Here is a 57,671-nt window from a genome sequence, read left to right on the forward strand (position 1 = left end):
TAAACGCCACTAAACCATAATAATACGTTTTTCTCAGTGATTATATCTTCATAACCAAACTAAATATCGCAGTCTGAATTTAGACTCGCTAAAATAGACGAGTTTACTTTTAACACGATTAATTCATCACACAGTAAAAGGTTTATATGGAAAAATTGTTTGAAAAGACGCTGTATGCATCACGTTGGTTACTTGCCCCTATCTACTTTGGCCTATCACTGACTCTATTTGCATTAACGATTAAGTTCTTTCAAGAACTATGGCATGTGATCCCCAATATTTTCTCAATCCCTGAGGCAGATTTAATTCTGATACTATTATCATTAATTGATATGGCGTTAGTCGGTGGTTTACTCGTAATGGTGATGTTTTCAGGCTATGAGAACTTTGTTTCCCAGCTCAATATCCCTGAGAATAGCGAAAAATTGGGTTGGTTAGGTAAGATGGATGCAACCTCATTAAAAAATAAAGTAGCTGCTTCTATCGTAGCCATTTCATCAATCCATTTGTTAAAAGTTTTTATGAACTCACAGAATATCCCTGATAACAAATTAATGTGGTATGTCATTATCCATTTAACATTTGTTTTATCCGCATTTGTGATGGGTTACCTTGATCAATCTATTATGAAAAAAAGCAAATAGCACATCTAAATCGGAGGGAAAGACTATTTTTCCCTCTTTTTATAAGTTGTACTCTTTCGCATTTAAATACCTGCATTGTTCCACAGCTTAGAAGAAAATACCTTGCCCCATAAATAAAACTAGGAATTACCATGAGTGAACATTTTGTTGGTCAATATGAAGCCGAAATTAAATTTAGATTGCCTGACCCAAACCGTTTTTTACAACGGATCATGGCTGATGGCGCTGAAGTCTTTACGGAAAATAATACGGAAAAAGATGACTTTTTTGATATGCCTGATGGTCAGCTTGCGCAGCAAGGAATAAGTCTGTCAGTCCGTGAAATGTTCCCTTCAGGCATTAAATTATGGATAGTCAAAGGCCCTGGCAGTTCAGAATGTAAAGCGATTAATATTGAAGATTGTGCTCACGTCAAAAATATGCTGACAACACTTGGTTATCAATGCTATTTCGCCACCAGCAAACAACGTAGCATCTATTTTCTTGGCGATGTACATATCACTATTGATTATTTAGAGGATATTGGCTGGTTTGCTGAATTTGCCATAATGACAGACACGCTTTCACTGCTCCCTCAACTCACACAACAGTTGATGTCTCTCGCTCAGCAATATGATTTCAATGACACATTGATAGAAACGCGCAGTTATAAGCAGATACAACTTGCGCGTCGCAATGGGGAGCAATAAAACAAGCTGGGTAACGATAGGCTACCCAGTTAGTTATCATTGACCACTCAGGATACGAGCTGGGTCAAGTTTACTTGCTCGGCGTGCAGGATACCAACTTGCCAACAAACTTAATACTACCGTTGTCAGCAACACATACACCACATCTAATAGGTGCAATTGAGAAGGAAGGAAGTCGATAAAATAGACATCGCCAGACAAGATAGGATGCCCGATAACATACTCAAGTCCTTTGATTATGGTGGTTAAATTTAATGAAACAACCACGCCAAGTATTGCCCCTATTAAGGAGCCAACGAGTCCACTTAGCAAACCATACCACAAAAAAATCGCCCGAATTTGCCTGTCTTTAGCACCAAGTGTCCGCAATACAGCAATATCACTACTCTTATCTTTGACCGCCATGACCAACGTAGACACGATATTAAAACAAGCAACCCCTATCACGAGGATCATAGCCAAGTACATGATACTACGTACCATCTGAATATCGTTATACATATAGCCGTAGTCGCCAATCCAACTTTTCACAACCACATGATGCATGGTTTTCAGGCCCGCGTCATAAACAACTTTATCCGCATTAAATGGATTATCGGCTTTTATTTCAAACCCTGTAATGCCATCACCATAGCCTAAATACGCTTGCGCATCGGCAATAGGGATCAGCGCTAATTGGTGATCTAATAGCCCACTTAAACGAAAAACACCTGAAACTTGAACACGGATCCGTTTAGGTTGTTGGATTTTTAAACTCGCATCTGTATTGGGGATCATGATGGTTACCCAATCCCCAACTTTAACATTCAGTGAGTCAGCAACACCTTGCCCTAAAATAATCGATTGTTTCCCTGCTTTAAAATCTTTCCACGCATCATCGAGTACAAATTTAGGCAATGCACTGACTTCTGACTCGGTTTTCGGCGAAACCCCCATAACCTGTATTGCTTTGAGATTAGCTCCGCGCTCCAGCAAGCCAGTAAACCCAACATACGGGCTCACTGCTTTGACCCCGGGAGTATTGCGGATCACATTCTCAGCATATTGCCAATCTTGATATGGGGCTTTCACCGCATAGATTTGCCCATGTGGCACCACCGATAAAACGCGATTTTCAAGTTCGCGCTCAAACCCATTCATGGCGCTCAAACCTATAATCAAGACGGCCACACCTAAAACAATACCAAGTGTTGAAACGATAGAAACCAGTGATACCATCCCTGTACGGCGGCGACCACGGCTAAACCGTAACGCTGTAAGTAAAGTCAGCGGTAATCCAGACATTACACTGCCCCCAGTGTGATATCTTGTTGAAGGTGCCCGTCACGCATCTCAAGTTGGCGCGATAAACGATGCGCTAGCTTCATATCATGAGTCACCACCAAGAATGCTGTGCCTTGGGTTTTATTTAACTCACCGAGTAACTCAAAAATCGCATCTGCATTACGTAAATCAAGGTTCCCTGTTGGCTCATCCGCAAGTACCAATGCAGGCTGATTAACTAATGCTCGAGCAATCGCCACACGCTGCCGCTCACCACCAGAAAGCTCGGATGGCCTATGCCCTGAACGGTGGGCTAAACCAACCGCATCCAGCATTTTAGTCGCTCTATCAAAGGCTTCTGATTTATTCATACCACCAATCAGTAATGGCATAGCCACATTTTCTAATGCCGTGAAATCGGGTAATAAGTGGTGAAACTGATAAATAAACCCCAAATCTTTGTTACGGATGGTGGCACGCTGATCCGATGAGAGGCGGTTAATATGTTGCCCCCGAAAAATCACCTCGCCTTCAGACGGGGTGTCAAGGCCACCTAATAGGTGCAGTAAGGTACTTTTCCCGGAGCCTGAACTACCAACAATTGCCATCATTTCGCTTTCATTAATCGAAAAACAGACATCTTTTAATACTTGCGTCGACAATGCGCCTTCCTGATAGACCTTGCTTAAATGTTCACAGATAAGAAGTGGTTGTTTATTCATAACGTAACGCCTCAGCAGGTTGCACAGCCGCCGCACGCCAAGAAGGATAAAGCGTCGCAAGCAGCGAAATGAGCATTGCGGATACCGCAATAATTAAAATACCATAAAAATCAAGTACAATGGGTAAGTGGACCCCTTTTGGCAACATGCCAAATAGCGGCATCAAGAAATTCAATTGGCTGGAAATTAACATACCAAGCAGTGAGCCTATTAATGCGCCAATAATCCCCGCACCTGCCCCTTGGATCATAAAAATCGCCAAAATGCGCCCACGCTTTAAACCTAACGTTTTTAAAATGGCCACCTCAGCTTGCTTTTCCATAACTAATAAAGAGAGTGAAGTAATAATATTGAAAGCCGCGACAGCAATGATGAGGCTGAGCAACAGACCCATCATATTTTTTTCCATTTTGACCGCTTGAAAAAACTCACCTTTGCGTTCACGCCAATCGGTCCAAATCAGTCCGTCAGGTAAATTTTGTTGGCTCAACGTATCGACCTTTAACGGTTCATTCAGAAATAACCGCCAGCCTGTAATATGCCCTGCGGGATAGCGCATCATCCTAGCAGCATCATTTTGCGCAACAATCAGTTCGCTGGCATCGGCCTCACCATTGGTTTGGAACACCCCCGCCACCGTGAATAAACGTTGGCTAGGAATACGCCCCATTGGCGTAAGCTGACTGACTCCAGGGATAATCAAACGAACTTCATCGCCACGCTTTAAACCTAAATTTTCCGCCAGCTTATTCCCCAAGAAGACACGATATTGCCCCTCGACTAATTCTGAGCGCTGCCCGTCAATCAAGTTATCTAATAGTGGTGATCGTTCGTCAGAAGTGATGCCAAGCATCATGCCTACCCCGACATTCGAGCGGCTTTGCAAAACAACATCCGACTGCACAAGCGGTGCAATATGAGAAACACCTTGCAGGCCCTGTAGATCTGCAATGGGGTATTTTTGTGGGTCAATATGCCCCGTTGCCGACGTTAAAACGGCCTGCGGCATATAAGAGAGTATGCTATCTTGTAACGATCGTTCGAATCCATTCATGACGGAGGTCACGGTGATCAATGCCGCAACCCCTAGCGTGATACCAATGGCTGATAAACTGGATACAAAACGGCCGAATTTGTCGACAGCTCGTCCGCGCATGTAACGCAGACCTATAAATATTGAGACAGATTGAGACATGAAATCTGTAACGCCCCTGTTGCCAAAGCGAAGTGTTCAGCGATAATAAAGGGTACGAATGATGAATGGAACCACCCGGCCCCGGTTTTGTGGATTTTTTTCTTATTGGCACGGCCTGTTTGTCTTACTTTCAGACAATTGTACGGGGTAAAACAGGTCGTTTAGCCATTATGCTTTGAGAAACCGAATATTTTTATGTCTTCAAAATTTCGTTATGAACTTCCTACACGCGGTGGTGATGTCCGTCATCTTGGATGCTTGATTGGGGCCGCGGGTGCACTTGAATGTGCAGAGATGATAGAGCGTCATCAAGGGCCTGTGGTCATTATCACAAGAGACATGCAAAACACCTTACGTCTCCGCGATGAAATTCAACAGTTTACGCAACTGCCAATTGAAACATTGTCCGACTGGGAAACCTTGCCTTACGATAACTTTTCACCACATCAAGAAATTATTTCACACCGTTTATCAACACTGTATCGCTTACCTACTATGCAAAAAGGGGTTTTGATCCTTCCGGTCAACACCTTAATGCAGAAGGTTTGCCCATCTGAATTTCTGGCTAGCCATGCACTTGTGATGGCTAAAGGTGACAAACTTTCGCGCGATAACTTGCGCGACGAGCTAGATAAGGCAGGCTATCGCCATGTTGAACAAGTTTTGGAACACGGGGAATACGCTACACGTGGCGCATTATTAGACCTGTACCCAATGGGGAGCGCACTCCCTTACCGAATTGATTTCTTTGATGACGAAATTGATAGTCTGCGTACCTTTGATGTCGATAGCCAAAGAACGCTTGAAGAAGTTGAGAGCATCAACCTGTTGCCTGCACACGAGTTTCCAACAGACAAAGATGCCATCGAACGCTTCCGTAGCCAGTGGCGTGAACGATTCGAAGTCAGGCGCGACCCTGAACATATCTATCAACAAGTCAGCAAAAAAACACTTCCCACAGGGATTGAATACTGGCAACCGCTCTTTTTTAGTCAACCTTTGCCATCGCTATTTGACTATCTACCAACAAATACGCTGTTTATCTCACAGCATTATCAAGAAGCTGCCGAACGTTTCCAAAGTGATACCCAACAACGTTTCGAAAGCCGCGGTGTTGACCCGATGCGCCCCTTGTTGCCACCGACAGATTTATGGCTGACCGTCGAGCAACTCAATCAGGCATTAAAAAAATGGCCGCGAGTACAGCTGTCTGTTGAAAAATTAGCCGATAAGGCAGCTAACACTAATTTAGATTACCTACCGTTGCCAGATATCGGTACACAAGGGCAAAGTAAACAGCCGCTTGAAAAATTGCGTCAATTTGTTGAACATTTTGATGGCACCGTCATTTTCTCTGTTGAAAGTGAAGGCCGGCGCGAGACAGTCACTGAGTTACTGGGAAGGATCAAAATTCGCCCTGAGACTATTAGTCACTACTCCAGCCCAGTAAGCAACCGTTTTGCCATCATGATCGGGGCTGCTGAACACGGTTTTATTCAATCAGTACAACACCGTGCGTTGATATGTGAAAGTGATTTATTAGGGGAACGTGTTGTTCGTCGCCGCACAGATAACCGCCGAACTATCAATACTGATACGCTGATCCGTAACTTAGCCGAACTACGTCCTGGGCAGCCAGTTGTTCATATTGAGCACGGAGTGGGTCGTTACCAAGGATTAACAACACTTGAAGCAGGTGGAATTAAAGCGGAATATTTGATTTTGACCTATGCGGGTAACGACAAGCTATATGTTCCTGTCTCATCCTTGCATCTTATCAGCCGTTACTCCGGTGGTGCAGATGAAAATGCCCCGCTACACCGCCTTGGTAGCGATAGTTGGGGGAAAGCGCGACATAAAGCCGCAGAAAAAGTCCGTGATGTCGCGGCTGAACTACTTGATATCTATGCTCAGCGAGCCGCCAAACCCGGCTTTGCCTTTAAACATGACAAAGAGCAGTACCAAGAGTTTTGTCAAGGCTTCCCTTTTGAAACGACCCCCGATCAAGAGCAGGCAATTAATGCCGTGCTTAGCGATATGTGTCAACCTATCGCAATGGATCGCCTTGTGTGCGGTGATGTCGGTTTCGGTAAAACCGAAGTCGCTATGAGAGCAGCTTTCTTAGCCATCAATAATAATAAACAGGTTGCGGTGCTTGTGCCTACCACTTTGCTGGCTCAACAACATTTCGATAATTTCCGTGACCGTTTCGCAAATTGGCCGGTAAGAATTGAAATGCTCTCTCGTTTCAAAACCGCCAAAGAGCAGCAACAGATACTCGAAGAAACCGCTCAAGGGAAAGTCGATATTTTGATTGGTACCCACAAGTTACTGCAAAGTGACTTAGTGTGGCATGACTTAGGGTTGCTCGTGGTCGATGAAGAGCACCGTTTTGGTGTCCGTCATAAAGAGCGTATTAAGGCTATGCGTGCGGATGTGGATATTTTAACGCTCACCGCAACCCCTATCCCTCGTACACTCAATATGGCCATGAGTGGCATGCGGGATCTGTCGATTATCGCAACGCCTCCTGCTCGCCGTTTAGCCGTGAAAACCTTTGTACGCCAATATGATGACCTTGTGGTTCGTGAAGCCATTTTGCGTGAAACATTACGTGGAGGCCAAGTTTATTATCTCTACAACGATGTTGAAAATATTGAAAAAGCCAAAAAACGTCTGGAAGAATTAGTACCAGAAGCGCGCTTTGTGGTCGGTCATGGGCAAATGCGTGAGCGCGAACTGGAGCGTGTGATGACCGATTTCCACCATCAACGCTTCAATGTCCTGATTTGTACGACCATCATTGAAACGGGTATCGATATTCCAACAGCGAATACCATCATTATTGAACGTGCAGACCATTTTGGCTTAGCGCAGCTACACCAGCTACGAGGTCGTGTAGGCCGCTCTCATCATCAAGCCTATGCCTATTTATTAACGCCACATCCAAAAGCGATGACTGCTGACGCACATAAACGTTTAGAAGCTATCTCTTCCCTTGAAGATCTTGGTGCGGGATTTGCCCTTGCCACTCATGATTTGGAAATTCGGGGTGCAGGAGAATTGCTCGGTGAAGATCAAAGCGGGCAGATGACGACGATCGGATTTACGCTGTATATGGAGTTACTGGAAAGCGCGGTAGAGGCATTAAAAGATGGGCGTGAGCCTTCATTAGAGGACTTAGTTAATCAGCAAACAGAAGTTGAACTGCGCATGCCCGTGCTGCTTCCCGACGATTACATTCATGATGTTAATATTCGTTTATCGTTCTATAAGCGTATCGCCAGTGCTCATAATGAAGATGAGTTAAATGATCTTCGTACTGAGCTGGTTGACCGTTTTGGCACATTACCCGATGCTGGACGTTTCTTACTTGCCAGCGCCGCTATCAGGCTCGAAGCGGAAAAATTAGGTATCAAGCGAATTGAAGCTCATGAGCAAGGTGGATTTATTGAATTTGGTGAAAAACATAAAGTCTCGCCAAACTTCTTAATCAGTCTATTACAAAATCAACCGAAAACCTTCCGCCTCGATGGTCCTGTAAGGTTGAAATTTGTGCATGACCTCAGCGAGCGCGTGACACGCATTGAGTTTATCAAACAGTTGTTGCGTGACTGTGCGGATAACTTACTAGAAGCATAATCTATGATGCGTTAGAACAAATGAAAAGCCCCAGCCACATAATAATGTCACTGGGGCTTTTCCGCTCATTTTTATTCAAAATAAGCGTAGGTGTTTTTTCCCGCATAAATCTCTACGGCATTATTCATATTCAGCGAGTTTCGGCTAGCTTCATCAAGTTTGACGCAATAAAACGGCACTAATGCATCAGTCTGGTTACGTGCCGCTTTACAAAGTTGACTACTAGAGGTACTTAAATCTAATCGCCCATTTTCATCAAGGGGGATAAATAGCCCTGGATCATAAACGGTGCGTACTTTGCCTAGGGTATTACCAATACGGTATACCACATCATAACCCACAATAATTTGTTCTACTTTTTCTGTTACTATGCATTTACGATTGTCACGTTCAAGTAGTGATGATAAGGAGTCCTTTTGGAGTGCCTCAATCATAAATACCATCTTACATTCACTTTGAGCTGGGTGATAGCGCGATAGATATTCCTGATTAAATCCATCAAATATCCCCATAACTGAACAATTCTCCTGTTCAATCAGCCGATGCGATTTTATTGGCTCTATCGAAATTACCGTCGCCAACCGACTTTCATCCTTGGAGAAACGCAGCGAAGTTATTGATACAATAATAATAAGGCAAATAACTATTGCTGCTAATAACACCTTATATGTTAGCTTCATAGGCTGCCCTTATTAATGACAATGTTAGTGAATAGTCCCATTGTAACTTTTCGCTTTAATAATTCGATAGTTACTGGCAAAACAATCAAAAGATTTAGAGTTTTCTTAATCAAGAACAAGTCAATAAAAATTTAACTTACTCCTGTTGGTTGTTAAGTCAATAAATTAAATTTTAATCTATTTTCACATATTGATTACGATCAATTTTTGGTAATTATAATTATAAAAAAGTCTTTTTTACACTTATTTTAAGTAATAACACGAAGATATCTTTTTATTAATTTCTATCAATTTCCCCCTTTATTTTTTTATTTCTCATTCAATGAATGCAAACGACCTTTTTAATTTTCACCAGAGAACATGACTAGCATTTTTTATATTACCTTTTCTTACCTACAGCTTTAACATGATTTCACCCCATTTCTACTTACCTAACGGTAACGCCCATTGAGAGCGGTTTTAGGTGACACTATGAGGTTGATACTCGCATGACTCAACGGATACTTTTATAATTTTATATAAAACAAAAATTCCACATAATAGAAGGTAGCAACTGCCAATAATAAGTATATTAGCTTATAAGCTAATCCAGAATTTAATTAAAATGGCATATTTAAATTAATGCCGCTTCATATCAGGCATCTTTATAGTGTACCTCCTATAATGTATTTAATCGTTGGGGTTCGCTCAAAATAGTTTATTCATAAATAATCAATCAATTGATTAAAGTTTATATTTAAAAATACTTATAAAAAATCCCCGTTTAATGAAAAACGAGGATTTTTCCTATTTATTGCGACTGACTAAAACGTTAGTGAAGTTTTAATTTCGGACGAATAATGCGGTTAATACTTCCGACTAACATCATTAACCCTGTTTTCACATAGCCATGAAGCGCAATTTGGTGCATTCGATACAATGAGATATACACAAAACGTGCAATACGCCCTTCCACCATCATATCCCCACGCATCAAGTTACCCATTAAGCTACCCACGGTACTAAAACGCGATAAAGAGACTAAAGAGCCATGGTCTTTATAGATATAATCTTTTAGTGGCTTATCTTTTATCATCGCCAAAATATTATCATAACAGCGGCTCGCCATTTGGTGTGCAGATTGCGCTCTAGGTGGCACAAAACCACCGTCAGGCTTAGCGCATGAGGCACAGTCACCAATCGCAAAAATGGTATCATCGCGGGTTGTCTGTAATGTCGACTTAACGACCAACTGATTGATACGATTCGTTTCTAACCCCGCAATCTCTTTCATAAAATCAGGTGCCTTGATACCGGCTGCCCATACCATTAAGTCAGCACGAATTTTCTCACCCTCTTTTGTATTCAAGCCATCGTCATCAGCGCTGGTCACCATCGTTTTAGTTAGCACTTTTACACCTAACTTATTTAACTCTTGATGTGCTGCCGCAGAAATACGTGGTGGTAATGCAGGCAGAATACGTTCACCGGCTTCGACTAATGTCACATTTAACGCGTCAGTATCTAATCCTTTAAATCCATAACTGGTTAGCTGCTCTACCGCGTTATACAACTCAGCCGACAACTCAACACCTGTAGCTCCAGCTCCAACAATCGCAATATTCACTTTCTCTTCTGCATTGTCGCGAACAGAATAACGTAAAAATAGATTAAGCATTTCATCGTGGAATCGATGGGCTTGTTGCGGATTATCTAAGAAAATACAATGCTCTTTAACACCCGGCGTACCAAAATCATTTGAAGTACTACCTAGTGCCATGACTAAAATGTCATAATCAATTTCACGCTCAGGAACCAATAACTCTGCGTTTTTATCCCGTAATTCACCCAAAATGATCTTTTTATTGTCACGGTCGATTTGTGTCAAAGAGCCTAATTGGAAGTTAAATGCGTTGTGACGAGCATGGGCAAGATAGCTCAAGGCATCCACACCATCATCTAAAGAGCCTGTTGCTACTTCATGTAACAGAGGTTTCCATAAATGACTTGGATTACGATCCACTAAAGTGATTTCTGCACGTTTTTTACGCCCTAATTTACGACCTAGTCGTGTTGCTAGCTCTAAGCCGCCAGCACCACCACCGACAATCACAATTTTTGGTTGAGAAAAGGCCATATTTCCCTCATTGCAAAATAAATTAATGTTATTTAAGCCTTATTCGAAATAAAAAACTTAAATAACATTAATCACCACTTATAAGACCAAAAGTTTGTTGAGGATAACATGCTTGGTCATTTGGTCATACCAAATATTGATGTATATCAAATTAATTGATTAATATGACAGCGATCACAAAAAAGTGTGATTCGTTAGCAAAATGAAACGAGTCAGCTTGCATAGATTGATATTAATCAATATTTGAGCCAATTTCCAATCTATTTGATAATGAGAATCAGTTGTTATTGGTAGTCAATATATGTGGACTTAAGGGGGCCATGACAGCTTATTGTTCACTAAGGGCTTACAAAAAAAGCGGAATAGTGTAAATTTTGTAGAGAAAACAACCCATATTAGAGATCATCATTTGGCTATTTTTGGCTAGCTTCTCTGATAAATCTCTCGGTTTTTATCATTTCGGCGGTAAACGACATCGTTCTTGTTGAAAGGCATAATTAATGAAATTTATTTTATATCAAATCATTACTAGCATTGTATCGAGCATTATTTGTATCTATCATCTTGTTACACTCTATCTTATCTTTTCCTCTTTGCCTTTTGAGCTGTCCAGTGGTTATTTTTTAATAACTAAAATAACGATAATATTTCTTTCATTATACGTGACCGTTATTAATGAAGTGGCGAGACGGAACAAACGCTGGGAGTTTTGTGTTAATTTATTTAAATATAAAAAACAAAATAATATTCAACGAATTGATTTATTTATTCTTTTTTCATTTTCACTTGTCATCACCTACATCGTTACTCTACTGTTTAGTTTGCTACTCATCTTACTCATTCGCCTAAATCCAACCTTCTTGGAAAACCTCAATATTTGGATGTTACATATGACGATCACCGTCATTAAATATGCAACTTTATTGCTATGTTTAATCCCTTTATATAAAGCATTTATCGCCTATAAAAAGCAAAAAAACGATAAGTGAGACATTGTAGCGAAGAGATATCACTTTACCTCTTCGCACTTAAAAGCACGCTATGTCATCCCCATTAACTTTTTATACTGCTTGATCACTTAAATAAATCAATAACACAACTAAATTAAGTGACACTTTCTATTTACCAACGATTAATATTTCCCCAATCCGCTATAAATACCACTAACAAAACGGCTTTCATGATAACTTTTCAAACTTAAAATTCTCCTAAAGTGATAACTGCAACGCTTGATTCAGAATATTTACCTTTAGTTAGGTCATATAATAAAACTTAATAATAACTAAGCATTCTGATATAAGTGAAAAAAATGTCTGAGAACACAAGCAATCCTATTGATTTACTTATCAATAACCCGCAACCCTATGCGCCAGAAAGTATTGATGATGCGTTATTTTCAGCCGCAATGAAACAAGCTGATACCTGGCATTTAAACCGTAATGTTAATTATGCAAAGTTATGGGAAACAGAAGCCAACCCTCTGATCCCTATTAATTTGTTTAAAACCATGGATTTGGCGACAAATACCCAGCTTGATGGTATATGGTTAAATAGTTCAGGTACTGGGCAACATGGGAAAACACGCGTTTTCTTTGACAATCTCAGTTTAAAACGTATTGAAACGGCTATGGTGCAAATTTTTTTGCATAATCATTTGATTTCAACCACACCTTCTCGCTTTTTAATGTTATCTCCTGATCCCGCCACAGGTGAGCATGCAGGTTATGCCACTGCCTTTTTAAAGTTCACCCAATGTGCCCCAATACAAGAGCTTGTTTTTACTGTGTCAGAGCAAGGTCAATTTGATAGTGAGTTAGCGTGGTCTACACTCAAACGCTGGGCTAATGATCCTGCCCCTATCTATATTTTAGGCTTAACACTGTTTTTTGAATTTTTATGCCTAAAACGCCCTGAACCATTTACCTTGAAATCACCGATAAAAGGCTTAACCGGCGGTGGTTGGAAAGGGATGACAAAACAACTTGAACGCCCTGAGATTATTCAAGGTTTGCAACACGTTTTACAAGCGCCTAGCGTCGATATTCGCGATATTTATGGTATGACTGAACATCCTCTTCACTACATTAGTTGTCCTGAAGGTCATTTTCATCTCCCTGCTTATTCACGTTTTTCAATCATGGCTGAAGATGGGAGCCATGCACCAGAAAATAAAAATGGACTCATTGTACTTGAAAGCCCTCTGTTTGCCTCAATACCTTCACATCGCTTATTAACGCAAGATCTGGGTTGTTGGGGCAATAATTGTGCCTGTGGTCAACCGCTACCCTTCCTGCGCTATCTAGGACGAGCATCTACCCCAGAGGGCACCTGTGCGGCACAAGTAAAATGAAAAACTCACTACAAACGCGTGTAAATAAAATCAAACTGTGCCTAACAACTTTGCGTGAAGCTAATTGGTCGTTTTCGGAAGATGAAAATACGCAACAATTTTGTTTATCGCGTTTGGAGCGTCTGACTGAAAATCAGTTATTGGAACAAAAGATCCATCGTGAATTAGGTGGAAAATATTGGCATGCACCGAAGCGTTTGCTGATTATTGTTTCTGAAAAAGATCCATTAGGTACACTAGAAGCGCTATGTGCCGCTTACCTTATTGGCAGTAAAATTCGCCTGAAAGCCCGCATATCAATCAATTATTTGCAACAGGTTAAACGCATTCTGTCACTTGATGATGAGGAGTGTGAAATCATTGATTGGCAAAGTCATTTACAAAATGATCAGCAGATACTCTCTGGCGTCGATACGGTCTTACTCGCAGGGGGCGAGGCATTAATCCAACACTATCGCCAAATCACACCGCCACATATCAAATTGGTCGAACTAGGGCCAAAAATCAGTGGCATGGCAATCATTGGCAAGCAACTTCCTGCAATTGAATTGATTTTGTACGATATCGCCCTTTTTCATCAACAAGTCTGTAGCTCACCTCGATTCATTTTGTTGGATAACCCCTTAGCGGCAGAAGCGCTTTATCATCAACTGATAACCACACTTGATCACCTTCCCATTTTGTCTGACAACCTACGCTTACAAGGCATATCGCAATTTCGCGAACATCGGTTCACTTATTCGCTATCCGCTCCCGATAAGCCGAGTGTTTACAGTGAAAAAACAGGCTGGGGAGTCACTTATCAAACAGAGTTTGCCCCTCAAGCATGGTTAACTCAGGGCTTTCAACTCGTCGTTGCTTCTATCGAAGATAGCCTAAAACAAGCGCAAACACTTTGGCCTGGGCGCCTACAGACCCTTGGTTATTTTGGCGATTTAGATTCTTTGTCATTACAACAATACAGTTTTACCCGTTATTGCCCAATTGGTCGCATGCACCAGCGCCCTATTCATGCGCCGCATGATGGCTTTTTCATGCTATCTGCCCTCGTTAACTTTATCAGTAAGGAAGAAAATGGCGATAAATAACCGCAACCTATTAATTACTGGTGGAACTGGGTTTATTGGCTCTCATCTGCTGCATAAGCTTGCTGAACAAGGTCATAATTTAACTGTATTATCTCGAAATCCACAAAATCGTGTGATTCCCTATCGCCCTAAATTACCTGAAAAGGTGAACGTGGTGATTGGTGATATTTTGCAACCTCAAAGCTTAAAACAAGCATTGGCAGGGCAAGATGCCGTGATCCACCTTGCTGCGGATTACCGTGTCGGTTTAGCGCCAACCCGCCAAGCACGGCAGCATATGTATCAAACTAATGTCATCGGCACCTCAAACCTGTTAGCAGCGGCTCAAGATGCTGATATTTCAAAAATCGTTTATATGAGCTCAACCGCTGCTTTAGGCGAAACCCAAGGCGCATTACTTGATGAATCTCACCGGCACAATGGCATCTTTCGTAGTTATTACGAAGAAACAAAACATATTGCACACGAATTGGTTGTAAGACAGCAATGCCAAGGCGCTCCTATCAATATTGCCATCAGTGGTGGGGTATTTGGTTTAGGTGATAACAGCGTATTAGCCCAGACCGTAAACGCCTTTTTACTTGGAAAAATCCCTTTTCAAATCGCAACGACAAGCACATTTCAGCTTTGTCATGTGTCACATGTTTGTGATGGACTCATCACACTACTATCACCGGAAATTGTTCGCCAAAACTATATCTTGGCTGGCGAGACTTTCTCTATGCCCGAACTTTTTCAGATGTTAAGCCATTTTTGTGGCAGACCTTCTTTACCTGCTAAAAAGGTTTCTTCACTGAAAATACCTGCTTGGTTAATGGATAAACTCGCCAGCCTTGGGCTGACAATGCCGTTATCTTGCGAAGCGCTTCATATAATGGATGGCAGTTCCTACACTTATTCTTCCTATAAGGCCCAACAACAATTAGGTTGGAGTGCAGGCTATCCAAAAGAAGAGTTTATCGAATACGTATCACACCTCGCGACTCAATTGTCATCTGCTAAAAAGGATGTAGCATGAAAACCAAACATCTCTCATGCCAATGGGGGCACGTCACTCTATCCCTCGAATCAGCACAATTACTTTCCGTTAAAGGGAATAGCGATAATGCAGTTTTTTTTGGTCAAGGTTATGGCACCGCTAAACTACGTTTATGGCAACTCGATTTATCCCGCCGTGTCGCCAGTGGTCGCTTATCTGAAATTATGGGAAATGGGGCCTTACGTACCGATGTTTTTCAGCGACGATTAGGATTAGTGGAGCTGGCTGAGCGTGCGACAAACATTGATTGTGCCGCACCAACTCACTCTTGGCAGGCTATGCAATATCAACATATTCAAGCTTATACTGCCGGTATCAACCAAGCACTTAGTGAAATGAAAGTCTTACCCATCGAGTGCTTATTACTGCACTATCGTCCTGAAATTTTTTCAATCTCAGACAGTTATTTATTAGGACAACTGAAATATTTTATTAATTCCGCGTGGCAATATGAACTATTCCACACGCGCATAGCAAATCGATTGACGCCAAAACAGCATCAACAGTTATTGGCAACCTTTAGCCATGAAGGCCATCAAATTCCCCCACTACCACTAAATGAAAATGGGGATTGGCACCAAGAAGTGGTTAAGGCACTCAAAGATGGATTAAAAGGATTGCAGTATTTAGGGCTAGCTTCACCCGATACGGGCTCGAATGTCATTGCCATCAGTGGGTCATTAACCCAATCAGGAAAACCGCTATTGGCTACCGACCCTCATATGGGGCATGTGAATCCTAATTTTAATCTACTTTGCCGCCTTGAAAGTGATGAAGGACTCAATGTCGTCGGCTCTCATTTTCCAGGCTCTCCTGGCATTATCGTCGGTCGTAATAACCATGCTGCATGGGGAATGGTTGGTATCATGGCGGATAACCAAGACTTATTTTGGGGTAAGCTCGACCTTGAAAATGAGCAGGTTGAAACGGCATCAGGGAATCTGCCTTTAACTAAAAATATCCATGAAATCAAACTGAAAAATGGTAAATCACACAGTTTCACAACTTATAGCTTTGCTCAAGGGCGGTTAGTGTCAGAAAAAAATGGCTACGGTATGTTTTTACGTTGGCCTGCACTAGATGACCCAAGTGGTGACATTACCTTTTATCAGCTCGCCAAATGCCAAGATTGGCCTTCATTTAGAGATGCCCTTAAGCATGTAAAAAACTCACCAATGATGGTTGGCTATGCTGATATTCATGGGGATATTGGTCTGCAAACCATGGGATATATTCCAAAGCGTCATCAACAAATCGGTAGCTTGGTACTAAACCTAACAGAGCCACAGCACCAGTGGTTGGGTTATGTGCCTTTTGATGAATTACCTTGCGAACATAATCCTGAACGAGGCTATACTCTTTATGCCAATCAATATAGTGAGTCACTGTTTACGGGAAAAGTGGCTTTATCTAATCGCTGGCATCCCCCTAGCCGTTCACGGCGTATCGAGGCGTTGATCCAACACACCGACCAACACACCACCGAAACATTGACCGCTATTCAGGATGATAAAACAGATTATTTTGCCCAGCAGGCAAAACATTTTTTATTACCTTTCGTCCCTGAAGACAAGATGTTATCGCAGTGGGATGGTAACACAGAGAATATCCAAGCTTCGCGCTTACTTGATGTATGGTTCCAACATTTAACCGATAAATTACTTGGCAAAGTACTCAAACGAGGTTCCAGAACGCTATATACCGATTTTTGGCCAAGTTGCCGCTGGAGCATTCTCAATATCCTGCAACACCATATTGAGGATTGGCAGCATGAAGCCGATGCTTTGCCTGATCTTATCCGTGAATGTTATGCCACTGCGTTAGTCGCTAGCCAAAAAATGGCCCACCCCCAAGTTGAGTTTCAACACAGCATCAAAAAACCAATATGGCTCAATAAGCTGTTAACAGGTCGTTTTCCTTATCAAGGCGGTAATCGCGAAACAGTCCATGCCACACGACAAAATGCCGATTTTCTGACGCAATCCCAAGCGGGTAAAAATAAGTCTATTAAGACTAAACCCTATACCTTTGGTCCTGGATTCAAACTAATCTCAAATTTAGCAAATCGAGGGGAATGTGTGTATTTAATCAATACACCGGCAAAAGGCTCCCCATTTTTTTGGCAACTAAGGAAAACACTTAACGATTGGCAAGCAGGTAAAAGAAAAACGACAAGACTGGCAAATAAGCAAAATAATAATGAGTGAGGATTTAGATCAATGGCAATCTTGAAGCAATGGCAGCAAACTAGTCATCCTGCTCGCCTTTGGCACCCGATTTCTAATTCACGTATTCAATGTGAATTATGCCCTCGAGCCTGTAAAATTAACCTAGGTCGAGTCGGGACTTGTAAAGTCCGTCGCAATGAAAATGGTCGCCTAGTGACGCTTAACTACGGCAAATCCGTTCCTATGACACAAGAGTCCATTGAAACCGAAGCCGTTTATCATTACGCTCCCGGTGAACGCATTCTTTCTTTAGGCAATATTGGTTGTATGCTGCGTTGTGACTTTTGCCAAAACTGGACAACGAGTCAAGCCCGCTATGTTCAAGACAGCCATGTGGCATATTATCGCCCTGAAGATGTGGTGAATTATGCCTTAAAACACAATATTCGTGTTCTTTCTTGGACTTATAACGATCCGGTTGTTTGGCACGAGTTTGTCATGGATACCGCGAAACTGGCACGTGAAAAAGGCTTAAAAAATCTCTATAAAAGCGCATTTTATATCAGTGAAAAAGGGATTGATGAATTACTCACCGTCATGGATATTTTTAGTATTTCATTAAAATCAATGCAGGATAGCTTTTATCGCAAACACACCGGTGGTCGCCTTCAACCTATCCTTGATGGGATCAAACAAGTTTATGATGCTCGAAAATCAGGTAATTACCCACATTTAGAAATCTCCAATCTGTGTGTGACAGGCCGCAATGACACATTAGAAGAGGCTAAAAAAGTCTCTGATTGGATGCTAACCCATCTTGATGCTGAAATCCCGCTACACTATGTACGTTTTCATCCCGACTACCAATATACTCATGTCGAGCGCACCGCTATCCCACTCCTTGAACAAGCACGTTTGCAAGCGCTCAATGATGGAATGCGTTATGTTTATGTCGGTAATGTATTCGATACGCAAAGCGCCAATACCTACTGCCCTGAATGCCAAACACTGTTAGTGAAACGTAGTGGACTCATTGCAGAACCTTATATGGATAAAGGCTATTGCCCTCGTTGTCATTTCCATCCTCCAATTATTTTACCATGGGAAGATGCGAACACCGATAAAACAGTCTTGAGCATACCAGATGGGTTACATTGTATTACCCACATGTTCCGCGGCCCAGTTCAAGCCTGCCATATTGAGCAACAGCATGAATCGGATATTTATTACCAATTTGTCTCAAAAGACGGCACTCCTGTTAGCGATATCAATATGAATAACTGCGGTCGTTTTATGCTTTCTAAAAGTAACCCTAGCGCGGAAGGTATTCGCCTCTATCATCATTTAAATGAACCTTGCCAACTATTTGAAGTTTATGACCGTGCCCATTTTCCTGTCACGGAAGCAGAGAAAACCCACCTTGGTAGTGAAAATGTGCCGGTGACTTTTATACCGTTAAAGGGGCGATAATATGCCGTTAAATCGTGGATGGTCATATCTACGCACACAATCCATCGCCACGCAGCTACGTCGTGCCAAACTCAATGATAAAAGCCCTAATTTACCCATTATTTATCTACCGGGTATTTTAGGCAGTAAACTGTTTGATAGATCCAAACAAGCATTTATCTGGGGGGATTATCGTGGCGTTTTCACGAAAAGCGATTATGAGTATCAGGCTCCTTCTCCCGATACCCCTTGTAATATCTTAGCCACAGAGCAACTGCATGAATTCACGATTGTTCCTAAGCTCATCACAACATTGGTCACACAGGAGCTGAAAGATGTTTTGCACGTTGGTTTAGGTTATCGAGAAGGCCAAGACCTCTTCTTTTTAGCCCATGATTGGCGAGCGGATCACCGAGAGCTTGTTACAATATTAGATGCCGAGATTAACCGCATAAAGACCCTTTTTGGTGACAAACAAAAATGTATTATCATTGCGCAATCGGCATCTAATTTGGCTGTACGCTACTGGTTGCGTCAAACCAGTGAAGAGAATCGGCAGCTTATTGCCAAATGGTATGCTTTCGGCCCGCCATGGGAAGGAACGTTTCATGCGTGGTCAATGATGGAAACTGGCTATTACGCCGGTAGTCGCTATTTTTATGGCTTTTCTCCCGATGATATTGCCGGATACCCGAGTGCTTACCAGTTACTTCCTGCTAATCCAACCGTTATCGATCATCATAGCAAAGCCATTGAACCGTTTGATATCTATGATGCCGACTGCTGGCAGCGGTTACGTATCGGCCCATACAAAACCTCCATCGTTTCAGAGCAATGCCAACGTGTACGCGATAATCTAGCAAGTTACTTACACAGTGCGAAAACATTTAACCATGCGGTTTCTGGTGTATGCCCTCATGAGCAGTCTGTTCCACAGGTTTGGTATCTGAGTGATAACAATACCGCTTTAACCGCTGCAATCTGGGCGCGTGATCGCTGGTATCTGAAAGCCAAAGAGATAAAACGAGATTTTGCCCATTTAGCTGATAAGACGTTAGCTAAAGGCGATGACCATTTACCACTTGCAGGCTTACTTAAACATCGTTGTGGGCCTATTGTCCGTGATAATTATCAACAGCCTTGGGGGGAAAGTTTTGTCTTTATCAGCCAAGCATCTACTCACCGTGCATTGATTAATCATACGCCGAATTTACGCAGTCTTGCTTTTGATATTGCCACCACAAGGCGATTACATAGAGATAAAGCGGCATAGCCTTGCCCCTGTGGCTCCTCCCCCAATTGAACGTTCCCATAAAATTGACCGTGAATTAAGCGGTCTTCAAGCACTGAGTTCTGTATTCAACAGGGCTTAGTCCTTTTCATTTAACCTTGCATCTTTCATAGTGATAATCATAGATACCTTCATTCACGACTCCCCTGTTTAACAATCGAGTTAAACTTTTTGCCGCAAAAACGTTCAAGCTTAAGTAATTTAAAACTGACGTTTTAAGGACTGTTTTACCATAGAAAAAGCCCCTTCAAGTGAGACTAAAAGCATCCAACTTTTGGGGGCTGTTCAGTTTACGGCTTTTTTACTAACGACCTGTAATAGTTAACGCTGTTCTTGCCATTTACGATGCAGTTCTACCAGTTTATTGTGGCTCTCTTGCCAGCGTTGTGCGCCTTGTAAGTCTTTCAAGCTATATTGTCGACCACTATGGAACAGTGATGAAGCTAGGCTCCCTTGCTGCTTTGGTAGGTTATCTAATACACTCACCGCACCATCACGGTTGTTGCAAACCAACACCATATCACAACCGGCTGACAACGAAGCGGCTGCACGCTCTGGATAGCTTCCCATGATAGCCGCCCCTTCCATCGACAAATCATCAGAGAAGATCACACCATTGAAGCCCAACTGCTCACGTAAAATCGATTTGAGCCAGAATGGTGAGCCACTTGCAGGGCGGTCGTCTGCTTGTGTATAAATGACATGTGCAGGCATCACGGCATCAAGCAAATCGCGCTGAATAAAGTCTCTGAAGATTGACATATCTTTTTTACGAATAGTTTCAAGGTCGCGGTCATCACGAGGGGTTTCTTTATGAGAATCCGCTTTCACTGCCCCATGCCCAGGAAAATGCTTCCCTGTCGTTTTCATCCCCGCACTACGCATACCTTTAATAAACCGTTCCGCCATGATCATGGCAATTTCAGGATCTTCATGGAACGAGCGCTCGCCAATCGCAATACTTTGATGCCCAAGATCTAGCACCGGCGCGAAACTAATATCGATATCCATAGCAATCATTTCAGATGCCATTAACCAACCAGCTTCCTCCGCTAATTTTGCCCCTTCAGATTGGCTATTAAGTGCTGCAAATGCTTGAGCGGAAGGTAATGCCGTAAAGCCATCACGAAAACGTTGCACTCGCCCGCCTTCCTGATCAACCGCTATCAATAAGCGATGACGGGATGCATCACGAATTTGGCGAACTAACTCCCTTAATTGTGCTGCATCATGAAAATTACGGGTAAATAAAATTAACCCGCCCACCAGCGGATGTGCCAGTATTTCACGCTCTTCACTGTCCAGCTCATAGCCCTGAACGTCTAGCATTATCGGACCCATACATGCCTCACTATTTAAAACGGTTTTACGATTTTTGCTCGCACTTGCGTTATACGAATTTAATTAACTAGGCAAACTAAAGTATTGCCTTAATGACCTTGAGTGTAACAAAAAATCATTATTTTGACTTTGGTTCCATTGCACTTCATACCACATTAACATCATATATTTGACCCATGGCGTCCATAGCCGGCATTGGTGAGCCAAGCGTTCAACATCGCCATAAGCATGGTATTTATTGCAATACTCTGATAAGAAAAAATCACGTTGTGTGGTATTCAATTGGTTCGCTTGAAAATAGGTTTCCAATGACAATCCAATATCGGTATTTGCCGCATACTCCCAATCCAATAAAGCCAGTTGACCACTCTCAGTACAGACAATATTGCCTTTATGAATATCCATATGGGCGGGGGCTAACTTTAGAACCCTTGGCATAGGTGCGGATAAAAAATGTTGGTGCCATCGATGCCACCGAGGCCCTTGGCGTTTTGGATCAACTAAATACCCGTAATGGGCAATTTCTTGCCTAAGCTGTAGACGATAAGTGAGTAAGGGTTGAGTATGTAATTTAGCAATTGTTGCCGCTAATAAAGATTGAAATGTTGGTGTTAAAAATTGAGTATCACTGGGTTGCTGACCATCACACCATGATAGTAATAACCAATCTGAATTTCTTGCTAACACTTTGGGCGCTTGACCAAAGTGTTGTAATTGATGTAGTACCCGCGCCTCTTTACGTCTATTCACGAATAGAGCCGTTTGCGCCTGACTTTGAGCACGCGCAATCAGATTGAGAGTATGTGACCGTAAGTGATAGGTTCCCCCTGAAAGCCCTGCTAATGGGGTTACTTCCCACGTTTTAACGTTAATATTTGGGAAGCAACCTGCCAGCAGTGCCAATAATGCACTGTCATTGCTCAATATCGTTTTTTCCTGACCAAAGGATCTCACCGCTTTGCACTGCCATCAGCTGCATTTCGATATCGCGTTGGTCGTTAGAGCCTGAAATCACACTATACAATACATAATCAGCTTGTACGTAACGCCCTAAGCCAATCGCTTTACTGCGTGTAACAAGGCTATCGTCTTGCGATAAACCTAACGTTCTACGCGCGGCATTGACCACATCTTGTGGTACGACTTTAAAGCGATGACTGTCATCAACCGCTTTTACGATGGCTGAGGTCACATTTTGTACAGAAAATGAACCTGTCGTATTGTTTTTAACTGAATCCACCAACAGAACTTTGCCGCTCTCAACACCATTTGCCCCTGTCATCTGTCCGACTAAAGGCGAGACAGCTGCAGACCAATCTGTGGTTTTTTGCTTAGGTGGTGTAGGCACCTTATCGATTGGTGGTGGAGTTGTAGGCTCAGTGGGTTCAGTTGGCTCTACAGGGACAACTGGCGGAGGCGTTTTAGGCCTATCCTGCTGAAAAGAAGGACATCCTGCCAGCATCATCGCTGCCGCTGCAACGAACAAGATCCGTTTCATTATTTGTCTCCAAGCATTTGCGGTAAAAATACATAAACACGTACATTACGCGCGAGTGATGATGTACTTTCAGCATTAACACTAATCACTGAATTTGCAGGTATCATCTGCTGCAAATCATGGGTTGTTGCGATTTTCAATCCTTTATCGTCGTACCAATAGAGACGGTACATGACAGTCATCGGATTTGGCTGGCTATTGCTCATATTGATCTTAGCCACCGTCGCATAGTTCTCAACGCTGACTACAGGTTGCTCTACAATGATACCTTGCGCAAGAACCGCAGGCTCCATAATCACTCGTTGTTGATCATTGAATACTAACCCATCACGCTTACCCCATGAGCAAGCGCTCAGCGCAAACACCACAGCACTGAGTGTTAATATACGTATCAATGTTCCCCAAATCTTTTTCACATCATTACCTTATTTTGCCAGCAATGGTCCAAGAGGACGACCGCCAACAAGGTGCATATGAATATGAAACACTTCCTGCCCGGAGTGTTCATTACAGTTCATGATCAAACGGTAACCGCTTTCAGCAATCCCTTCTTGTTTGGCAATTTTTGCTGCAACGGTAAATAAGCGCCCCAATGCCAGTTCATCTTCCGCAGTCACATCATTCACTGTTGGGATGAGTTTATTGGGAATAATCAGGATATGTGAGGGAGTTTGTGGCGAAATATCACGAAATGCGGTAACCAGTTCATCCTGATAAACGATATCTGCCGGGATTTCACGTCGAATGATCTTACTGAAAATAGTTTCTTCTGCCATTGCGAATTCCTTTAATATTGACTAATTATTACGCTTTATTCTCGCCGACATTCAAATGAAATAGGCGGTTAAAGTTTTCAGTGGTAATACGTGCCATTTCTTCAGGGCTAACCCCTTTTAATACTGCCATATACTCTGCCACATCCCGCACATAAGCAGGTTGGTTCTCCTTCCCACGATGCGGCACGGGGGCTAAATAAGGTGAATCCGTTTCTACTAAGATCCTATCTAATGGAACAACCCTTGCGGCTTCACGAATTTGCTCTGCATTGCGGAAGGTAACTATCCCTGAAAAAGAGATATACATACCAAGATCTAACAATTCCATGGCTGTCTGTTTATCTTCCGTAAAGCAGTGCAAAACACCGCCACAATCCATCACTTGTTCTTCACGTAAAATAGTCAGTGTATCTTCTCGCGCATCACGCGTGTGAACTATCACAGGTTTATTAACCTGACGACCAATACGAATATGTTGACGGAAAGACGCTTGCTGAAGTGCTGCATTTTCTTTCTGATAATAATAGTCTAGCCCTGTTTCCCCTAACGCGACCACTTCTTCACCAGCAGCTAATTGCGCTAAGCGTTCAAAATCATACCCTTCATCCAAATTAAGTGGATGAATACCGCAAGAAAATGCCACATTAGCACGCTTGCCAATCATGGTTTTCATGTTATCAAAACCATGTAACGTTGTGGCAACCGCTAACATAAATCCGACATCGCGTTGCGACGCCTTTGCGATCACATCATCGACGCTTGTATGTAATTTTTCATAATCAAGGCAATCGAGATGGCAGTGTGAATCAACTACAAACATATTTCACTCTTTTTTATGGTGTTGGGGTAACAATTAATGCTTCCCATTGTAATAATTGATTTGTCAAAAGTAACTCTTGATTCAGTGCGGGCACTGTCATCAATTGGTGGCGGCAATTTTGCCAAGCCTCATAAACTTCAAACAATTGTGTATTTGTCATTCGTGATGCAAGTACGCTCACAAGTGGCAATTGGTCTTGATTTAAACAAAATTGGGCTGCATGTTGTTGCAGTTTCATGCTATCGGCTAATAGTCCGAGCAGCCACCCCATCGACTCAATCGCCTTATCATGATGAATCGCAGGTAATAACGACAACATATCATTATGTTGTATCCCATGAGCGAGTTTCTGGCATAGCACACTACGCTGTTGCCAATGCTCAGGTTGCAACAATGACATCGCCGCGACTGGAGCCCCTTGGCACAACTTTAACGCGGTCAATGCGTCGTTATAGTTGACGCCAACGATTTGCTTTTGCAACCAATACCACGCAATTTGCGATTCAGGTGGTGATAAAAAGGTATATAAGCAACGGCTTCGTAGCGTCGCTAATAGATTTTCACGTTTCTCGCAACCTAATAAAAAATAGGTCTGCTTTGTTGGCTCTTCCAAGGTTTTTAAGAGCGCGTTGGCCGCTGCATCGGTCAATGCTTCTGTTCGAGGAATATAGGCGACTTTAGCCCCATTTTGCTGTGCATGACTACTTAAGGTCTCTGTCAGTTTCCTTACCGCTTCCACGCTAACCGTTGTTTTGCCCTTCTCTGGCGCTAAAACATGGTAATCAGGGTGCGTCCCTGCCAACATCAATTGGCAGCTATGGCATTGCCCACAGCTTTTTAGCCCGTCTGTATTTTGGCAAATTAACCAGCGACTAATACCATAGCATAATGCTTCCACTCCGTTACCCGGTAGTGAATGCAATAACAATGCGTGGTGCCCACGACCTTGCTGGTAGGAGGTAATTAGTTGACGATACGTTTCATTCAACCAAGGGTACCAATTCATTGTATCACCTTATTTTGCCAACCATTGCTGCAAAGCTTGGCGAATATCATGTTGAACTTGTTCAATATTCTGGCTTGCATCAATCGTTAAAATAGTCTCATCGGAGGCCGCTAACTCACGATAACGTGCACGAGTGCGTTCAAAAAATGCCAGAGACTCTTGCTCAATTCGGTCTAGCTCACCACGAGCGCGTGCACGCTGTAACCCTAATGCAGGAGGTAGGTCCAAATACAGTGTTAACGCTGGTTTAAATTCCCCCAAAACCAGATCACGCAATGACTGCATAAGTTGGCGATCAATACCACGTCCGCCCCCTTGATAGGCCTGTGAAGATAAATCATGCCTATCACCAACAACCCATTTACCCGCCGCTAAGGCTGGCTTAATGACGTTTTCAACCAGTTGGACACGTGCGGCATACAACATCAAAAGCTCGGCTTTATCAGTGACTTTTTCCCCGCTGATCCCCTGTTTAATGAGTTCACGTAGCTTTTCTGCTAATGGGGTTCCCCCTGGCTCTCGGGTAAAGGCAATGTCTTGGATCCCTGCTTGATTTAATGTTTCAACAACGGTTTTAATCGCAGTGGTTTTACCTGCCCCTTCTAACCCTTCAATAACGATATAGGCGTTTTTCATCTTACTTATCATTCTGTTTTTCAATTTTTCGATACACTTTGACAGCTCGATTATGGTCATTAAGGCTACTACTGAATGTGTGCCCACCTGTACCATCTGCAACAAAGTATAAATAGTTCGTTTTCGCAGGGTGTGCCGCGGCTTTAATTGATGCAAGACTTGGCATTGCTATCGGCGTTGGCGGTAACCCATCAATGCGATAGGTGTTATATGGTGTATAGTTGTCTAAGTCGCTACGATAAATTTTCCCGCGATACTTATCGCCTAAACCATAGATAACTGTAGGATCTGTTTGTAACCGCATATTTTTCTGCAAACGATTCACAAATACCGACGCCACTTGGTTTCTTTCACTGTCAATACCCGTCTCTTTTTCGATGATTGAAGCCATGATTAGCATCTCATACGCGTTTTTGTAAGGTAGATCTTTATCTCTCCCTTGCCAAACTTCATCGACATTTTTTTTCATTTGTTGGTGAGCGCGTTTTAATATATCAATATCACGCGTTCCCGCCGTATACAGATAGGTATCCGGATATAGCCAGCCTTCAAGGGTGGTCGTTCCATCAAAACCAATTAGCGCGTATAACTCTTCTTGTGTTTTCCCTTCCGCCTCATGTTTTAAGTAAGGCGCATCACGTAAGATATTTGTCCAATCAGAGAGTCGGTTACCTTCGACAAAACGAATGGAAAACTGCGCCTCTTTGCCACTGGAAATTAATGCTAACATCTGCGCGATATCCATATTTGGCTGGAGGCGGTAAGTCCCAGCCTTCATTTTAGCTAACTCTGGGCGCAATTTTAGTAACCATTGAAATTTGTTACTTTGATTAATCACTTTTTCGTCTACCAGCAATGCTTCAAGCGCAACGCGGCCTGTTCCAGCAGGAACCGTAAAAACTTTCTCTTGTGTTAGATTTAGCGGCTCTTTTGCATAGTTCAAAACCTGTTGATACATCACATAGGCACTTACGCCTATTACCAACAGAATAACGACAATTGCGATAGAGATTTTTTTAGCGAGTTTCATTCATTAACCATTCAGTGACTAAAGTTGGCAACGTAAAAACAAATATTCAAACAGTTCCCTTGATGAATATTGCCATTGAGGTTTATTGTTACCCAAGGTGATCGTAGCAACCGGCAGTATTGGCATCAACGTATTACAAATAAACACTTCATCACAGTTCCCCAATACATCGGGAAAACGTTCAACCTCCCGAAGATGGTACTGACTAGCAGCTAAAAGCGCTATGATCTTTTGTCTCATTAATCCATTTACGCCAGAAAATGCTAAATTTGGCGTAAATACCGTATCGCCTTTGCGCCAAAAAATATTGGCACTGCAACATTCAATTAAAATACCATCAGAATCAACAACTAAAGCCTCATCAACCTGAGCTTCATCAATTTCTTGGCGTATTAACACCTGCTCAAGGCGATTAAGGTGTTTGATCCCTGCTAAATAGGGATTTTTACTCGTTGGAATACGGCTTAATATCAGTTGGATACCTGATTTCTGCAACGCTTGGTAATGTTGTGGAAAAGGCGCGATAGACATTATTACCGTTGGCTGATTAAACCCTAAAGTGCTATAGCCTCTGCCCCCCGTGCCTCGGCTAATAATCACTTTAACAACGAATTCATCATCATTATGCTGTTGGCAAATCGCGTGGATCTGCTTCTCTAACATTTGCCAATCTGGTTGGGGTAATTTAAGGCGAGAACTATCCTGCATGAGACGCCTAATATGCATATCAAGCATTTTTGGTTGATGATTAAACACATGGATCGTGGTGAAGCAGCCATCACCAAATTGCACAGCCCGATCAGTCACGTCAATATGACGGCACTCAACTCCATTAACCCAGTATAGCATTGATAATTCTTATAATAATGGCTGATAAATCAGTCAGTAACAGGATATTAACTATCATAAACTAAACTGACATAGACTGCAAAACGACACTAAAAATAAAGCCCCAGTATTGTGAACACTGAGGCTTTTACCCTTTACAACGTAAAGTAATACGTCTGGGTTACTCTTCGTGATAGCGACGGAAAATTAATGAACCGTTTGTACCACCAAAACCAAATGAGTTGCACAGAGCATATTCCATATTTTCTACTTTTCTTGCTTTGCCTGGAACAAAATCCAGTTTGCAAGCTTCATCTGGGTTTTCCAGATTGATCGTAGGCGGAACGATTTGCTCTGTCAGTGAAAGGATCGTAAAGATAGACTCAATGGCACCAGCGGCACCTAATAGATGACCTGTCATCGATTTTGTTGAGCTAACTAATACGTCGGTTCCTTCACCAAAGACCGAAATAACCGCTTGCGCTTCCGCTAAGTCACCTGCTGGTGTTGAAGTACCGTGAGCATTGATATAGCCCACTGCGTTAGCTTCAATACCTGCATCATGCAGAGCATTTGCCATCGCCAGAGCAGCACCTTCACCATTTTCAGGCGGTGATGTCATATGATAAGCATCACTGCTCATGCCGAAACCAGCAACTTCAGCGTAAATTTTTGCGCCGCGAGCTTTAGCATGTTCATATTCTTCAAGTACGATAATACCCGCACCGTCACCCAGTACAAAGCCATCACGGTCTTTATCCCATGGGCGGCTAGCCGCTTGCGGATCATCATTACGCGTAGAAAGAGCCCGTGCTGCGCCAAAACCTGCAACACCCAATGGCGTTGTCGCTTTTTCAGCGCCACCAGCAATCATTACATCAGCATCACCATAAGCAATCATACGTGCGGCATGACCGATATTGTGAACACCTGAAGTACAGGCTGTGGCAATCGAAATACTTGGGCCACGGAAACCGTAAATAATGCTTAAATGACCTGCGACCATATTAATGATCGTAGAAGGAACGAAGAATGGGCTAACTTTACGAGGACCGCCATTTTGTAATGCTTCACAGTTCTCTTGAATTAGGCCTAGACCACCAATACCAGAACCAATCGCTAACCCTATACGAGTAGCATTGGCTTCTGTTACTTCCAGCCCGGAATCTTTGATAGCTTGATTACCAGCAGCAATTCCATACTGAATGAAAGGGTCCATCTTCCGTGCATCTTTGCGGGAGATACCATAATCTTCGTAATTGAAATCTTTAACTACGCCAGCAAATTTAGTTGCGTGGTTGGTAGTATCAAAATGTTCGATAAGGCTGATACCACTCTGTCCGTCACAAACAGCTTTCCATGATGATTCAACTGTGTTGCCGACAGGAGATAACATGCCCAGTCCGGTTACGACTACACGACGCTTAGACACGTAAATCCTCCAAGGAGGGAAAAAAAGTTATCAAAGAAACATAGGCGGTCGAGTGACCGCCTAGACAAGTTTTAAAACAATTAGTTAGATGCGTTCTCGACGTAATCAATCGCAGCCTGCACTGTTGTGATCTTTTCAGCTTCTTCGTCAGGGATTTCGATATCGAACTCTTCTTCCAGAGCCATAACCAGCTCAACTGTGTCAAGAGAATCAGCGCCCAAGTCATCAACAAACGAAGCTGTTGTTACAACTTCTTCCTCTTTAACACCTAGTTGCTCAACGATGATTTTCTTAACGCGTTCTTCGATAGTGCTCATACTATTAAAATTCCTATCAAAACTCGCTTTCGCGATGGTTTTCGTAGTTTATAAAATACAGGAAAAGATACAACCCAATCCCGGCTGTTGAAACCTAAATTTTGCATTATTTTGCGCTAATTAACACTAATAATGCAAATGGTTCCATCATTTCTTTAGATCATGTACATGCCGCCATTGACATGTAATGTTTCACCTGTGATGTAACCAGCTTCATCAGAAGCTAAAAACGCTACAGCACTGGCAATTTCTTGTGCATCACCAAGCCTGTCGGCAGGAACTTGAGATAAAATGCCTGCACGCTGCTCATCTGTCAATGCCTTGGTCATATCAGTTTCAATAAAACCAGGTGCAACGACATTAACGGTAATGCCACGGGAAGCGACTTCGCGTGCTAATGATTTGCTAAAACCAATTAGCCCAGCTTTCGCTGCTGCATAGTTCGCTTGACCCGCATTTCCCATCACACCTACAACAGATGCGATTGAAATAATACGTCCACAACGTTTTTTCATCATGGCGCGTAATACGGCTTTTGATAAACGGTAAACGGATGAGAGGTTAGTGTCAATAATATCTTGCCACTCATCATCTTTCATACGCATCAAAAGGTTATCACGTGTGATACCTGCATTGTTGACCAGTATATCAATTTCGCCAAATTGTTGACGAATATTATTCAAGGTTTCGTCAATTGATGCAGGGTCTGTCACATTAAGAGCAAAACCTTTGCCTTTTCCATCTAAATAAGCAGAAATCGCTTCTGCTCCTTTTTCGCTGGTTGCTGTACCAATAACCGTCGCACCACGCGCAGCAAGCGTTAAAGCGATCGCTTTCCCGATACCGCGGCTAGCGCCTGTTACAAGTGCAATTTTTCCTTCAAAGCTCATATCGTCCTCAGAGGTTTTCTAATGCAGTGCCTAATGATACAGGATCATTGACTGCAACGGCAGTTAAATTAGAGACAATACGCTTGGTAAGACCAGTTAATACTTTACCCGGACCCACTTCAACAAGATGCTCAATACCTTGATTTGCCATGAATTCTACCGTCTCAGTCCAACGAACTGGATTATACAATTGACGAACCAAAGCATCACGAATATTTTCCGCTGATTGCTCAATTTTCACATCAACGTTGTTAATAACTGGGAAATTTGGTTGATTAAACGTTATTTCTTGTAACGCAACTGCTAATTTTTCAGCCGCTGGTTTCATTAACGCACAGTGTGACGGTACACTAACCGATAATGGTAATGCACGTTTTGCGCCCGCCTCTTTACATGCTGCACCAGCGCGCTCAACCGCCGCTTTTTCACCTGCAATCACCACTTGACCTGGTGAGTTAAAATTCACAGGAGAGACGACTTGGCCTTGAGCGGCATCTTGACAAGCTTTCTCGATTGATTCGTTATCTAAACCGATGATCGCATACATCGCACCTGTTCCTTCTGGAACGGCTTCTTGCATCAATTTACCACGCAACTCAACCAGTTTAATTGCCGCTTTAAAATCAAGAACACCCGCGCACACTAAAGCTGAATATTCACCTAGGCTATGCCCTGCCATCATCGTAGGCATCGCGCCTTTTTTTTCTTGCCAAACACGGAAGATAGCGACAGATGCAGCTAACAGCGCTGGCTGGGTTTGCCATGTTTTGTTCAATTCTTCTTCTGGCCCGTTCTGAACAAGAGCCCAAAGGTCATAACCTAATGCTTCAGACGCCTCAGCGAATGTTTGTTCTACTAACGGACTTTCCGCCGCTAATGCAGACAACATACCAAGAGACTGAGATCCCTGACCGGGAAAAACCATAGCAAATTGTGTCATGTCTATTTTCTCAGTAAATTAAAAACGAACAAGTGCAGAGCCCCAAGTAAAGCCGCCGCCAAATGCTTCTAAGAGCACTAACTGACCACGTTGGATTCGACCATCACGTACCGCTTCATCAAAGGCGGTCGGCACGGATGCAGCCGAGGTGTTACCATGTTTATCTAACGTAACCACCACCTTATCCATGGCCATATCAAGTTTTTTCGCTGTTGCGGAGATGATACGCAAATTTGCTTGATGAGGAACTAACCAATCGAGTTCTTCTTTTGCGATACCGCTTTCAGCCAATGTTTCATCAACAATGTGCGCTAATTCACGCACAGCCACTTTAAAGACTTCATTGCCTGTCATGGTTAAGTAGGCTTGATCTTCTGAGCCTCGCTCACGATTCGGCAGCGCTAACAACTCGCCATAACGCCCATCGGCATGCAGATGTGTTGATATAATACCCGGCTCTTGCGATGCGCCGAGCACCATCGCGCCTGCCGCATCACCAAACAGAATAATAGTACCGCGATCATTTGGGTCTAACGTTTTTGACAGTGCATCTGCACCAATCACTAATGCTTTTTTTGCCATTCCCGTTTTAATAAACTGGTCCACGATGCTTATCGCATACGTAAAACCTGCACACGCTGCGGCAACATCAAATGCAGCGCAATCATTAATGCCTAACATTTGTTGAATTTGGCACGCTGCGCTTGGAAACGCGTGTGTTGAAGAGGTCGTTGCGACAACAATTAGCCCAATCTCACTGCTATCGACTTGCGCCATTTCAAGGGCCTTTTGTGCGGCATGAAACCCCATTGTGGCAACACTTTCATCTTCACCAGCAATTCTTCTTTCATGAATACCTGTGCGAGTTACAATCCACTCATCAGAAGTATCAACCATTTTTTCCAGGTCAGCATTTGTTCTAATTTGTGTGGGTAAATAGCTGCCTGTGCCTAATATTTTACTATACATAGGTTATTGATCACTCCTGGGTAATACGATATTCAACCGAGCTGCTATTCTGTCCGGAACTTGTCTATCTACCGATTGAACAGCCCGTTCAATCGCAGCTTTAAATGCACTTTCGTTTGCAGCGCCATGACTTTTTATGACAATTCCCTTTAATCCTAACAGAGTTGCACCATTATACTGGTCGGGGTTCAACTCCCCGAAACGCTTCATCAGCCGTTTTTTAAGCCACTTTTTGGCCAATTGAATCAACCAACTAGGTTTTTTATTCTTTTTGCTTTCATCTGTTGATTTCAACAAGGAAAGTATGACGCGGATCACCCCTTCCATTGTTTTTAGCGTGACGTTACCTGCGAAGCCGTCACACACTAATACATCCGTTTTGCCAGTCAGCAACTCATTGCCTTCGACATAACCGATGTAATTTATTGCCGCGGTTTCTTTAAGAATTGCGGCGGCTTCGCGGATATTATCAAGCCCTTTACTCTCTTCTTCACCAATATTTAGTAGTGCCACTTTTGGTGAAGCAATTTTGGCCACCTCTTCAGCGACGACAGATCCCATCACAGCAAATTGCACTAGCATATCACTACTACAATTGACGTTAGCGCCTAAGTCTAGCACCACGGTTTGACCTTTTTGCTGATTAGGCAAAATGGTCATCAAAGCAGGCCGTTCGATGCCATCAATTGATTTAAGCATCAACTTAGCTAGCCCCATCAAAGCACCCGTATTACCTGCACTCACGCACGCCTGTGCCTGCCCAGTCTTCACTAACTCAAGCGCCACTCGCATGGATGTTCCTTTGCTTTGACGTATTGCCGTTGATGGTTTGGCATCATTAGCGATAACATTTTCAGCAGGAATAATTTCGACACGCGAAGTCAGCTCAACACTTTGTTGTGCGAGCAGTGGTTGAATGGCGTCAGGTTGACCGACTAGCAGTAATTTGAGTGCTGGATTAGATGCCAGAGCCTGCAATGCAGCAGGCACTGTGACGCGGGGACCAACATCCCCGCCCATAGCATCTAACGCAATGGTTAGATTAGCCAAAGTATCAACTTGTAAATCTATAATTACTTGTTGATAACCTTACGGCCACGGTAGTAACCATCTGCAGTCACGTGGTGACGCAGGTGAGTTTCACCGGTAGTTTTGTCTACAGAAACTAGGGTAGCAGTCAGTGCATCATGTGAACGACGCATACCGCGTTTTGAACGAGTTGGTTTATTCTGTTGTACGGCCATTGACCTTACTCCTTAAGTACTTTTCTTTAAACTGGCTAATACGGCAAATGGGTTTGGTTTTTCCGCCTCAGGCGGTAGTTCACCAAAAACCATATCCGCTTCGGACACTTCACAGTGTTCAGAATCATGAACCGGAACCACTGGTAAGGAAAGAATTATTTCATCTTCTATCATTCCCAGCAAATCTATTTCACCAAATTCATCAATTTGAATTGGCTCATAGCCTTCCGGTAATGCTTCGGCCTTTTCGTCACTGACGACAGGACTAAAACAATACGATACGTAAACATGATGCTTGAAATCTTTTCTGCAACGCTGGCATTGTAGGGTGACATCCACATCAGAATACCCCTCTATGACCGTCAGACGCTGATTATCAATTTTAAATGATAATTCGCTCTCAACATCGCTGTCTACACTGACTACTGATTCAGCAATACGTGTTACTTGCTCAGGTGTGTAACTCCCGACATAGTCGAGGTTTTTTTGAGCTGCACGCTGCGCATCGATAGTCAGGGGTAATTTTACCTTTTGCATAAGGCGCGCATATTAACTTTGTAATGAGCTATAGTCAAAGAAAAAGGCGGGCAAAACTCGCCTTTTCACCAAAAAATCGCCTGTTAAGCGTCAGATAGTTTAAAATGAGTTAACCCTTTTGGCTATGAGTTTCGAGAAAAAATATGAAATCGATTATTTTGGCATCAACCTCTCCCTATCGGCAGCAATTGTTAAAAAAGCTGGGATTACCCTTTTTAGCCGTAGCGCCGAATGTAGACGAAACCCCAGTGTTAAATGAATCCGCAGAGGCATTGGTCACTCGCTTAGCGCATGCTAAGGCACATGCCATCAGTGAACAGCATAAACAACATCTCATCATCGGCTCGGACCAAGTCTGTGTGATTGATGGTGAAATTGCAGGCAAACCATACAATTATGACAATGCCTTTAAACAACTGAAAAGAGCCTCAGGAAAACAAGTCACATTTTATACCGGTCTATGTTTATTAGATTCAACGACGGGAAACTACCATGTGCAGTGTGAACCCTTTAATGTCTATTTTCGTTCTTTAAGTGATAAAGAAATCGAGACTTACTTGCGCAAAGAAGAGCCTTACCAATGCGCCGGAAGTTTTAAGTCGGAAGGGTTAGGGATTGCCTTATTTGATAGGCTTGAAGGGCGTGATCCTAATACATTGATTGGGTTGCCTCTGATCCTGCTATTAGAGATGCTACGCCATCATGGCTACAATCCATTAGATAATTAACAACGCAATAAGTTACCGGCAAATTTGTCTGCCGGTAACTTAATATGCTTAGTTTTTACGTGAACGTAAAACCTTTAAGCATTGATTAAGCTCTTTATCAAGCGGCGCTTGTAACCGCATTTCCTCCCCCGTTTTAGGGTGAGTAAACTTTAATGCGCTGGCATGCAAGAACAATCTTTTTAGGCCTGTATCCGCTAATTGGCTATCAAATTGTTTATCGCCATAGCGGTTATCAAACGCAATCGGATGCCCTGCATGTAATGTATGTACACGAATTTGGTGAGTACGCCCCGTTACTGGGCTTGCTTTAACCAAAGTGGCATTATCAAAACGTTCCTCAACCTTAAAGCGCGTCTCTGACGGTTTACCTTCAGGGCTAACACGAACAACACGTTCACCACTTTGCAAGATATTTTTTAATAACGGAGCTTGGATCACTTTGGTATGTGATTGCCAATGCCCGCGCACTAATGCGAGGTAATCTTTTTGCATCTGTTTAAGGCACAACTGTTCGTGTAACGCTCTTAATGCTGAACGTTTTTTAGCCACCAGCAAAATCCCAGATGTGTCGCGATCCAAACGGTGCACCAACTCTAAAAAGCGTGCTTCTGGGCGAAGCGCTCTTAACCCTTCAATCACCCCAAAACTTAAGCCACTGCCGCCATGAACTGCGGTGCCTGATGGTTTATTAATGACCAGTATTGCGTCGTCTTCATAGAGAATGCAATCAGCTAACGCAGAAACTTTATCCAGTTTTGCCGAAACAGGGGCTTCTTCACGCTCAGCGACTCTTACCGGTGGTACACGGACTTGATCACCTGCAATAAGTTTATACTCAGGTTTAATACGCCCCTTATTAACCCTCACCTCACCCTTGCGAATGATGCGATAGATCATACTCTTAGGAACACCTTTTAATTTTGCGAGCAGGAAATTATCAATACGTTGTCCGGCTTCGTCATCGCTAATATCGATAAACTGAACTTGATTTTGTGTTTTCATTCAAAAATGTGTTAACTCTGATTGATTAAATTACGACCTTATATGCGGGATATATCATACCGACTCCACAAATTTTTTTATCATTTTTTTTTATTTGGTCAAAGAATAGCTCGTTAGTCATATTTCTAAATAAAATTTTCATATAACGCATGTATCGACTTGCTATAATGTCATTGGCAGTGGGATAATATGTAACTGCCATAATGTTTGATAAAACGATAATTGGCATGAAATACAGATTTGCTATTTGATTGAGTAAAAGCGCGGCAATGGCGTAAGACGCTTCGCAAAATCAAATAATTAGCGAGCAACGAATATTAGCTTTTTGGGTTAGGAACTTCCGTTAACAAAATTATGACGGCTTCCTGATTAAGAACGCTGAATTTTTAATCTAAAAATCAGGTTCACCGAATACTGCGCGTCTCTATACGGACGACTGCCGGGAGGCAGGCGGCTTTGTAAAAATCACGAGGCCATCGGTTTACAATAGCTCCCTTTTTCGCTGCTCTTTATTGAAAGTAAAAAATAATGAGTAAGTAACAATATGAAAAGAATGCTAATAAACGCGACTCAACAGGAAGAGTTGCGTGTTGCCCTTGTTGACGGGCAACGACTCTATGATCTGGATATCGAAAGTCCAGGTCATGAACAAAAAAAAGCGAATATTTACAAAGGAAAAATAACTCGCATCGAACCAAGTCTTGAAGCTGCTTTTGTTGATTACGGTGCTGAAAGACACGGTTTCCTCCCTATCAAAGAGATCGCTCGCGAATACTTCCCAAGCAATTACCACTCTCAAGGCCGCCCCAATATCAAAGATGTCCTTAAGGAAGGCCAAGAAGTTATCGTTCAGGTTGATAAAGAAGAGCGTGGCAATAAAGGTGCCGCACTCACCACGTTTATCAGCTTAGCGGGAAGTTATTTAGTACTGATGCCAAATAACCCGCGTGCGGGTGGTATTTCTCGCCGTATTGAAGGTGAAGATCGTACAGAATTAAAAGAAGCGCTCTCCTCCCTTGAGATCCCGGATGGGATGGGGTTGATTGTTCGCACCGCGGGCGTGGGGAAATCCGCAGAATCTTTACAACAAGATTTGCTCTACCGCTTACGCCACTGGGAAGCTATCAAAAAAGCGGCTGAAAACCGCCCTGCTCCGTTCTTAATACACCAAGAAAGTAACGTCATTGTTCGTGCGTTCCGTGACTATTTACGCCCAGATATCGGCGAAATCCTTATCGATAACCCGAAAGTGGTCGAAATGGCACGTAACCATATTGAAGCGATTGGCCGTGGTGATTTTGCCAGCAAAATCAAATATTATAGCGGTGATGTTCCGCTATTTAGCCATTATCAAATCGAATCACAAATTGAATCTGCCTTCCAACGTGAAGTACGCCTTCCATCTGGTGGTGCATTAGTGATTGATACCACCGAGGCGTTAACGGCTATCGATATCAACTCTTCACGCTCAACACGCGGCGGAGACATTGAAGAGACCGCATTTAATACAAACCTTGAAGCGGCCGATGAGATCGCACGTCAATTACGTCTGCGTGACCTTGGCGGCTTAATTGTTATCGACTTTATCGATATGACGCCAGTCAGGCATCAACGTGAAGTTGAAAACCGCCTACGTGAGGCCGTGCGTCAAGACCGTGCACGTATTCAAATCGCCCGTATCTCGCGTTTCGGTTTATTAGAGATGTCGCGCCAGCGTTTAAGCCCATCATTAGGTGAATCTAGCCACCATGTGTGCCCTCGTTGCTCGGGTACAGGAACCATCCGTGATAATGAATCATTGTCTCTTTCTGTTTTGCGTCTTATTGAAGAAGAAGCATTAAAAGAGAATACACATGAAGTTCATGCTATCGTTCCGGTACAAATTGCTTCCTATCTACTTAACGAAAAGCGTAAAGCAGTCAGCGAAATCGAAACGCGTCAACGCAATGTTCGCGTGGTCATTGTGCCAAACGACCAAATGCAAACGCCTCATTTTCACGTGATCCGTATTCGTAAAGGTGAAGAAGTAAATACGCTGAGCTATAACTTAGCTCACTACCATGAAACGGAAACCTTAAACAGTACGGAAGATCCAGCCGCTGAACGTAAAGCCCCTGAGCAACCAGCTATCTCTGCTTTCGCGTTACAAGAGCCTGTAGAACAGCCTGTTACTGTTAAGTCTAAAGAGAACAAAGCACGCACTGAAACACCAAAACAAGGGGTTAAAGTGGATGCCCAGCCGAGCTTTTTTAGCAAGGTAGCTGAATTCTTCAAAAAACTCTTCGCTGGTGAAGAAGAAAAAGTTGCTGAAAAACCTGCTGAGAAAAATCGCCAAAATAGCGGTAACGACAAGCGCCGTAACAATGAACGCCGCAATAATCGTCGTAATAATCGCCGTGATCGTGATGAAAACAGTGACAACCGCGAAAATCGCGATAATCGTTCTAACCGTAATGCGCAATCTGACGAAGCTAACAATCGTAAAGGCCGCAATAATAAGAACGTTAATCAGCAAGATGAGCAAAACGTTGATAGCAATAGCCGTGAAGCGCAGCAACAGCAGCGCCGCGAACAACGTGCTGAACGCCGTCGCCGTCAAGATGAAAAACGTCAACAACAAGCAGCTAAGGCACAACAAGAGGCAGTTCAAGGTGCTGATAATACACCTGTAGAGAAAGAAGAGCCTCAAGCGCGCCCTGTTACGCCTCGTCGTCAACGTCGTCAATTGACACAAAAAATTCGTATCACTGATAACGTTGAAGCCGTAGCGCAAGAAGATGAAGTGGTTAAAGTTGCAACTGCCGTTGAAAATGATGCTATGCCTATCGCAGCACTCCCTGCTCCGACTCATGTTGATGAGCAAGTGGCTGAGGTAAATAGCTCAGAACAACAAGATGTTCAAGTTGCTAACCAAGAAGATAAGCAAGATACCATCATTCCACGTCGCTCACGTCGTTCACCACGTCACCTACGTGTCAGTGGTCAGCGTCGTCGTCGTTACCGTGATGAGCGTCATCTGACAAAATCACCAATGCCTCTGTTCGCTGCCGTAGCCTCACCTGAGTTAGCGTCAGGTAAGGTGTTTATCAGCTATCCTGTTGTTCAACCACAACAAGAAACCATCGCTATCATGACCAATGAAGAGATGCTTGAGCAACAAGGTATTGTTAGTGTAGAGGCCGTTGAAACCACCGATATCACACCTTCTCAGGTTATCGAGAAGGCTAATGAAACGGTTGAAACTGTCGCTATCGAACCAATAGAAACCGTCACTGAAACCAACGTTAATCTTGTGGCTGAATCCGCAGATGAGCATGCAGTTTCTCTTGAACCTGCCATTGCCCCACAAGCTGAACCGGCTGTCGTTCATACAGAGCAAGCTCTAGAAGACACTCAACCAGAGCCTGTTGTTGAAACGGCACCAACCGTTGAACCTAAAGCACCGGTCGCGGTCATTGAAGACGTTGTGATTGAGCAACCTAAAGTGGAGCCTACAGCAGAGATAGCCGAACAAGATGATCAGCCGCAAACCAGCACAGATGCAGTTGAAGAGCCTAAGGCTGAAGCTGTTGAAGTGCCTTATGTAGCGAAATCAACGGTTATTGTTGCAAGTAAGGCAGCACGTCATGCTTACTCACCAATGACCAAAGCACCAGCGCCTGAAGTGGTCGAATCAACATTCGAAATCAAGGTTTACCAGCGTGAAGCCTCAAACTTTGTCAGTAAAGGTGCCGGTGGGCATGTAGCAACCAATTATGCGACATCACAAATGGCAAAACCGGCTCATTTTGAATAGTATTCTTTAAATACGTCAAACAGCCCTGCAACTCGCAGGGCTTTTTTATATCTATCTCTCTGCACTGAATAGCTCTCCCATTATTTGACAGAACAATAAATCAAAACCTATTATTGATAATAAAAATTAAAACCATCATTATTTCTATTTACTGATCGTTAATTGAAAGGAAAATATGATGGCTCATTGGGTAATTTTTGGTGCAACAAAAGGAATAGGCCTCGCATTAGCCAACATTGGCATTCAACAAGGCCACCAAGTCACAGCCTTAGTGCGTCAACAAACGGATGCTGAGCGGCTAACGGCTGAAGGCATACAAGCCTTTATTGGCGATGCCACCGACCCGTCTTCTTTAGAGGCGATTTTTGCACACATGACACCTGATACCGTCATATTCACCACTATTGGCGGCGGGCAAGCCGATTTTGTTGGTAATTACCATATTATCCGCCAAGCAGAGCAGCATCAGATACATCGTTTATTATTTGTCACTTCAATTGGTTGTGGCGACAGTTGGTCAACCTTATCACCAAGAGCAAAAGCCCTTTTTGGGCAATCTGTACGCCAAAAATCAATGGCAGAGTCCTATTTACAGACTAGCGAAATAAATTACACCATTTTAAGACCTGGGGGCTTAATGAATAGCGCGGCAACGGGTAACGCAACTTTATTAACAGGGGAAGCCCATGGTGTCGTTAGCCGAGAGGATGTCGCGAGAATATTAGCGAAGCTCGCTGAAGATAAAAGTAGCTATAGGCAGGTTTACGCTGTTATTGACCCAGATTTAAAACCACACTGGGGTTGATGCGATGACATTGAGCCGAGCTAACCTCGGCTCTAGTTTTCAATTATTTCACGTCTTTTTTATTGAGTTCGCCCATCTCTTTTAATTTATTCGAGATCTCACGGCGCTCTTTGGACAGTTCCGCATTTTTAATGATGTAATCATCAACACGGTCGTCATAATCGCTACGCATATTCGCGATAATTGCTTGAATTTCCTCGATGGTCATACCCGGTTTAATATAGTCGCTTAAGTTATCAAGCAATAAAACACGTTTTTGGTTATCACGAATTTTCTTTTCATTGTCGGTAATTTCACGACGAATTTTATTTTTACGACGATACATACGCACAAATTCCAAAACATTATGGAAAGATTGTTTGTTAGCGTTGTCCATGTTTAAAAACCCTCTGTTAGAAAAACAAAACGCATTCACTCGTTACACAATACCTTCTAACAGCACCGTGTTACAACCCTATTTCATCTATTCATTGATATAAAAACAAATAAAAAGGCATTTTTGCTCAATCGACTTCACTCACGAGCTGAATTGTTTCAGTTACACCTTTTGTACCTCGTCCTTAACGCCTATTTCCTGAGCAACTCTGGAGGTTTGTTTGGCAAGCGCTATTTTATCGCTGCGTAAACAGAAAGCAGATAAAATTGTGGTGATCACGACAAAGCCCCCCATTACCAGATAAGTATCAGCAAAACCGATTTTATCGTAACCCCAGCCTGCCAACGGCGATAAAATACTCCCCACAATCGAGGTAATACAGCTAAAACCCACTAAGTACAGTGTCGATGATAAACGCTTATCAAAATGGCGACTGTTATATTTAAAAATTGCAATCAGCAATATTGGCAGCTCTACAGCATGAAGTAATTTCATAATAGAGATCATGACAGGTCCTTCGACTAAACCTGAGCCAATAATCCGCAATGCCATCACACTACTCGCAAACAATAACCCTTTTTTGGCTCCTATGCGGTTAACAATATATGGAGCTAAAAACATACCTCCTGCTTCTAAGAAAACCTGCAATGAATTCAGATAACCATACATTTCATTACCTGTTTTCTCATCTTGGAATTGGTGTGCGAAATAGACCATAAATTGCTGATCATAAACACTGTATATGCATGTGCCCAACACAAATAAAATCAGCGCCCAAAAACGAGGAAGTGTGAACAATTGCAAGGCGTCATCAAGGGTTATGCCGGAAGGTTTTCCATGCTCTAGGCTATTAAATGCGTTTGGTTTTGCCGTTTTTAGTTTTAATAAAATAACGAGAAAAATCGCACCGGAGAGGGTCGCCATGATAAAATTGTAATTAGGGTCAACGTTAATATTGCGACCAGCAAAAAATGTCGCAATCGCCCAACCTAATGAGCCCCACATCCTCGCTTTGCCATATTCAAAATCACGCAAGCGACTGACGCGTTCCGTATACGACTCAAGTACCCCAATTCCGGCATGGAAAGTCATACCGATAAAAAGACCACCGATTAAGCTTCCTACCACCACATTCCATTGCAATAAATAGCCAAACACCATAAAAAATGGGCCAGATGATATCAAGAGTATCGCAATAAACAGTAATAAGTTCTTTCGTAGACCTAGCTTATCCTGTAAAAAGCCATAAAGAGGTTGCGCGCAAAGCGCCACTATGGAAATACATGAAAAAATGATCCCCGTTTCAGTGCCTTCTAAACCAACATATTTTCTAAGCCAAATAGCAACAATTGAAAATGTTGACGACCAAGTAAAAAAGAAAAAAAACAGCAACGCACTCAATGACACGTAGTACTTTCTTGATTCATTATTCATTGTTATTCGCCTGCATATTCCCCTAAATGCCAAAAATGTTAAGGTTAACATTTTTTCTAAACCAGTAAATCGCACTCAAATTGTGATGTTAAGCACATTTGTTAACGTTAACATTACTGATTTATGAAGCAAATCACTCTTCAGTGTCGGTATGGAGCCGTTGTTTTAGCAATATCAACTTGCGGGTTGATCTTCTGATCAACGAAAGAAAGGTCACGTAATGAAATGATAAATGTTGCTGTCACTAGCCCTCAAACGAGGGCTCGTATTATCTAAACTTGGCTATTTAGAAAGGTCACTGCATCATCAAGAATGCTTTTTCGCGCTGGGTTGTTTTCTTCTTTTGCGTCCTTTTTCAACTTATCAATAATACTTTGTTTAGTCACGTCGCTATTACCCAATAGCTCTAGTGTCACATGACCTATTTCAGATAAAATTAAACGTGTTCTTTCATCATATGTATTCATATTCACATCCTCTTTTTTGTTAGTCGCATTTAAAAGAGTAGATCAAAACATCCTTTATTAGGCAAATTTTTACGCTGATTTACCTGTTTTTTCAAGAAAAAAGGGCATCTTATATCAAATGATTGATATAAATATCAATTAGATAGCAGTTTGTGCCTATTACATATTTAAATTGCAACGCCAACCATTTAAGGGCCTCTGTTCAGGTTTTCACATCTATCAGGTATGATAGTCGCTACTATTTGTGAGAAGTTACCGCCTATTCTCTGGAGCAATTTTTGTGTTTATTAGCCTAAATTATTTGCCCCTTATCAGTAACCATCACAAAACCTCATCATCACAAAAATAGCAGCAAAGGCTTACGGAGAATAACGTTGCAAGAGACTAAAAAGCAGCCTACCTTTTTTGTTCATGACTATGAAACTTTTGGTAAACACCCCGCACTTGATCGCCCCGCACAATTTGCAGGTGTTAGAACCGATCTCGATTTTAATATTATTGATGAGCCAGAAGTCTTTTATTGCGCACTAACAGACGACTATTTGCCCCAACCAGAAGCGGTGATGATCACCGGTATTACACCACAGCTCGCCTTAGCCCAAGGCGTCAATGAGGCTGAATTCGCTAAACGGATCCACCAGCAATTTAGCCAACCGAATACCTGTATTATGGGTTACAACAATATTCGTTTTGATGATGAAGTGACTCGAAATATTTTTTATCGTAATTTTTATGACCCCTACGCTTATAGCTGGCAGCAAGGTAATTCGCGTTGGGATTTATTAGATACTGTGAGAGCCTGTTTTGCGCTACGCCCTGAAGGGATTATTTGGCCTGAAAATGATGAAGGCTTACCTAGTATGCGCCTTGAACATCTAACAAAAGCGAATGGTATCGCCCATGAAAATGCTCATGATGCGATGTCCGATGTACTCGCCACCATAAATATGGCGAAGCTGCTCAAAGCCGCTCAACCTAGAATGTTCAACTACTTCTACCAGCTAAGAAATAAAAATAAAGTTAGCCAATTAATCGACATTGTCGATATGACACCGTTGGTGCATGTTTCTGGCATGTTTGGCGCTCTACGCTCCTATATTAGCCTTGTTGCACCATTAGCATGGCACCCAGACAACCGTAATGCGGTTATTATGTGTGATTTAGCGGCGGATATTTCACCCCTGGTTAATTTGCCCGTTGAGACTTTGCGTGAGCGCTTATATACCCCTAAAACGGAATTAGATGGCGAATTACCGGTTCCGATTAAATTAGTACACATTAATAAATGCCCTATTCTTGCGCCTGAGAAAACATTGCGTACAGAAGATGCTGAACGCACGGGGGTTGACCGCGATCTCTGCCTACGCAATTTGGAAATCTTACGTAAGCACCCCGATATTCGTCATAAAGTGATTGAAATTTTTGCCCAAGCGCAACCATTTGAAGAGCCGGATGATGTTGATGCTCAAATTTACAGTGGCTTTTTCAGTAGCTCTGACCGCTCGACGATGGATATTATTAGAGAAACACCGGAAAAAAACCTGCCTGCGTTAGACCTCACTTTTGAAGACCCACGTATGAAAGAGCTATTTTTCCGTTATAAAGCACGTAATTACCCCTCAACCTTATCCTATGATGAGCAGCAACGCTGGTTGCAGCACCGCCGTGACTACTTTACTGAAAGCCGTTTAATGGAATATATGCAATCTATTGAGTCGTTAATGATTGAACATCAAAACGATGTTGAACGCTGTAAGCAGCTCAAAGCACTGGTCAATTACGCGGCTGAATTAGCCAGCTAATATGGGTTGGGCAGGGTTTCCTGCCCAAAAACAACGCTTGCACTGATTAGTGATCGTGATGGCAACCACAATCCCCTTCCCAATTTTTACGTTTCGTTGTTTTGCCTAAACCGGGGTTCATGGTGTTAGTCGGATCGGCTTTTTTATAGAAAGATTTTAGCTGTGGCTGAGCTTTATATAAGTGGCCTACGTTATGCTCTGCGGGGTATTGTGCACCTCGTTCATCTAACAGCGCTAACATTTTCTCTTTCAATTCTTTTGGATCGACGCCTTTTTTCAATACATAATCTTGGTGCATCACATGACACATAAAATGCCCACAATACAGTTTATGAACTAACAATTTTTCAATTTCTGGCGGCAATTTTTCAAACCAATCACGATCATTTCGACGTAAAGCGATATCCAGCGGCAATACATCCTCAACATCTTTATTGTGTACCGCATGATAACGAACCGCCGATCCCGCTGCGGCAAAGCGGTGTAAAAATGCTTTCGCCCCTTCCTCTGGTGTACACTCAAAATACCCCCCATCCGCCGTTGCAAAGAAGGATTTCAGCCAAACTTTCGCCTCATCAATACCTTCACCCGCCATTTTTAACATCAGATGATGCTCATACTTATCACGAAATTGCTTCATGCGTGGAGGTAAATGTGCAGGCCATAATTTACTGAGTAGCTGCATAGTGCGGTCAACAAGGTTTGACGGTAACAACGGTACTTTATTTAATACGGCATCAATACGGCCTTTGATAGTAAAAAATAGTGGCATTTTGTCAGTGCCAAATTTATCTATCATTAAAAAGGTATCTTTTCCGTATACTTCAGCGATATCAAAACAACCGCGGTGCATATACTCACCTGCTACTGGTAAGTTTTTAAATTCACTAAGAATATGACGGCGAATGTCTTCCAGAACATCCGGATTGTTTGTGCCAATATAAAACACTTGTGTTGAGGTATCGGCAGGGAAAGTATCAAGGCGGACAGCAAATACGGCTAATTTACCCGCACAACCAGATGCTTCAAACAAGCGGCGCTCATCTGCGTTAAAGCGTGATGGTGTATCCGCATTCACATCACGAACTCGCTGAGCATATTCATGGTCTGACGCCAGCTTTTCACTGTGTTCAACATCTTCTGTTCGATAACGTCGATTTTGCAAGTTCGTTAAAATTTCTTCAGGTGTATCCCCTAAGTTAATCCCTAGGTGGTTTACTAACTCCACTTTTCCATCTTCATTTACTCGCCCATATAAGGCTAGCTCCGTATAAGCCGGGCCTCGGCGCACTAGGGAGCCACCTGAACTATTACAGATCCCGCCAACCACTGACGCCCCGATGCAAGAGGAGCCAATGAGGGAATGCGGTTCACGACCTAATGGTTTTAGTAATTTCTCGAGGTCATACAGCGTACTGCCTGGCATAGCAACAACTTGATTAAATTCAGGTAATACTTGAATTTGATTTAATTTTAATGTGCTAATAATAACGATATCACGATCATAACCATAACCGCTTGGCGTCGAACCTTCTGTCAGCCCTGTGTTCGCGGCTTGCATAATCACTATTTTATCCGCCTCGACACAGGCTTTAAAAACATACCATTGTTCTAATAACGTGGTGGGGAAGACGACCGCAATAGCATTACCGATACCTGAGCGAAACCCTTTGCGGTAACGTTCGGTTTTATGGGGTTTAGTCAGGATATTTTTTTTACCAACAATATTGGTGAGTGTCAGTAATAATCGTTGATTTTCAGGGCTGTTTACTGCATTCATTTCTGCGCCTTCCTGTCAGGGTAATTATCAATAAACTGTTCAATTAATTGTAATGTCATAATCATTTAACAACCATATCACATTATAAAGCGTTTTAGATTGAGATATCGGTGCAGTGTCACAATTAGCTGATTGGAAGGTTAAAACAAATAATAGACTAACAGCCTGAATAATAGGCAAAAAAAACAGCACTCTGAGGTGCTGTTTTTATTCAATCGACTAAATTAATAATCGCTCATTTGAGGCATTGGACGACGGAACATACGAGTCAATATCGCCATATAGACCAGACCGACAGCCGTCCAAATTAAGCCATATACCATTGAATCCTCTTCGATATTTAACCATAGTACACAAACGGTCAGCGTACCAATGACAGGCAAAATCAAATAGTTAAGGATATTCTTAATCCCATGTATACGGCGTTCACGAATGAAGAACTGGCTGATAACTGAAATGTTAACGAACGTAAACGCAATCAGTGCACCAAAGTTAATTAATGCTGTTGCAAAGTCCATCTCAAACCAAATAGCGCCAAGTGCTAACACACCGACCATTAATACGTTATAAGACGGAGTACGCCATCTTGGACTTACGTGGCCAAAGATTTTTTCTGGGAACACCCCATCACGCCCCATCACATACATCAAGCGAGCACTACCTGCATGTGCAGCCATACCTGAAGCTAATACGGTAACACATGAGAAAACCAAAATAATGGACTGGAAGAATGCCCCAGCAACAAATCTCATAATGTCAGGTTGTGTTTCATTGATGTTTTTAAAGCGCGAAACATCTGGGAAAAATTGTTGTAAGAAGAATGACACGGTAATGAAAATAATCCCACCGATAAGTGCTGTCAGGAAAATAGCACGCGGGATCACTTTACCTGCATTTGGTGTCTCTTCTGACAGAGAGCTTAACCCATCAAAACCTAAGAATGAAAAGCAGAGTATTGTCGCTCCGGCTATCAGAGGGATCAATTCCGTGTGCTCATCAGCAAATGGTCGGAAGGTCCAAACTTCACCCGTTCCTTCGCCGTTCGATACACCATGAATCACAATCAAGGTAAATACAACCATGACCCCTATTTGAATAATGGCAATCACGGTACTTAGATTAGCGATGACGTTGATACCGCGTAAGTTAGCGGCAGTCATCAGAATAACTAGCCCCACAACAAAAATAGCAGGCTCAACCGTTGGGAAGATATCTTGTAAATAAATCTTCGCTAATAATATGTTGATCATTGGCATAAAGATGTAAGACAGCAGCGAGGTCCATCCTACAAGGAAGCCAATATGTGGGCTCATTGATTTTTGAGCGTAGGTATACGCCGAGCCAGCAGATGGAAAACGTTTTACCAATTTGCCGTAGCTCAGAGCAGTAAATAGTATCGCAGCAAGTGCAATAATATAAGAAGTCGGGACGTGACCACCGGTTTTATCCGATACCATACCAAAAGTATCGAAAATCGTCATTGGCTGAATATAAGCAAGACCAATCATCACCACTTGTAACAGGGTGAGCGTTTTTGCCAGCTCTACGCGGTTGTTTGCACCAGTTTGGTTGCTACCGATGGATAATGGTACTGAATTATTTGGCATGATAAAGCCCTCCCATAACTTTCGATTGAGTACTATTTGACCTACTTAATCGACAGTTACTGGGAAGACTTTGCATCTGCCTATAGGCAGAGAAGAAAGATGAAAGGTTAAATGGTGAAGTTGCGAAGCAGCCAATTGCTCCGTAATCATCGATGCGGCAGCCACGGCCACCAGGCCCTGCTGCGAATGCGAAAAAGTAAGCCATGCAAGCATTCCTCAAATCGGTAGCATAAAATGTTTGCTACACGTAAAAATATAATTTATCTATCCGGCCTATTATCCGGCCCCATAAAATTAAACGAACTTAAAAAGCAAAAAAAAACCGATACCGGAAATTGAGGTATCAGTCATTTTTTTAGTTCGCGCATTTTGCACTTCAAGTTATCAAATAGCAATAGGTATTGTTAAAAAAACAGACAATATTTGATGAGAATTTTTGATAAATTTGCCGATTTTGCGCTGGTAGCTAATAACTTGTTTTCTTCTATAAATTTTTGCTATTAAAAGACATTTTTTACTCTTTTTCGCACGCCAAAAAACAAGGCCCTCTTAACTCAATAAGAGGGCCTTAATTCAGTCAGTTATCAAACTCATTAGAAGTTATAGTTGATACCTATATTGTATCGACGACCTTCTAATTCAGCACCATAGTTTGTTGAGTCAATGCGGCGATCTAGCACGTTATAGACACCACCGACAATATTTGCATTCTTGTTCAACTGGTAGCTTGCCCCTAAATCAAACAATGCATATGACGCCGTACCATTATTCATTGTCTCACCACGGCCTTGGTAATCAGACGTTTTACCGCGGAAATTCATGCGTGCCCATGTTTGCAACTCTTCAGTTGTATCCCATGTCAATGTCGTATTACCCATATGTTTTGGCTGCTTGTTTAGCGGCTTACCTTTATTGACACCACTTCTTTGTTCAGTGTCGGTGTAAGTATAGTTCGCCGAAAACGCTAAATTATCCAGAATGCCCCAGTTAAACGTTAACTCAACACCACGCATTCTTGCTTTATCAACGTTTTCACGGTCACTAACAAAACGGTATGGCTTACCATTATCACCAATACCATCATCTAATGTACAGTCTCTGATATTTGCATTGCTATTATCACAGCGTCTAACTTCTGTAATTTTATCTTTGAAATCGGTATTATAGATCGTGATCCCTGCGGTAATATTGTCTTGGTTATTCCAAATTACACCAATTTCTTCTGTAACACTTTTCTCCGGTTTCAAATTCGGGTTACCGTAAATCACTGCGTTACCTGCGCGCCCACCCGTTGATTGCCCCCAGTCTGCTGAAGATTGACGTAAGTCAGGTGCTTTATAACCTGTAGACACACCACCTTTGATGGTCCATTGGTCGTCAGCATGCCAAACACCATAAAGACGAGGTGTCCAGTGAGTACCATAGTTTTCGTCTTTATCCATACGGATACCGCCGGTTAAAGCGAAATCATTGGTCATTAACCATTCATCTTCCGCAAACAGCGCCCAGCTATAACGGTCAAGTTTGTTTAGTGCAAACTTATTATCACCTGCTTCTAATTTTTCCTTACGATATTGGCCACCTAAACTTAAACTGTGGTCACCAATTAAGAAGACACTTTGATTACGTATGATGAGATCATCAAATTTCATCTTACGAGTTGGGTTCTTAGTTTCATCGTATTGAATATAAGTATCAGTGTTAGCTAGGTCATAAACCCCTGTATGAGTTAATGCAGTATGCGTCATCTCATATTTACTAAAGCTGCTACTATCACCTTCTTTATACGTATAGCCTTCACGATAGTCCCTATGCTGGCTATCTTTTTTGAAATCCAAATCAAAGGTGTTCTTTTCATCTGGTGTTAATGACAGTGTTCCACCACCACTTGCAACGATTTGACGACCGAAACCATCAACGATTTTATCTTCACCACGGTGTGAATATTGACCGCTAAGCTTCACGCCTAACAAGCCATCAATCAGTGGACCAGAAGTATAGAAACTGCCTTGTCCAGTGTTTCCTGAATTTCTACGCTCAGTAATTGTCGTATCAGCACGTAAACTTGTCGTCCACTCTTGCTGCACACGGCGAGTAATAATGTTAATTACCCCACCCATAGCATCAGAACCATAGAGGGAAGACATAGGCCCACGAACAACTTCAATACGTTCTATTGCAGGTAGTGGTGGCAGCCATCCCTGTTCGATACCTGAACCGTCACTATTTGGGCGCGTACTGCGCGTATCAACACGCTTACCATCAATCAAGATCATCGTGTATTTTGCATCCATACCACGAATACTGATATCTGAACTACTACCGCCGCCGGTGACTAGAACGCCCGGAACGTCTTTCAATGCATCGGTGACATCACGGTAAGCTTTATTTTCTAGTTGCTCACGCGTTACCACAGAAATAGACGCTGGCGCATCTTCAATTTTTTGTTGGAAGCCAGATGCGGTGGTAACCATAATCGTGTCTTTACTATCATCCGCAAATACAGGGGCTGCTGTGATTGCCGCAATAACGCTTATTGCAATTTTTCTTTTATTGAAAACTACCATTCCTAACTCTCCAAGAGATAATTTTGATTTGAATTTTGATATGACATAAGCTCAATATTCGGGTCTATAACCCTATCATTACTATTATTATTTTTTTGGTTATTAGATAATAAAAATTACCCATAGAAAATTTATGGTAAATACTATTTGTATATATTGAAATTTTCTATAACTAATTATCGCTAGAAAAATATAACCTTTATTCTTTTATTCAATTAATAGTGCCAATCTAAATTTCATTGACACTATTAATTTATATCAAAACTAGCTCGCTAACTTATCCACTAAGCCATCAATTAAAACTTGTGGTACCCCTTGAGAACAGCGCTCTATTCGCCCCCTAACACCGTACACATCAGCCAAGCTATCTGGCGTAATCACGGCCTCTGGTTCACCTTGAGCAATCAGTTTGCCTTTTTTTAGCATTAAAACATGTTCAGCATGTCTTAACGCAATATTGATATCATGAACCACAACCACCGTAATAATATTGCGACGCTTTGTTTCTTTCGCCACTAAATCCATAACGTGATATTGGTAATTTAAATCTAATGCACTTAATGGCTCATCTAATAACAATAAGTTTGGTTGACGAATTAATGATTGTGCCAAACCAACCAATTGCTTTTGACCACCTGATAATTGGTCTAAATAACTTAATGCTAAATGTTCAATACCTAATTGACGCAATAAATGCATCACTTCATCTTTACTATTTTCATGACTCAGACCACCCGATGCTCTTTGAGCAACGATCACTGATTCCAAGACATAAAGATGAACACCTGCTGGTAAGCTTTGAGGTAAATAGACAACATTTTGCGCACGCTGAGCAAAGTTTTGCTGTGTTAAATCCATTCCATCTAACAGCAATTGCCCTGTAGCTTTATTTAAACCAGCCAAAGAGCGCAGCAGAGTCGATTTGCCGCTTCCATTTGGCCCTAATAACACAGTGATCTGACCTCTTGGTAAAGCTTCTGTTGTCAGCCCTTCAATCACAGGGTTTTTAGGATAACCTGCATTAAAGCGATTAATAATCAGGCCATCTGTCATGACACACTACCTCTATGACGTAAAATAATACTTAAGAAGAACGGTACACCAACGAGTGAGGTCACAATACCAACAGGAATAATGACACCCGGTATAATATTTTTAGATGCAATAGATGCCATGGATAAGACTAAGGCACCAATTAATGCGCTTGCTGGCAAATAAAAGCGGTGATCTTCACCAAACATCAAGCGCGCGATATGAGGAGCAACCAGACCGATAAAGGCGATAGGCCCCACAAATGCGACTGCCAACGCTGATAAGATACTGATACGCAACAATGTGGTTAAACGTAACCGACGGACATCAATACCAAAACTAATCGCTCGGTCTTCGCCCAACCTCAGTGCGGTCAGTTTCCATGAACTCATCATCGCCAATGGGAAAATTAGAGCAAAGACGAGTGTCATCACCCCGAGTTTTACCCATGTTGCTTTTGAAAGGCTCCCCATTGTCCAGAATACTAAACCTTGCAGAGTGTCCTCTGTGGCAATAAATTGCATCATTGAAACTAAAGCATTAAAGGTAAATACCAATGCGATACCAAACAATACGACACCCGATGTTGCAACGCGCGTCCAACGGGTCACCGCATCTAACATCAGTGCAGCCAATAGTGCAAAAATAAAGGCATTCGCTGAAATTACCCACTGATCAGGCACACCAGGAATAGCAATACCGGAAACAATCGCTAATGCCGCACCGAAAGCAGCGGCATTGGAAACACCGAGGGTAAATGGACTTGCCAACGGGTTATTCAAGATAGTTTGCATCTCGGCCCCAGCAAGGCCAAGTGACATGCCAATCACAACGGCCATAAGGGCATAAGGCAAACGGATATCCCAAACAATCACACGAGTTCCCGCTTCTACAGATTCAGGGGATACGATGGTTTGCCATAATTTTTCCAGCGATAAGCCGGATGGGCCTAATGTGAAATCAATAACCAATGATAATAAGATTGCAGCGATGATCACGGCAATCCATGCTACCCTACGACGTAACATTTTTTGATAATGCTGCTTCACACCATTATCATTTTCTCTCACTGACGGCTTAACAGTTGATATAGACTCGGTAGTAAGACTCATTATTATTACCTACAAAATTTACTTCTCACTTACCCAATAGATGCCGGTTGGCTCAACTGCAAGAAATTGGCTATGTAATTCATTCAAGGTTTTTTGCGGATCCAGATCAGCAAACTGCTCCGGATAGAACCATTTAGCAAATACTTGAGTCGCTAATACGTTGTAGGGAGAATTGTAATAGTTATGCCAAATTGCATAGTCTTTGCCATCTTTCACCGCTGACAAAGAGCTAATTCCTTTGCGTTCAGTAATTTTTTTCAAGCTACTTTTTGCATCTTCAACAGTGCCTTGTGCCCCTAATTGCACTCCGACATCTTTACTGCCGGGAGCTTTAGCACCTGTTGCGATATAAATTTGTGGGTCAACAGCGATAACCTTTTCTAGGTTCATATTACCCAAAGCACCGGGTAACACATCTTTGGCGATATTTTTCCCACCCGCTAGGTCGATAAAATTCCCCATGTTCCCGTTGCCTGCGGTTCCACAACAATCTTCAAATGCACCAGCACGTAAATCAATAAACACGGTAGGCTTTTTATCTTCAGGGATTTTACTGGTGATATCAGTCACTAATTTTTGATTTTTTTCGTAAAAATCAGCATATTTTTCTGCAGTCTGTTCGCGATTTAATGCTTTCCCAAGCATACGGATACTCGGTAGCGTGTTTTGCAGTGGATTGTCTCTAAAATCAACAAACACAACAGGCACACCCGCCTTTTCTAACTGCCCTACTAACTCACTATTTTTACCGGGGCCATGACCAGAGAGGCCAAAAATCGCAATGTCTGGATTCAGTGTTAATACTTTTTCGGCACTGACACTATCAGCGCTGGTATTACCAATTAATGGAATATTATCAATTTGAGGGAACTTAGCTTTATAAGCCGCGTAAGTTTGTGGATCAAGTTTACGTAAGTCGCCTTGCCAGCCAACAATTCTATCAAGCGGTTTATCGCCTTCAAGTAAAGCAATTGCACTCAACAAACGGCCTTCACCAAGTAAGATACGATTAACATTATCAGGTACTTCAACCGTTCTACCAGCAACATCAGTAACTGTTGCAGCCAATGAGCTAATACTGATACTCATCACAGAGCCTGCAAATAATGCTAAACCTATCCCTTTTGCTAACGACTTTGCCATCAACTTCACATCAAACCTCTTATCCCCTTTATTTTGGTGCCCATAACAATAAAGCAAATAAGAATACTTATCAATACGATTGCTGATTTAATTCCATCTATGTATTGAATTGTGATCGTGGACGAAAATTTTTGTTAATCAATTGATAAATTGGCTATTTCGTCTTTAAAAAAGAAGATAACGCCAGACTCAGCATGCAAAGCATATCATGAGGAAACGACCCGATTATTCGGTTTTTCCCATTATAAAAAATGCCAATCAACGTTCGAACTGACCCCAGTTCATTGTTGATTGGCATTTTTATTTATAACTTACTGTTATTGAATATGTGTAAATAATTTAAGCAATTATTTATTCAGATTTTCACGGTAGCTTGGGAATTCCATGTCTTTATAACGAATAATTGACGTTTTTTTGGCTATTTTATAGCCAAACCAAATTGCTAAAAATAATGGAATACCAATATAAGTGGCTGTAACCCCTACCCAATCAATTTTATCTTCTAAAAACGCTTGATAGTTTTGCCCTAATGTAATCACTAAACAGAGAACAAAAGCAAAGATAGGACCAATTGGGAAGAAGCCCGAACGATAAGGTAAGTCATTAATATCCTTACCTTGCGCAATATAACCTTTACGGAAACGATAATGGCTAATTGCAATCCCCAACCAAGCAATAAACCCTGTCATACCTGAAGTATTCAGTAGCCATAAGTAGACAGTTTGGTTACCAAACATTGAACTTAGGAAGCACAGAGCAGCAATTACCGTAGTGGCAAATAGCGCATAACGCGGTACCCCACCTTTTGAGAGGCGAGCAAAAATGCGTGGTGCTTTACCTTCACGGGCTAAGGTATACAGCATACGTGTTGAGGCGTACATCCCTGAGTTACCTGCCGATAGTACCGCCGTTAAAATAACCGCATTCATTACTGCTGCTGCCGATAGCAACCCAGCATTTTCAAATACTAAGGTAAATGGGCTAACACTAATATCTTTAACATCATTGCGCAGTAGATTAGGATCTGTATATGGAATAATCAAACTAATGATCAAGATTGCAAAGATATAGAACAAAAGGATACGCCAAAATACTTTACGTACTGCTTTAGGGATATTCTTCGCAGGGTCTTGAGATTCCCCCGCGGCGATACCAATCAGTTCGGTTCCTTGGAAAGAGAAGCCGACAATCATCGCCACACCAATCATGGCAGAGAAACCACCAGCAAATGGTGCATCCCCGATGGTCCAGTTATGCCATCCCGCATTTTCAGCACCACTCATGATACCAAAAATCATCAATACGCCGACAACGATGAAAATAACAACGGTTGTCACTTTAATGAGTGAGAACCAATATTCTGCCTCACCAAACCCTTTAACAGAAATATAGTTCAGTAAGAAAATGACGGCTAAAAATATTGCGCTCCAAATCCAACCTGGCGTATCAGGGAACCAGTAAGTCATGACCAGTTGCGCGGCAACCAAGTCGACAGCAATAGTTACAGCCCAGTTATACCAATAGTTCCAGCCTAATGCGAAACCAAAACCTTCATCAACATATTTAGCGCCATAGGTCGCGAAAGAACCTGACACTGGCATATAAGCCGCAAGTTCACCTAAGCTGGTCATCAAAAAATAGACCATTAAGCCGATAATTGCATAAGAAAGAAGCGCCCCGCCGGGACCTGCTTGTGCAACGGTTGCACCGGATGCAACAAAGAGGCCGGTGCCAATGGAGCCGCCAATGGCAATCATTGCAAGATGGCGAGCTTTCAACTCACGACGTAATTTGCTTTGTCCGCTACCTTGTACCGTAGTGGTTTGTTGTTCTGACATCTGTTCCCTGTTTTTCTTTATTTAATCAATATTGAAGGAATTCTAGCAAAACATCCTGTCAGAACTAAGTAACTCTTGGCAGTTATAAGATACCTTCATAATCCCAACGGAATTATTAGTAAAACACTTATATCCTATGCATCATAGTTCAAATAACAACCTTGTTGACCATTTGGGTTTATACGATCCATAAACTTTGTTAAATCACCGACACATTACTTGCAATAATCTAATAAGTTTTTAATTGCATTAGATAAATGTTTTTGGCGGTGATAAATCAAATACAGTGTTCGCTGTAACTGTAGCCCTTCAACCTCTAGCTCTACTAACGACCCGTTCGTCAATTGCTCCTCAATAACGCGTCTTGATAAGCAACTGATCCCCATACCAAAGCGAACTGCATGCTTAATAGCCTCCGAATTACCAAGCTCCATAAAAATATGAAAACCCGGTAAATGAGCAAATAACAGCTGATCGAGCACATCTCGTGTACCTGAGCCTCTTTCACGCAGCACCCAAGGCGCATCACGTAACTCTTTTAAGGTGAGTGCTCTTCCCGCCAATGGATTACTAGGAGCCGCAAATATCACCAATTCATCTTTTAGCCATGGTTCGGTAATTAACTCGGGGCTATGGCACACGCCTTCAATAAGACCCACATCAGCGCGAAATTCCATCACCGCTTTAATAACTTCCTCTGTATTACTGATATTTAACTCTAATGGGATCGTCGGGTGGTCACGACGATACTCCGCCAGCAGTGATGGCAGCATGTAATTACCAATTGTGGTACTGGCAGCGAGACGCACCGCCCCCATCTCTTTTTTGAATAATTGTTCTACTTCCAACGCTTGTTCAAGCAACGCCAATGCCTTGGGATAGAGCAGCCGACCATGCTCATTAGTCACAAGCCGTTTGCCTACTCGATCAAACAGTTGTACTCCAAGTTGCCCTTCAAGGTCGGTCAACGACGCACTTACAGCAGATTGCGATAAAGCGAGTAATTGGGATGCTTGCGTCGTGGAGCCACTTTTTAGTACTTCCGTAAATACCTCGAGTTGCCTAAGTGTTATTCGCATACAGGTAGCCCCAACATTGTTCACTAGAGTTTGTAATAATATTGTTAATATTAACGATTTATTACCAACTTACCAGAAGAAACTTATAACCAGAAATTCAGATAGATTATATATAAACAATCAATTTAAATTATTATAGTTTTTGTTATATGCTTATTCCAAAATTATCTATACCCTGAATAAACCGCTTTATGAAGGGTATTAGTCGTAACTAAAGGTAAGGTTATGGATAAAAGCAATACAAAAACGTTAGTACAGAGCGCACAGCACCCAGCTCTAAAACTAATTTCAGGTATTATTTTAGCGGGAGTTTTAACCGCAATTTCGATATATCTTGGAGAGCAGCAATGGTTTATTGATGTCGGTTTAGGCGCCCTGACATTGGCAATTTTATTAGGCATCATCGTCGGGAATACAATCTACCCTGCTATTAGTCATCGTTGTGATGAAGGGATCAAATTTGCCAAACACTATTTTTTACGTGCGGGGATCATACTTTATGG

The 57,671-nt window shown here is 42.3% G+C and carries 50 protein-coding genes (1 of these 50 cut by a window edge); 14 read left to right on the top strand and 36 right to left on the bottom strand.

The genetic code is table 11. The features are described from left to right. The first annotated feature begins 146 nt into the window (after nucleotides 1-146). Nucleotides 147-644, top strand: coding sequence for a TIGR00645 family protein (locus PR675_RS06995; RefSeq protein WP_004920804.1), 498 nt, complete (start codon nucleotides 147-149; stop codon nucleotides 642-644). 131 nt (nucleotides 645-775) lie between these two features. After that, nucleotides 776-1,333: a class IV adenylate cyclase gene (locus PR675_RS07000; RefSeq protein WP_060561085.1), complete on the top strand. Its 558-nt coding sequence runs from the start codon at nucleotides 776-778 to the stop codon at nucleotides 1,331-1,333. 36 nt (nucleotides 1,334-1,369) lie between these two features. Here PR675_RS07000 and lolE read toward each other — a convergent pair whose 3' ends face one another. From lolE to lolC, 3 genes are read right to left on the bottom strand one after another with little or no spacing between them, the layout of a single operon-like run. Beyond that, nucleotides 1,370-2,617, bottom strand: a complete 1,248-nt coding sequence (gene lolE / locus PR675_RS07005; RefSeq protein WP_014656158.1) for a lipoprotein-releasing ABC transporter permease subunit LolE — start codon at nucleotides 2,615-2,617, stop codon at nucleotides 1,370-1,372. Further along, nucleotides 2,617-3,318, bottom strand: coding sequence for a lipoprotein-releasing ABC transporter ATP-binding protein LolD (gene lolD, locus PR675_RS07010; protein ID WP_014656159.1), 702 nt, complete (start codon nucleotides 3,316-3,318; stop codon nucleotides 2,617-2,619). The genes lolE and lolD overlap by 1 nt, the downstream gene beginning before the upstream one ends. After that, nucleotides 3,311-4,513, bottom strand: coding sequence for a lipoprotein-releasing ABC transporter permease subunit LolC (lolC, locus tag PR675_RS07015; protein WP_014656160.1), 1,203 nt, complete (start codon nucleotides 4,511-4,513; stop codon nucleotides 3,311-3,313). The genes lolD and lolC overlap by 8 nt, the downstream gene beginning before the upstream one ends. Before the next feature lie 195 nt (nucleotides 4,514-4,708). Here lolC and mfd point away from each other — a divergent pair, with 195 nt between their 5' ends. Then, complete coding sequence (gene mfd, locus PR675_RS07020; protein WP_004920809.1) at nucleotides 4,709-8,155, top strand: transcription-repair coupling factor; 3,447 nt, start codon at nucleotides 4,709-4,711, stop codon at nucleotides 8,153-8,155. A gap of 71 nt (nucleotides 8,156-8,226) precedes the next feature. On the opposite strand, the gene umoD is transcribed toward mfd, so the two are convergent. Together umoD and PR675_RS07030 are read right to left on the bottom strand one after the other, a co-directional pair. Further along, nucleotides 8,227-8,835: a UmoD family flagellar biogenesis regulator gene (gene umoD, locus PR675_RS07025; protein WP_004920810.1), complete on the bottom strand. Its 609-nt coding sequence runs from the start codon at nucleotides 8,833-8,835 to the stop codon at nucleotides 8,227-8,229. 811 nt (nucleotides 8,836-9,646) lie between these two features. Next, nucleotides 9,647-10,951, bottom strand: a complete 1,305-nt coding sequence (locus PR675_RS07030) for an NAD(P)/FAD-dependent oxidoreductase (protein ID WP_004920811.1) — start codon at nucleotides 10,949-10,951, stop codon at nucleotides 9,647-9,649. A 1,309-nt stretch (nucleotides 10,952-12,260) separates the two neighbouring features. On the opposite strand from PR675_RS07030, the gene PR675_RS07035 reads away from it, so the two are divergent. The 6 genes from PR675_RS07035 to PR675_RS07060 are packed head-to-tail and all read left to right on the top strand — an operon-like array spanning nucleotide 12,261 to nucleotide 20,318. Next, nucleotides 12,261-13,301 (top strand): LuxE/PaaK family acyltransferase, encoded by a 1,041-nt coding sequence (locus tag PR675_RS07035; protein ID WP_004920813.1) that lies wholly within the window; start codon nucleotides 12,261-12,263, stop codon nucleotides 13,299-13,301. Then, nucleotides 13,298-14,389: an acyl-CoA reductase gene (locus tag PR675_RS07040; RefSeq protein ID WP_004920814.1), complete on the top strand. Its 1,092-nt coding sequence runs from the start codon at nucleotides 13,298-13,300 to the stop codon at nucleotides 14,387-14,389. The genes PR675_RS07035 and PR675_RS07040 overlap by 4 nt, the downstream gene beginning before the upstream one ends. Then, on the top strand, nucleotides 14,376-15,407 hold the full coding sequence (locus PR675_RS07045; protein ID WP_060561088.1) for an NAD-dependent epimerase/dehydratase family protein: 1,032 nt from the start codon (nucleotides 14,376-14,378) through the stop codon (nucleotides 15,405-15,407). Before PR675_RS07040 ends, PR675_RS07045 begins: the two co-directional genes overlap by 14 nt. Beyond that, nucleotides 15,404-17,635 carry a penicillin acylase family protein gene (locus PR675_RS07050; protein WP_060561089.1) on the top strand — a complete coding sequence of 744 codons (2,232 nt, stop codon included), beginning with the start codon at nucleotides 15,404-15,406 and terminating at the stop codon, nucleotides 17,633-17,635. Before PR675_RS07045 ends, PR675_RS07050 begins: the two co-directional genes overlap by 4 nt. A gap of 12 nt (nucleotides 17,636-17,647) precedes the next feature. Beyond that, nucleotides 17,648-19,066, top strand: a complete 1,419-nt coding sequence (gene amrS / locus PR675_RS07055) for an AmmeMemoRadiSam system radical SAM enzyme (protein ID WP_053109906.1) — start codon at nucleotides 17,648-17,650, stop codon at nucleotides 19,064-19,066. Nucleotide 19,067: 1 nt separating this feature from the next. Continuing rightward, on the top strand, nucleotides 19,068-20,318 hold the full coding sequence (locus tag PR675_RS07060) for a lipase/acyltransferase domain-containing protein (protein WP_060561090.1): 1,251 nt from the start codon (nucleotides 19,068-19,070) through the stop codon (nucleotides 20,316-20,318). Between the two features lie 339 nt (nucleotides 20,319-20,657). Here the strand turns inward: PR675_RS07060 and nagZ are convergent, their stop codons facing one another. The 18 genes from nagZ to yceD all read right to left on the bottom strand — a co-directional run bounded on the left by nagZ (nucleotide 20,658) and on the right by yceD (nucleotide 34,600). After that, nucleotides 20,658-21,677, bottom strand: a complete 1,020-nt coding sequence (nagZ, locus tag PR675_RS07065; protein ID WP_004920819.1) for a beta-N-acetylhexosaminidase — start codon at nucleotides 21,675-21,677, stop codon at nucleotides 20,658-20,660. 63 nt (nucleotides 21,678-21,740) lie between these two features. Next, nucleotides 21,741-22,601 (bottom strand): phosphotransferase, encoded by an 861-nt coding sequence (locus PR675_RS07070; RefSeq protein ID WP_004920820.1) that lies wholly within the window; start codon nucleotides 22,599-22,601, stop codon nucleotides 21,741-21,743. Then, entirely contained in the window at nucleotides 22,591-23,175 is a 585-nt protein-coding gene (lpoB, locus tag PR675_RS07075; RefSeq protein WP_004920821.1) for a penicillin-binding protein activator LpoB, read from the bottom strand. The genes PR675_RS07070 and lpoB overlap by 11 nt, the downstream gene beginning before the upstream one ends. Then, nucleotides 23,175-23,591 carry a YcfL family protein gene (locus PR675_RS07080; RefSeq protein ID WP_014656171.1) on the bottom strand — a complete coding sequence of 139 codons (417 nt, stop codon included), beginning with the start codon at nucleotides 23,589-23,591 and terminating at the stop codon, nucleotides 23,175-23,177. The genes lpoB and PR675_RS07080 overlap by 1 nt, the downstream gene beginning before the upstream one ends. Nucleotides 23,592-23,600: 9 nt before the next feature. Further along, nucleotides 23,601-23,951, bottom strand: coding sequence for a purine nucleoside phosphoramidase (gene hinT / locus PR675_RS07085; RefSeq protein ID WP_004920823.1), 351 nt, complete (start codon nucleotides 23,949-23,951; stop codon nucleotides 23,601-23,603). Nucleotides 23,952-23,979: 28 nt separating this feature from the next. Beyond that, nucleotides 23,980-24,771: a metal-dependent hydrolase gene (locus tag PR675_RS07090; RefSeq protein ID WP_014656172.1), complete on the bottom strand. Its 792-nt coding sequence runs from the start codon at nucleotides 24,769-24,771 to the stop codon at nucleotides 23,980-23,982. A gap of 13 nt (nucleotides 24,772-24,784) precedes the next feature. Then, complete coding sequence (gene holB / locus PR675_RS07095; protein ID WP_036940789.1) at nucleotides 24,785-25,777, bottom strand: DNA polymerase III subunit delta'; 993 nt, start codon at nucleotides 25,775-25,777, stop codon at nucleotides 24,785-24,787. A gap of 9 nt (nucleotides 25,778-25,786) precedes the next feature. Further along, complete coding sequence (tmk, locus tag PR675_RS07100) at nucleotides 25,787-26,413, bottom strand: dTMP kinase (protein WP_014656174.1); 627 nt, start codon at nucleotides 26,411-26,413, stop codon at nucleotides 25,787-25,789. Between the two features lies 1 nt (nucleotide 26,414). Next, the gene (mltG, locus tag PR675_RS07105; protein WP_004920827.1) at nucleotides 26,415-27,443 is read right to left on the bottom strand and encodes an endolytic transglycosylase MltG; all 1,029 of its coding nucleotides are present in this window, start codon (nucleotides 27,441-27,443) and stop codon (nucleotides 26,415-26,417) included. Nucleotides 27,444-27,461: 18 nt separating this feature from the next. After that, nucleotides 27,462-28,292 carry an aminodeoxychorismate lyase gene (gene pabC, locus PR675_RS07110; protein WP_014656176.1) on the bottom strand — a complete coding sequence of 277 codons (831 nt, stop codon included), beginning with the start codon at nucleotides 28,290-28,292 and terminating at the stop codon, nucleotides 27,462-27,464. Between the two features lie 160 nt (nucleotides 28,293-28,452). Further along, nucleotides 28,453-29,703, bottom strand: coding sequence for a beta-ketoacyl-ACP synthase II (gene fabF, locus PR675_RS07115; RefSeq protein ID WP_014656177.1), 1,251 nt, complete (start codon nucleotides 29,701-29,703; stop codon nucleotides 28,453-28,455). Nucleotides 29,704-29,783: 80 nt separating this feature from the next. Further along, nucleotides 29,784-30,020 carry an acyl carrier protein gene (acpP, locus tag PR675_RS07120; RefSeq protein ID WP_004920830.1) on the bottom strand — a complete coding sequence of 79 codons (237 nt, stop codon included), beginning with the start codon at nucleotides 30,018-30,020 and terminating at the stop codon, nucleotides 29,784-29,786. A 155-nt stretch (nucleotides 30,021-30,175) separates the two neighbouring features. After that, entirely contained in the window at nucleotides 30,176-30,910 is a 735-nt protein-coding gene (gene fabG / locus PR675_RS07125) for a 3-oxoacyl-ACP reductase FabG (RefSeq protein WP_004920831.1), read from the bottom strand. A 7-nt stretch (nucleotides 30,911-30,917) separates the two neighbouring features. Next, nucleotides 30,918-31,850 (bottom strand): ACP S-malonyltransferase, encoded by a 933-nt coding sequence (gene fabD, locus PR675_RS07130; protein ID WP_004920832.1) that lies wholly within the window; start codon nucleotides 31,848-31,850, stop codon nucleotides 30,918-30,920. 18 nt (nucleotides 31,851-31,868) lie between these two features. Continuing rightward, the gene (locus tag PR675_RS07135) at nucleotides 31,869-32,819 is read right to left on the bottom strand and encodes a beta-ketoacyl-ACP synthase III (RefSeq protein WP_004920833.1); all 951 of its coding nucleotides are present in this window, start codon (nucleotides 32,817-32,819) and stop codon (nucleotides 31,869-31,871) included. A 3-nt stretch (nucleotides 32,820-32,822) separates the two neighbouring features. Next, complete coding sequence (plsX, locus tag PR675_RS07140) at nucleotides 32,823-33,869, bottom strand: phosphate acyltransferase PlsX (RefSeq protein WP_014656180.1); 1,047 nt, start codon at nucleotides 33,867-33,869, stop codon at nucleotides 32,823-32,825. Between the two features lie 23 nt (nucleotides 33,870-33,892). Further along, a complete protein-coding gene (gene rpmF / locus PR675_RS07145; RefSeq protein ID WP_004920835.1) occupies nucleotides 33,893-34,063 on the bottom strand; it encodes a 50S ribosomal protein L32 in 171 nt (56 codons plus the stop codon). A 12-nt stretch (nucleotides 34,064-34,075) separates the two neighbouring features. Continuing rightward, entirely contained in the window at nucleotides 34,076-34,600 is a 525-nt protein-coding gene (gene yceD / locus PR675_RS07150; protein ID WP_272582708.1) for a 23S rRNA accumulation protein YceD, read from the bottom strand. A 143-nt stretch (nucleotides 34,601-34,743) separates the two neighbouring features. Between yceD and PR675_RS07155 the strand changes: the two genes are divergently transcribed. Continuing rightward, nucleotides 34,744-35,328 carry a Maf family protein gene (locus tag PR675_RS07155; protein WP_004920837.1) on the top strand — a complete coding sequence of 195 codons (585 nt, stop codon included), beginning with the start codon at nucleotides 34,744-34,746 and terminating at the stop codon, nucleotides 35,326-35,328. Between the two features lie 48 nt (nucleotides 35,329-35,376). Here PR675_RS07155 and rluC read toward each other — a convergent pair whose 3' ends face one another. Next, the gene (gene rluC, locus PR675_RS07160) at nucleotides 35,377-36,330 is read right to left on the bottom strand and encodes a 23S rRNA pseudouridine(955/2504/2580) synthase RluC (RefSeq protein WP_272582709.1); all 954 of its coding nucleotides are present in this window, start codon (nucleotides 36,328-36,330) and stop codon (nucleotides 35,377-35,379) included. A 544-nt stretch (nucleotides 36,331-36,874) separates the two neighbouring features. On the opposite strand from rluC, the gene rne reads away from it, so the two are divergent. Together rne and PR675_RS07170 are read left to right on the top strand one after the other, a co-directional pair. After that, entirely contained in the window at nucleotides 36,875-40,126 is a 3,252-nt protein-coding gene (gene rne, locus PR675_RS07165) for a ribonuclease E (protein ID WP_060561092.1), read from the top strand. 178 nt (nucleotides 40,127-40,304) lie between these two features. Then, on the top strand, nucleotides 40,305-40,931 hold the full coding sequence (locus tag PR675_RS07170) for an SDR family oxidoreductase (RefSeq protein ID WP_060561093.1): 627 nt from the start codon (nucleotides 40,305-40,307) through the stop codon (nucleotides 40,929-40,931). A gap of 43 nt (nucleotides 40,932-40,974) precedes the next feature. On the opposite strand, the gene tmaR is transcribed toward PR675_RS07170, so the two are convergent. The 3 genes from tmaR to PR675_RS07185 all read right to left on the bottom strand — a co-directional run bounded on the left by tmaR (nucleotide 40,975) and on the right by PR675_RS07185 (nucleotide 43,208). Then, the gene (tmaR, locus tag PR675_RS07175) at nucleotides 40,975-41,307 is read right to left on the bottom strand and encodes a PTS system regulator TmaR (protein WP_004920843.1); all 333 of its coding nucleotides are present in this window, start codon (nucleotides 41,305-41,307) and stop codon (nucleotides 40,975-40,977) included. 162 nt (nucleotides 41,308-41,469) lie between these two features. After that, nucleotides 41,470-42,741 carry an MFS transporter gene (locus tag PR675_RS07180; protein WP_004920844.1) on the bottom strand — a complete coding sequence of 424 codons (1,272 nt, stop codon included), beginning with the start codon at nucleotides 42,739-42,741 and terminating at the stop codon, nucleotides 41,470-41,472. A 272-nt stretch (nucleotides 42,742-43,013) separates the two neighbouring features. Then, the gene (locus tag PR675_RS07185) at nucleotides 43,014-43,208 is read right to left on the bottom strand and encodes a hypothetical protein (RefSeq protein ID WP_036940804.1); all 195 of its coding nucleotides are present in this window, start codon (nucleotides 43,206-43,208) and stop codon (nucleotides 43,014-43,016) included. 374 nt (nucleotides 43,209-43,582) lie between these two features. Here PR675_RS07185 and sbcB point away from each other — a divergent pair, with 374 nt between their 5' ends. Next, entirely contained in the window at nucleotides 43,583-45,010 is a 1,428-nt protein-coding gene (gene sbcB, locus PR675_RS07190) for an exodeoxyribonuclease I (protein ID WP_036940807.1), read from the top strand. Nucleotides 45,011-45,056: 46 nt separating this feature from the next. Here the strand turns inward: sbcB and dld are convergent, their stop codons facing one another. The 9 genes from dld to yieE all read right to left on the bottom strand — a co-directional run bounded on the left by dld (nucleotide 45,057) and on the right by yieE (nucleotide 57,168). Then, nucleotides 45,057-46,790: a D-lactate dehydrogenase gene (gene dld / locus PR675_RS07195; RefSeq protein WP_060561094.1), complete on the bottom strand. Its 1,734-nt coding sequence runs from the start codon at nucleotides 46,788-46,790 to the stop codon at nucleotides 45,057-45,059. Between the two features lie 224 nt (nucleotides 46,791-47,014). After that, nucleotides 47,015-48,397: an APC family permease gene (locus PR675_RS07200; RefSeq protein ID WP_004920857.1), complete on the bottom strand. Its 1,383-nt coding sequence runs from the start codon at nucleotides 48,395-48,397 to the stop codon at nucleotides 47,015-47,017. After that, nucleotides 48,387-48,602, bottom strand: a complete 216-nt coding sequence (locus PR675_RS07205; protein ID WP_004920859.1) for a hypothetical protein — start codon at nucleotides 48,600-48,602, stop codon at nucleotides 48,387-48,389. Before PR675_RS07205 ends, PR675_RS07200 begins: the two co-directional genes overlap by 11 nt. Nucleotides 48,603-48,990: 388 nt before the next feature. Beyond that, entirely contained in the window at nucleotides 48,991-50,964 is a 1,974-nt protein-coding gene (locus PR675_RS07210) for a ligand-gated channel protein (RefSeq protein ID WP_004920862.1), read from the bottom strand. Between the two features lie 264 nt (nucleotides 50,965-51,228). Continuing rightward, nucleotides 51,229-52,017: an ABC transporter ATP-binding protein gene (locus tag PR675_RS07215; protein ID WP_014656187.1), complete on the bottom strand. Its 789-nt coding sequence runs from the start codon at nucleotides 52,015-52,017 to the stop codon at nucleotides 51,229-51,231. After that, nucleotides 52,014-53,108: a FecCD family ABC transporter permease gene (locus PR675_RS07220; RefSeq protein ID WP_014656188.1), complete on the bottom strand. Its 1,095-nt coding sequence runs from the start codon at nucleotides 53,106-53,108 to the stop codon at nucleotides 52,014-52,016. Before PR675_RS07220 ends, PR675_RS07215 begins: the two co-directional genes overlap by 4 nt. 18 nt (nucleotides 53,109-53,126) lie before the next feature. Then, nucleotides 53,127-54,251: an ABC transporter substrate-binding protein gene (locus PR675_RS07225; protein ID WP_154598944.1), complete on the bottom strand. Its 1,125-nt coding sequence runs from the start codon at nucleotides 54,249-54,251 to the stop codon at nucleotides 53,127-53,129. Nucleotides 54,252-54,598: 347 nt separating this feature from the next. After that, nucleotides 54,599-56,089 carry an amino acid permease gene (locus PR675_RS07230; RefSeq protein WP_004920869.1) on the bottom strand — a complete coding sequence of 497 codons (1,491 nt, stop codon included), beginning with the start codon at nucleotides 56,087-56,089 and terminating at the stop codon, nucleotides 54,599-54,601. 215 nt (nucleotides 56,090-56,304) lie between these two features. Then, nucleotides 56,305-57,168 (bottom strand): DNA-binding transcriptional regulator YeiE, encoded by an 864-nt coding sequence (gene yieE, locus PR675_RS07235; protein WP_004920871.1) that lies wholly within the window; start codon nucleotides 57,166-57,168, stop codon nucleotides 56,305-56,307. Nucleotides 57,169-57,393: 225 nt separating this feature from the next. Between yieE and PR675_RS07240 the strand changes: the two genes are divergently transcribed. Next, on the top strand, nucleotides 57,394-57,671 hold the beginning of the coding sequence (locus tag PR675_RS07240) for a YeiH family protein (protein WP_036940814.1). It continues 802 nt past the right edge of the window; 278 of the gene's 1,080 nt are visible here — the first part of the coding sequence; the start codon lies at nucleotides 57,394-57,396; the stop codon falls past the right edge of the window.

This window comes from Providencia sp. PROV261 (genome assembly GCF_028477945.1).
GTDB classification, from domain to species: Bacteria; Pseudomonadota; Gammaproteobacteria; order Enterobacterales; family Enterobacteriaceae; genus Providencia; species Providencia stuartii.

Bases quoted from the DNA above. Each gene is read 5' to 3' on its own strand.
- PR675_RS07135 (WP_004920833.1), bottom strand. From the start codon at position 32,819: ATGTATAGTAAAATATTAGGCACAGGCAGCTATTTACCCACACAAATT.
- PR675_RS07185 (WP_036940804.1), bottom strand. From the start codon at position 43,208: ATGAATACATATGATGAAAGAACACGTTTAATTTTATCTGAAATAGGT.
- PR675_RS07000 (WP_060561085.1), top strand. From the start codon at position 776: ATGAGTGAACATTTTGTTGGTCAATATGAAGCCGAAATTAAATTTAGA.
- PR675_RS07030 (WP_004920811.1), bottom strand. From the start codon at position 10,951: ATGGCCTTTTCTCAACCAAAAATTGTGATTGTCGGTGGTGGTGCTGGC.
- holB (WP_036940789.1), bottom strand. From the start codon at position 25,777: ATGAATTGGTACCCTTGGTTGAATGAAACGTATCGTCAACTAATTACC.
- pabC (WP_014656176.1), bottom strand. From the start codon at position 28,292: ATGCTATACTGGGTTAATGGAGTTGAGTGCCGTCATATTGACGTGACT.
- PR675_RS07060 (WP_060561090.1), top strand. From the start codon at position 19,068: ATGCCGTTAAATCGTGGATGGTCATATCTACGCACACAATCCATCGCC.
- hinT (WP_004920823.1), bottom strand. From the start codon at position 23,951: ATGGCAGAAGAAACTATTTTCAGTAAGATCATTCGACGTGAAATCCCG.
- tmk (WP_014656174.1), bottom strand. From the start codon at position 26,413: ATGAAAAACGCCTATATCGTTATTGAAGGGTTAGAAGGGGCAGGTAAA.
- umoD (WP_004920810.1), bottom strand. From the start codon at position 8,835: ATGAAGCTAACATATAAGGTGTTATTAGCAGCAATAGTTATTTGCCTT.
- mfd (WP_004920809.1), top strand. From the start codon at position 4,709: ATGTCTTCAAAATTTCGTTATGAACTTCCTACACGCGGTGGTGATGTC.
- PR675_RS07220 (WP_014656188.1), bottom strand. From the start codon at position 53,108: ATGAGTCTTACTACCGAGTCTATATCAACTGTTAAGCCGTCAGTGAGA.
- dld (WP_060561094.1), bottom strand. From the start codon at position 46,790: ATGAATGCAGTAAACAGCCCTGAAAATCAACGATTATTACTGACACTC.
- yceD (WP_272582708.1), bottom strand. From the start codon at position 34,600: ATGCAAAAGGTAAAATTACCCCTGACTATCGATGCGCAGCGTGCAGCT.
- PR675_RS07200 (WP_004920857.1), bottom strand. From the start codon at position 48,397: ATGCCAAATAATTCAGTACCATTATCCATCGGTAGCAACCAAACTGGT.
- lolE (WP_014656158.1), bottom strand. From the start codon at position 2,617: ATGTCTGGATTACCGCTGACTTTACTTACAGCGTTACGGTTTAGCCGT.
- tmaR (WP_004920843.1), bottom strand. From the start codon at position 41,307: ATGGACAACGCTAACAAACAATCTTTCCATAATGTTTTGGAATTTGTG.
- rpmF (WP_004920835.1), bottom strand. From the start codon at position 34,063: ATGGCCGTACAACAGAATAAACCAACTCGTTCAAAACGCGGTATGCGT.
- PR675_RS07040 (WP_004920814.1), top strand. From the start codon at position 13,298: ATGAAAAACTCACTACAAACGCGTGTAAATAAAATCAAACTGTGCCTA.
- PR675_RS07035 (WP_004920813.1), top strand. From the start codon at position 12,261: ATGTCTGAGAACACAAGCAATCCTATTGATTTACTTATCAATAACCCG.
- amrS (WP_053109906.1), top strand. From the start codon at position 17,648: ATGGCAATCTTGAAGCAATGGCAGCAAACTAGTCATCCTGCTCGCCTT.
- PR675_RS07230 (WP_004920869.1), bottom strand. From the start codon at position 56,089: ATGTCAGAACAACAAACCACTACGGTACAAGGTAGCGGACAAAGCAAA.
- lolD (WP_014656159.1), bottom strand. From the start codon at position 3,318: ATGAATAAACAACCACTTCTTATCTGTGAACATTTAAGCAAGGTCTAT.
- PR675_RS07050 (WP_060561089.1), top strand. From the start codon at position 15,404: ATGAAAACCAAACATCTCTCATGCCAATGGGGGCACGTCACTCTATCC.
- PR675_RS07090 (WP_014656172.1), bottom strand. From the start codon at position 24,771: ATGTTTGTAGTTGATTCACACTGCCATCTCGATTGCCTTGATTATGAA.
- PR675_RS07225 (WP_154598944.1), bottom strand. From the start codon at position 54,251: ATGGCAAAGTCGTTAGCAAAAGGGATAGGTTTAGCATTATTTGCAGGC.
- PR675_RS07170 (WP_060561093.1), top strand. From the start codon at position 40,305: ATGGCTCATTGGGTAATTTTTGGTGCAACAAAAGGAATAGGCCTCGCA.
- fabD (WP_004920832.1), bottom strand. From the start codon at position 31,850: ATGACACAATTTGCTATGGTTTTTCCCGGTCAGGGATCTCAGTCTCTT.
- PR675_RS07205 (WP_004920859.1), bottom strand. From the start codon at position 48,602: ATGGCTTACTTTTTCGCATTCGCAGCAGGGCCTGGTGGCCGTGGCTGC.
- PR675_RS06995 (WP_004920804.1), top strand. From the start codon at position 147: ATGGAAAAATTGTTTGAAAAGACGCTGTATGCATCACGTTGGTTACTT.
- mltG (WP_004920827.1), bottom strand. From the start codon at position 27,443: ATGAAACTCGCTAAAAAAATCTCTATCGCAATTGTCGTTATTCTGTTG.
- PR675_RS07210 (WP_004920862.1), bottom strand. From the start codon at position 50,964: ATGGTAGTTTTCAATAAAAGAAAAATTGCAATAAGCGTTATTGCGGCA.
- PR675_RS07215 (WP_014656187.1), bottom strand. From the start codon at position 52,017: ATGACAGATGGCCTGATTATTAATCGCTTTAATGCAGGTTATCCTAAA.
- PR675_RS07045 (WP_060561088.1), top strand. From the start codon at position 14,376: ATGGCGATAAATAACCGCAACCTATTAATTACTGGTGGAACTGGGTTT.
- acpP (WP_004920830.1), bottom strand. From the start codon at position 30,020: ATGAGCACTATCGAAGAACGCGTTAAGAAAATCATCGTTGAGCAACTA.
- rluC (WP_272582709.1), bottom strand. From the start codon at position 36,330: ATGAAAACACAAAATCAAGTTCAGTTTATCGATATTAGCGATGACGAA.
- PR675_RS07155 (WP_004920837.1), top strand. From the start codon at position 34,744: ATGAAATCGATTATTTTGGCATCAACCTCTCCCTATCGGCAGCAATTG.
- yieE (WP_004920871.1), bottom strand. From the start codon at position 57,168: ATGCGAATAACACTTAGGCAACTCGAGGTATTTACGGAAGTACTAAAA.
- nagZ (WP_004920819.1), bottom strand. From the start codon at position 21,677: ATGGGTCCGATAATGCTAGACGTTCAGGGCTATGAGCTGGACAGTGAA.
- lolC (WP_014656160.1), bottom strand. From the start codon at position 4,513: ATGTCTCAATCTGTCTCAATATTTATAGGTCTGCGTTACATGCGCGGA.
- fabG (WP_004920831.1), bottom strand. From the start codon at position 30,910: ATGAGCTTTGAAGGAAAAATTGCACTTGTAACAGGCGCTAGCCGCGGT.
- PR675_RS07180 (WP_004920844.1), bottom strand. From the start codon at position 42,741: ATGAATAATGAATCAAGAAAGTACTACGTGTCATTGAGTGCGTTGCTG.
- rne (WP_060561092.1), top strand. From the start codon at position 36,875: ATGAAAAGAATGCTAATAAACGCGACTCAACAGGAAGAGTTGCGTGTT.
- lpoB (WP_004920821.1), bottom strand. From the start codon at position 23,175: ATGAAACGGATCTTGTTCGTTGCAGCGGCAGCGATGATGCTGGCAGGA.